The following is a 53323-nucleotide window of genomic DNA, read 5'->3' as shown; positions in this document are numbered from 1 at the left end:
GCTTCAGCGACGGGATCGTCATCGAGCTCTGCTCGATCGAATCGAGCTTCTTCCAGGTCAGGAACAGCGAACGGAACTGCGCATCGGCATCGGCGGCCACCGCCGTCGTGCCTGCATCTTCATCGCTCGCGGGTTCGTAGGGCCCACCCATGGCAGCACCGGCCTTAACAAAGCGCGCCGCCGGCAAACCGAGCTTCTGGAAGTGCAGCGTCGCCTGGCGCACCCGCGCCTCGCCCACCTGCTGCGCCTTGGCGGCCAGCGCGACCTGGCGCGCTTCCAACCGGCGCAGCGGCGCCGTGATCTCGCCGGTCAGCGCGCTCGTCTTCTGCGGGAGCGCCGGCAGTTCCTGCGCCAGCACCGAACGATCGGCCTTGCCGGAAACAACTGCGTTCAGCACTGCCTGGCGCTGCGCGATCTGTGCCGCCTGCTGCCGGGCCTGTTCCTTGGCCTGGGCTACCTCCGTGCGCATCCTGGCGACTTCGGCGCGCATCGCGGCAACCTGTGCCTCCGGCGAACCCGGCGTGGCAGCGGTATAGGCGATCGCACCGGCCATCGCCTGCGAAACGCCATAGCCTGAAAACACGATCGTCATCGCCGCCGCGCTCGCGAACAGCGCCTGCGAGCGACCGCAGATGCTGAAGCGGCGCAGGCCGCGTCCATCGTGGAGAATGAAATCACGGGTGGTAAAGAAATCCCGGAACTTGCGCGCAAAATCGTCGTTCTTGCGTTCTGACGGTACAGCCATAAGTCCCCGGCAATGCATGGAAGCCAGCACCGTGCGACCCGGCGCGCTGCTTCAGGATGATGCGGACGGTTTGGGCAGCCCCTGACCATGCCGTCTCGCTTACGGACTCTTTTGGAGGATAATCAGCCGTCGACAAGCGCTTGATAGTAATCGCGCGTCAGACCGGCTGAGTCGCGCGCCGAGTCGTTGAACGGCGGCTTAACGGCACCGCGGAAATGGGTGCGCACCAGCGCCTGCCACGTTGTTTCCGGAACGCAACGATCGGCCTTGCAGGCCGATTCGAACCATGTCGTCCCCGCCCGGACATGGCGTACCTCATCCTGGACGATGCGTGTCAGGATGCGCGCCGTGACGATATCGCCGGCCGCGTCGAACCGATCGATCGTAGCCGGGGTAACGTCCAGCCCGCGCGCTTCGAGTACCATCGGCACGATCGCCAGCCGCGCCTTGGCATCATAGGCGGTTTCGGTGGCGGCATCCCACAAACCGTCATGCGCGGGCAGCGCACCATAATGGCTGCCGAGGCTGCGCAGCCGACGATCGAGCAGCGCGAAGTGCATCGCCTCGTCGGCGCCGACGCGCATCCAGTCATCGGTAAAGCCCGCCGGGAACTGCGCCCCGAAGCGGCCGATCAGATCGAAGGCGAGGTCGATCGCAACGAATTCGATATGGGCGAGCGCGTGGATCAGGGCGATACGGCCGCGCTCCGATCCGCCCCGCCCCCGCTTCGGCATCCGATTGGGCGGCAGCAATTCGGGCGCGGCGGGGCGCGCCGGGCGATCGGGCATGGCGACATCGAACCGGAAGGCCAATCGACCGAGCCGCCAGTCACGGGCCGCCGCGCGGGCCAGCATCACCTTGTCGCGCGGATCGGCGGCATCGAGCACCGCCCGCACCGCCGCCGCCACGCTCCGCGTTTCGCTCACCCGAGTGCCTTCGCCGCGGCCAGCACCTCGGCGGCATGGCCGGGCACCTTCACCTTGCGCCAGGCGCGCACCAGCGTGCCCGAGGCATCGAACAGGAAGGTCGAACGCTCGATGCCCATATATTTCTTGCCGTACATCGACTTCTCGACCCACACGCCCAGCACCTCCATCAGCGCGCCGTCCTCATCGGTGGCGAGCGGCACGGCAAGGTCGTACTTCGCGGTGAACTTCTGATGCTTGGCGGGCGGATCCTTCGAGATGCCCAGCAGCTTCACGCCCAGCGCCGCGAATTCCGGCATCAGCGCAGAGAAATCCTGCGCCTCGCGGGTGCAGCCCGAGGTGTCGTCCTTCGGATAGAAATACAGTAGCAGCGGGGCGCCAGCGCCCCATTCCGGAAGCGCGATGGCGCTGCCGTCCGCCGCTACCAGCGCGCCCTTGGGAAGCGCGTCGCCCAGTTCGATGCTCATGCCCGAATCTCCCTCAATCGCGGGCCTGGATGGCGGCCCAGCAGTGGCGCACCTCCTGCCGCGTCGCATCGAGCGTCGCAACCACCGCTTCCCAATCGGGCAGGCCCAGCGTCCGCGCGATCAGCGCCCGCGTGCTCGGGCCCGGCGGCTGCGCATCCGGCGCAACCAGCCGCAGCGTCACCAGCAGCCGCGTGAGGAAATCGTGCGCCGCCCGCAAGGCGGGCGGCATCAGCCCCTGTGCGACCAGCGCGTCGATCGCGCGCCCCAGCCGCGGATCGAAGCCGGTGCGATGGCCCAGCTGCTGCACGTGCACGGCAAATTCCAGGTCGACCAGGCCGCCATCGAGCAGCTTCGCATCCAGCGGACCGGCCGGCGGCTTATGCGCCGCAATGTCGGCCCGCATCTTGCGCGCATCGGCCAGGACATCGCGATCGGGCCGCGCGCCGTGCAGCACGCCGTCGATGATCGCCTGAACCTGTTCGCACGCCGCCGCCGAACCGAACACCGGCCGGGCGCGGGTGAGCGCCATATGCTCCCAGGTCCAGGCATCCTTCTCCTGATAGCGCGCAAAGCCCTCCAGCGAGACCGACAGCGGCCCTTGCGCGCCGGAGGGGCGCAGCCGCGTATCCACCTCGTAGAGCGGCCCCGCCGCCGTCGGCACGGAGAGCGCCGCCGTCACCCGCTGCGCCAGCCGGTTATAATAGGTTACCGCGCCCAGCGGGCGCCGGCCATCCGATTCCAACGCATAATCGCCGGTGAACAGGTAGATCAGATCAAGGTCGGACGCGTGGGTCAGCGCGCCGCCGCCCATCCGGCCCAGCGCCAGGATCACCAGTTCGCTGCCCGGTACCCGGCCGTGCTGGGTGGCGAACTCTTCCACGGCCGCCGCCGCCAGCGCCTGGATGGCGGCTTCGGCCACGCGCGCATATCCGGCGGAAACATCCAGCGGATCGCTCGCCCCGGCGACGATCTGGGCGCCGAGCGCGAACCGCTTCTCGTTGACGATCCGACGGACATGTTCGAGCCGCCACTGATAATCGGCACCGCGCTCCACCGCCGCCATCGCCGCGACCAGCGTCGGCACCGCGTCCACCGGGGCGAGGGCGCTGGCGTCGATCAGGCCATCGAGCAGCTCCGCCCGGCGGCCGAGTTGCTCGGCCAGCGTCGGCGCGTGGCTGAGGATCGCGCTCAGCAGGCGGGTGAGCGCCGGCTGCGCTTCGAGAAGGCGGAAGATGTTGATCGCGCTCGGCAGACGCTTCAGCATCGCATCGAAGCGGGTGATCGCATGCTGCGGATCGGGCGCGGCGCCGAACGCATCGATCAGCATCGGCAGCACGCCCTCCAGCGCGCTCTGGGCGGCGGGGCTGCGCAGCGCCGGATAGGTCGCGCCGCGCCACCCCTCGACGATGCGGCGCGCGGTCTCGGCATCGGCGAAGCCGGCATTCGCCAGGCGTTCGCCGAGCAGGTCCGGATCGCTCGAAAGGCCGCCGCCGCCCGCCTCGGCCAGCGCGTCATAGATGCGCCCTACCCGTTCCACCTCCGGCTGGAGCAGCGCGACCAAGGCGGCGCCGTCCGCCAGCCCGTGCAACCGCGCGACATGATCGAGCGCAGCGGAGTCGGCGGGGAGGCTATGGGTCTGGCGGTCGTCGATCATCTGCAGGCGATGTTCGATCGTCCGCAACAGCACATAGGCTCGATCGAGCGCTGCCGCCTCGTCCGCATCGATCCGGCCGGCCTTGGCCAGCGCGGCAAGCGCCCCGCGCGTTGCGGGAACCCGCAACGCCGCATCGCGGCCGCCATGGATGAGCTGGTGGATCTGCGCGAAGAACTCCACTTCGCGAATGCCGCCGCGACCGCGCTTCAGATCATAGCCGGGCCCGAAGCGCTGGCCCTGCTGGTAATGGTCGCGGATGCGGCGGGAGATTTCCTGGATCTCGCGGATCGTGCCGTAATCCAGCGCACGCCGCCACACGAAGGGGCGGATCGCGTCGAGAAACCCCTGCCCCAGCGGCAGATCCCCCGCCGCGGCACGGGCGCGGATAAAGGCCGCCCGTTCCCAGGGCAGCGCCTGGCTTTCATAATAGCTGATCGCCGCTTCGACCGGCAGCGCGATCGGGGTCACCTCGGGCGAGGGCCGCAGCCTGAGATCGACGCGCAGGACATAGCCGTCGCCATCGCGTGCCTGCAGCAGTTCCAGCACGCGCCGCGCGATGCGGACGGCCGCCTCCTCGGGCGCCTCGCGCGGGCGACAGGGCAACCTGGCCGGATCGAAGATCAGGATCGGATCGATATCGGACGAATAATTGAGCTCGCGGCTGCCCTGCTTGCCGAGCGCCAGCGCCGCAAAACCCTGCACGGGGGCGTCCGGGGTGCGTTCGCGGATCGCCGCGGTGATCGCCCGATCCAGCGCCATGTCCGCAAAGTCGCTCAGCAATCGCGAGACCCGGTCGAAATCATAGGCGCCGGAAAGATCGCCGATCGCAGCGATCAGCGCGAGGCGCCGTCGCTCGATGCGCAGCTGGCGTGCGATCGGCATCGCACCCGTCGGCGCCGCGGCGGTGCCGAGCGGATCGCGAAGCGCGGTGGCGGGATCGTCCGCGATATCCGCTTCGCGCCCAAGCACCAGGCCCAGGAACGGCGAATGCGCGCGAATACGATCGAACGTCTCGGAAAGGGAAGCTTCGGTCAAAGGGGTCGCCTGTCGTCCAGAAATCGTACAGCTGCGATGAACTGCGGAAATGCAAAGCAACGAAAGCAATGCATAGCCGTTTTGACCGCGTGGTACAGACGGCATCCTCCCGGCCCGAAGAGGCAAATATGGCGACACCCCATCGCGTTTCGGCACCGTGCCAGGGGGATGGGGTCGCGGCGGCGCTCGGCAATGCCTTTGGCGACGACGCGAACCTGCCGCAGGACATGCTTGCCCTGCTTGCCAAGCTGGATGACCGCGACTCCCGCAACGGCTGGTAGGTTATCGCCCCTGCATGTCGCGGTGCGTGGCGGGCATCCGGACCGTCAACCCCTCCAGCCCCTCGCGCAACACGATCTGGCAGGCGAGGCGGCTCGTGCGCACCGCGCCGATGGCCAGATCGAGCATATCCTCTTCCTCCTCGCTGGGCGCAGGCAGGCGATCGAAATCGTCCGGGGGCAGGATCACATGGCAGGTCGAGCACGCCATCTGCCCTTCGCACGTCCCCTCCAGGGGCTGGCCGGCATTCTGGGCCACTTCCAGCAGCCGCGTGCCCGGTGCGGCGTCCACCTCCTGATATCGCCCGTCGGTCCCCTCGAAACGTATCCGGATCATGCGCCCCCCTGTTGTGCCTCGGCTGCGACCAGAATTCGGTCGAGCCCGGTCGTCATTTCGCTCTCGCTGGTCATACGACCAAAGCCGATGCGGATGCTGGAACGCGCGGCGGCGTCCGAAAGCCCGAGCGCCCGCAGCACATGGCTCGGCCGCCCGGAGCCGCTTGCACAGGCAGAGCCCGCGGAGAAAGCGATATCGCGCAGATCGGACATCAGCCGGGCGACGTCGAGACCCTCGCGCCGAATGTTGAGGTTGCCGAGATAGCGATGCTGGCAAGACCCGTTGAGTTGCCACCCTGCGCGCGCCGTCCCGCCTACGGGAGCGAATGTACGGGCAGCGGCCAGCGCGAACAAACGGGCGACATGCGCCGCATCCGCCTCGGCCCGCATCGCCGCCACCTTCGCCGCCGCCCCGAACCCTGCACATAGCGCGGGCGAAAGCGTTCCCGATCGGCCCAGCGCCTCCTGTCCCCCGCCATGGAGCAGCGGCGCCAGCGTCACGCCATCGCGCACCCATAGCGCGCCGATGCCCTTGGGCCCGTGGATCTTGTGCGCCGAAACCGCCACCAGATCGCACTGCGCCGGGATCGGCACCCGGCCATAGCCCTGCACCGCATCGCACAGAAACAGCGCGCCCGCCGCATGGGCAAGGTCCGCCAAGGCCGCAATCGGCTGGATCACGCCAATCTCGTTGTTGACCAGCATCGCCGCGACCAACCCGGTGCCCGGCGCGATCGCCGCACGCGCAGCCTCCAGATCCACCAGCCCGTCCGCGCCGACCGGCAGCACCGTCACCGGCCGCCCGCTTGCAGCCGCGGTATCCAGCACCGCCGCATGTTCGGTGGCGATCGTCACGATCCCGCCGGAGGTGCCCTTGATCGCCCAGTTCAGCGCCTCGGTCGCCCCGCCGGTGAAAGCGATGCGCCCCCCTGCCGGCAGCAACGCCGCAACCTGCGCCCGCGCCACTTCCACGGCCGCCCGCGCCGCCCGTCCGGCCGCATGGGGCGCGTGCGGATTGGCGTGCTGCGATTCCAGCCAGGGCAGCATCGCAGCCAGCGCCTCGGGCGCGAGGGGGGTGGTTGCCTGATAGTCGAGATAGATCATGCCGCGCGGGTCCGCGCCTCGGCAAAGGTCGCGCGCCACAGCGCCGCGAAGCGATCGACATCCCCCTCGGTGGTGCTCCGGCCGAAGCTCACCCGCACCACTTCCCGCAAGGCGGGCTCCGTCCAGCCCATCGCCGTCAACACATGGCTGGGCCGCATACTGCCCGACGAACAGGCGCTGCCCGCCGAAACCGCGACGCCGGCAAGATCGAAACGGATCAGTTGCGCCGCCGAGGATACCCCCGGCATCCGGTATGCGCCGATCAGCGGGCTGCGCGCGCTTTCCGCGCCGACGACAATGCCGCCAGCCCCGGTGAGCGCCGCCTCCAGGCGCCCGCGCAGCCGCGCCATCGTCGCCAGATCCTCCGGCACCGCTACCGCCGCCGCATAGCCGAGCGCGCCGGGAAGATTCTCGGTACCCGCGCGATACCCTTTTTCCTGGCCGCCTGTGGGCAACAGCACGCCGAGATCGCGCACCAGCAGCGCGCCGATCCCCGGCGGCCCACCCCGCTTATGGGCGGAGACCGCGACGAGATCGGCGTGGTGCAGCAGCTCGGCATCGGCATGGGCCGGCATCTGCGCGGCATCGACCAGCAACAGCCCGCCCGTGCCGTGGACCACCGCCGCAATCGCCGCGATCGGCTGACGCACCCCGGTTTCGCTGTTCGCCCATTGCACGCAGACCAGCGTGCGCCCGGCGCCTTCCAGCGCAGCCGCCAGCGCCGCCAGGTCGAGCACCCCGCCCGGCGTGACGGGAAGCACGCCCGCGCCTTCGCCCAGCCGCAGCACGGCATCATGCTCCACCGCGGTGATCAGCCGCCGCTCGACGACGCTCCGCTGCATCGCGATGCCGAGTGATTCGCTCGCGCCGCTGGTCAGGATCAGCTCGTGCGCCCAGCCATAGGCCGCCGCGATCCGCCGCCGCGCATCCTCCAGCGCCGCCCGCGCCGCGCGACCGTCGCCATGCGGAGAGGAAGGGTTCGCCCAGCGCTGCATCCCCTCCATCGTCGCGGCCATGGCCTGGGCCAGCATCGGTGTCGTCGCGGCATGATCCAGATAGAGTCGCGGGCTCAATTGTCTTCCAATTGCGTGAAGGGACCGGCTGCTTATATAGCGACCATGTCCGCGCGCTCCACCGCGCATCTTCCTATTCGACAGGACCTGCCTTGCCCGAAGTCATTTTCCCCGGACCCGAAGGCCGCCTCGAGGGCCGCTTTGCCCCCGCCCCGCGCCCGCGCGCACCGGTTGCGATGATCCTCCACCCGCACCCCAATGCGGGCGGCACGATGAACAACCGCATCGTCCAGGATCTCTACAAGACCTTCCAGCGCCGCGGCTTCGCCACGCTGCGCTTCAACTTCCGCGGCGTCGGCAAGAGCCAGGGCACGTTCGACAACGGCATCGGCGAACTTTCCGATGCCGCCAGCGCGCTCGATTGGGTGCAGAGCTTCCATCCCGAAGCCTCCACCACCTGGGTCGCAGGCTTCGGTTTCGGCGCCTGGATCGGGATGCAGCTGCTGATGCGACGCCCGGAAATCCGCGGCTTCATCTCGGTCGCGCCGCCGGCGAACATGTTCGACTTCACCTTCCTCGCCCCCTGCCCCAGCTCGGGCATCATCGTGCAGGGCGAGCAGGACGAGGTGGTGACGCCGGGCGCCGTGCAGAAGCTGGTCGACAAGCTGCGCACGCAGAAGCACATCACCATCCACCACGATACCATTCCGGGCGCGAACCATTTCTTCGAGCACGAGATGGATCAGCTGATGGGCTCGGTCGATCGCTATCTCGACATGCGGCTCGATCCCAACTGCCCGATCCGCTGAAGATCCTGGCGGCTCAGCGCGGCGAGAACGTCGCGCTGAGCCAGCGATCGACGATCGCCGTGGCGGGATAGTCCGCCGCGCCCAGCTGGCGGTTCATCGCCACATGGCCGCGCAGGCCGCGCCCCTCGATGCCCTGCACCACCACCTTCGATCCCGCCGCGCGGAGCGCCGCCGCCAACGCCTCGGACTGGCGTGTCCCGTCCGCGCGATCGACATGCAGGATCAGGAAAGATGGTGCGTTGGGCGCTGCGGCATGGGTGATCGGCGATAACCTGCGCTGCCGCGCCGGATCGCTGCCGAACGCCTGATCGTAGATCGGCTGCATGAAACGCCCGGCCTCTGCGAGCTGCGCCGGCACATCATAGGCGGCACCATCAAGCAGGATCACCCCGCGCAGACGCTCCGGCGCCAGCCCCTGCTTCTCCAGATACTGCGGATCGGTGCCGACCAGCGCCGAGAGATGCGCGCCCGCGCTATGCCCCATCAGCACCACATGGTTCGGATCGAATCCGAGTTCGCGGGCATGGGCGATCAGCCAGCCAAGTGCCGCGGCGACATCCTCGGCCTGGCGCTCTACCGGCGCTTCGGGGATCAGGCGATAGTCGATGGTAGCGAAGGCATAGCCGGCGTCGCGCAGATGGGCGATCTTCGGCGTGCCGGTGGCATTCTCCTTGTTGCCCATCCGCCAGCCGCCGCCATGCACGAACACCACCAGCGGCGGCGGCGCGTGCGTCGCGCGGGTGGGCAGATAGAAATCGAGCTTCTGCGCGGGAAGCGCGCCATAGGCGAGGTCGCGCTTCGACGCGGCGGCAACGGGTGCCGCCGCCGTCTCTACTTGCTGCCGGGCGAGCGCAGGCGGGCCCGCGAGGAACAGTCCGGCTACCACCCACCCGATCACGCGCATCCTGACTCTCCTGCTGTCCCTGCAGCGTATCGCAGGGACGACGGGCGGGTCGACTCGGAAAAGGTCGCAAGATGTCGCAGACACGGGGCTTGGCGGGAGAGGCCAGGTGATCGCCCGCAATCAAATGTCTTCGTCATCCCCGCGAAGGCGGGGATCCGTTGGCGCTGGTGTCGCAGTTCTTTTTACGAGCCTCCGGGCGAATGGATTCCCGCCTTCGCGGGAATGACAATCGGATTAAGGCGCCGTCATCCCGTCACTGCATGGTCTTTCGGCCGCACGAGCCAACGGCCCCTCACACCGCCCAGATCAGCACATTGCCCAGAATCACCAGCGCGCATACCAGCATCAGCACGCCGCGCTGCCGGTCACCACGCCGCAGCACCGTAACCCCGCCCCAGGCGAGGGCCAGCACCGCCAGCACGGCGATGCTCATCATCAAGGGATACAGGCCCGCCAGGCCGCTCAGGTCACCACCACCCATAGCGTTACCCCCGTCGCCACGCAGACTCCGCCGCACACGGCGGCCGCCGCCATTCGGGGCTCGCTACGATAGGCGATGCGGAGCGCGAACCAGAGGAAATGGCCCAGGGCAAGCGTGCCCGCGCTCGCGATATACGCAATCGCGCCACCCAGGAGGCTGCCCTGCTCATGCCGTTCCACCGAGCGTCTGCGCATAATCCTCCTGGTCGACATTGCCGCCCGAAACGATCACCAGCGTTCCCGGTTCCACCACCACCTTGCCCGCCAGCAGGGCCGCGATGCCGGCCGCGCCACCCGGCTCCACCACCAGTCGCAGCTTCGCCGCGGCCCAGCGCTGCGCCGATCGAATCTCCGTCTCGCTGACGGCGATGCCGGTAGCGCCCCGACGCGCCAGCACGTCGAACGTAAGCGAAGAAACCCGCTGCGTCTGTAGCGAATCGCAGGCAGTGGGCGGCGGATTATCCCCCACCGGTTCGATCCAGCCGGCCTCGAGGCTGCGGCGCATATCGTCCCAGCCCTCGGGCTCGACGGGGACGATCTCCGCCTCGGGCAGGGCCAGCGCAATGCCGGCGGAAAGGCCGCCGCCGCCGCACGGCACCAGCACCCGATTCGGCGCGTCCAGCCCGGCCTCGGCCATCTGCTTCGCCGCCTCGATACCGGCGCTGCCCTGCCCTTCGATGATCCAGGGATCGTCGAAGCTCGGCACCAGCGCCGCGCCGCGGGCATGGGCGAGCTGTTCGGCGATCTTCTCACGGCTTTCGGTCGCGCGGTCGTAGCGCACCACCTCGGCCCCCAAAGCCAGCGTCGCCTCCAGCTTCACCCGCGGCGCATCCGCCGGCATCACGATCACCGCCGGAATGCCCAGGCGCTTCGCCGCCCAGGCGATGCCCTGCGCATGGTTGCCCGAGGAGAAGGCGACGACGCCGTTCCCGCGCACCCGCTCGTCCAGTGCGGTCAGCCGGTGCCAGGCGCCGCGGATCTTGAATGCGCCGATCGGCTGCAGGCTTTCCGCCTTGAACGCGACGGCTACGCCGCGCACCTCCCGCACCAGCAAGGGCGTGGGCGGCAGGATCGCGGCCACCTTCGCGGCGGCGTCGCGGACCCCCGCCCGGGTGGGCTGTCGCAAAATCGTCACAGAGCATCCCTTCCCGTAGAAAAACCTACCCCAGAATCACTTTACACGGGGGTCCGACGCGCATATGTGCGCTCCTCCGCTGCCCCATGGGACTTCCAACCGCAAGGCAGCTTTTCGTCAATGTTTGCCTCGCGGCATTTGGAGGTCCCTTGAGTTGCACAAGCATCATCGCGCGCTGGGGTTAGCGACCACCCGTATCGGCAACCGCGTTGCCGACATCGCTAAGCTTCGTCCGGTCCAGCCGGTAACGCTCGTCCGCCCGCACGCCGCATCGCGTGCGGCCCGGTTCTTCGCAGAGAAGTTCCCGGGTCGTTCGATGTATGCCGTGAAGGCCAATCCCTCGCCGGATCTGATCCAGATCCTGTGGGAGAGCGGAATCACGCATTTCGACGTCGCATCGATCGCCGAGGTTCGCCTCGTCGCCGGTGTCGCGCCGGAAGCAACCCTGTGCTTCATGCACCCGGTAAAGGCTGAGGAAGCCATTGCCGAGGCGTATTTCGAGTACGGCGTTCGCGTATTCAGCCTGGACAGCATGGAAGAGCTGGACAAGATCGTCCGCGCCACCAAGGGCGCGACGGATCTCACGCTGTGCGTACGCCTTCGCGTCTCGTCGGATCACTCGAAGCTGAGCCTCGCGTCGAAGTTCGGCGTGGGCCCGGGCGAGAGCAAGGACCTGCTGATCGCGGTTCGCCAGGTGGCGGATGCCCTGGGCATCTGCTTCCATGTCGGCAGCCAGGCGATGTCGCCGGAAGCCTATGCCAATGCGATGGAGCGCGCCCGCGCCGCCATCGTCGAGGCGGGCGTCACGGTCGACGTCGTGGATGTCGGCGGCGGGTTCCCGTCCAGCTATCCCGGCATGGAGCCGCCGCCGCTCGAGCGCTATTTCGCGACGATCCACCGCGCCTTCGAAAGCCTGCCGATTTCCTATTCGGCAGAGCTGTGGGCCGAGCCGGGCCGTGCGCTGTGCGCCGAGTACAGCTCGCTGATCGTGCGCGTCGAGCGTCGTCGCGGCGACGAGCTGTACATCAACGACGGCGCCTATGGCGCGCTGTTCGATGCGGCGCATATCGGCTGGCGCTTCCCGGTCCGCCTGCTGCGCGAGCCGGATTCGAACGCCAAGGAGATGGGCTTCAGCTTCTACGGTCCCACCTGCGACGACATGGATCGCATGGCGGGCCCGTTCGAGCTGCCGGCCGACATCCAGGCCGGCGACTATATCGAGATCGGCATGCTCGGCGCCTATGGTGCTGCGATGCGTACCGGCTTCAACGGCTTCACCGCCGGCGACACGGTGATCGTCGACGACGAGCCGATGGTCTCGCTCTACACCGGCGAAGACGAGGCGGCTGCGGCCACCCCGTCGAACGTCGTCAAGCTGTAACGCTGCACTCGTAGCGAATACGGGCACTCCCCTCCCGCGTGCGGGAGGGGCTGGGGGTGGGCCCCCGACATCCTCGCACCGCACCGCCGGTGGCGAGCGGGCGCCCACCCCCCGGCCCCCTCCCGCGCGCGGGAGGGGGAGCAAGATGGGTTTCCGCGTCCCCTTTGAATGACGGCGGCCATGTGAAAATGGGAGTTCCCATGACCGACAGCCTCACCAAGACCGCGGCGGCCAACGCCCCGATCAACGACACCCGCAAGGCCGAGCTGCTTTCGAAGCAGGTCAAGCACATCGACATCAAGAGCTTCGACGCGCGTCCGATCGTCGACGCGATGAGCGACATGAGCTTCACCAGCCGAGACCTCGGCCGCGCGACCAAGATCTACAACGACATGCTGGCCGACAAGGACTGCACGGTCTGCCTCGTGATCGCGGGCTCGACCTCGGCCGGCGGCTGCATGGACCTCTATGCCGATCTGGTACGCAACAACATGGTCGACGTGATCGTCGCCACCGGCGCCACCATCGTCGACATGGATTTCTTCGAAGGCCTGGGCCACAAGCACTATCAGGCGCTCGAAATCCCCGACGACGACACGCTGCGCTCGCTCTATATCGACCGCATCTACGACACGTACATCGACGAGGAGCAGCTCCAGGACTGCGACTTCACGATCAACAAGATCGCGAACGAGCTGGAGCCGCGCGCCTATTCGAGCCGCGCGTTCATCCGCGAGATGGGCAAGTATCTGTCGGAGCACGGCAAGAAAGAAAACAGCCTGGTCAAGCTCGCCTATGAGCATGACGTGCCGATCTTCTGCCCGGCGTTCGTCGACAGCTCGGCCGGCTTCGGCCTCGTCAAGCACCAGGTCGACCAGATGAAGGCGGGCAAGCCGTACCTGATGATCGACGCGGTGGCGGACTTCCGCGAGCTGACCGAGATCAAGATCCAGGCGGGCACCACCGGCCTGCTGATGATCGGCGGCGGCGTGCCGAAGAACTTCATCCAGGACACCGTCGTCTGCGCCGAAATCCTCGGCCATGAGGACGTGGAAGTGCACAAGTACGCGGTGCAGATCACCGTCGCCGACGTGCGCGACGGCGCCTGCTCGTCCTCGACGCTGCAGGAAGCCGCCAGCTGGGGCAAGGTGAACACCGGCATCGAGCAGATGGTGTTCGCGGAAGCCGGTTCGGTGATGCCGCTGCTGGCCAGCGACGCCTATCACCGCGGCTATTGGAAGGACCGCGCCAAGCGCGGCTGGGCGAAGCTGTTCGCCTGAGCTGCACGGGGACCGACAAACGAAACGGCCGGGGAGCGATCCCCGGCCGTTTTGCTGTCAGATCGGGGAGGATCTTGCGCTTACCCCGACACCGCTTCCCACGCCGCCTTCGCATCGCGGTCAGCTGCGCCAGCGTCTGTTCGAAGCGCCCTGCCCCGCCGCACAGCCACGCTATTGCCAAACACTCGCACCAAATTTGCGAACACTAATCAATAGCATATTACCCGCCCGCACCCAGAAGGTCGTGCCGCCGCAGCGCATGGCGCAGTTGGTCATAGCTCAACCCCAGCGCTTCCGCGGTTGCGCGCTGGTTGAATCGATGCTCTGCCAGCGCCTGGGAAAGCAGTTGCCGCTCGAACCGCGCCACCCGCGTCTTGAAATCGCCGCCCAGATCCGCCGGTTCCGCCGGCATCGCAGCTGGCGCCGACGCGGGTACAACCTCCACCGCCTGCCGTTCGGCCAGGCTTGCCGACGATGCCATCGGCCGCGGCCGATAGGGCGAGGCGAAGGGATCGATCTCGATGCGGTCGATCGGGCCGCCCTGCTCCCAGCGATAGACCGCGCGCTCCACCACGTTGCGCAGCTCGCGGACATTGCCCGGCCAGTCATAGGAGAGCAGCGCGTCGAGCGCGTGCGGCCCCCAGCCGGGCCAATCCTGCCACCCCAGCTCGGAGGCCATGCGCCGGCCGTAGAACTCCGCCAGCACCTCCACGTCGCCGCCGCGATGCCGCAGCGGCGGCAGCGTCACCACCTCGAAGCTCAATCGATCGAGCAGGTCGGCCCGGAAGGTGCCCTTTTCCACCCGATCCGGCAGATTTTCGTTGGTGGCGCCCACGATCCGGACATCGACGCGCATGGGCCGCGACGATCCGATCCGCGTCACCTCGCCATATTCCACCGCGCGCAGCAGCCGTTCCTGCGCACCCATCGAGAGGGTGCCGAGTTCATCGAGGAACAGGGTGCCGCCGTCCGCCTCCTCGAAGCGTCCGGTGCGCGCCTTGGTGGCGCCGGTAAAGGCCCCCGCCTCATGGCCGAACAGTTCCGCTTCGATCAACGTCTCGGGAAGCGCCGCACAGTTCATGGTGACGAGCGGCTGGTCCCAACGCGGACTCAGCCGGTGGAGACGTTCGGCGACCAATTCCTTGCCGGTGCCGCGCTCGCCGATCACCAATACCGGACGATCCAGCGCCGCGGCCCTGCTCGCGCGCTCCAGCGCATCAAGAAAGGCGGAAGATTCACCGATGACCTGGGTCGTGCGATCCATGGCCCATTATTGGCGAATTTTCCCAACTTTTAGCAAGTAATTTTTGCCAACCCCATCGTCTCTTTCGCAGAAAATGGCGGATTTCCGGGATTTTTTAAACTTGGCACGCCTCCTGCAAAGATGGAGGCAAGCCCGATGACGGGCAGCAACTTCAACCTACCAAGGTTCAGGAACAAGACGATGACCAACCAGATCCACAGCCTCCGCAACGCCTTTGTAGCGGTTTCCTTCGCCTTCCTCGCCAGCGTCGTTCTGATGGCTGGCGCGGTGGCTCCGGCGATCGCCTGAGGCGGGCACAAGAGGTCTCCCCGGCGCTTCATCCCTCGAAGCACCGGGGCCGCCGGAAGGGCCCCCATCCCTTCCGGCGGCATCCCCAGAACACACGAAGGAGCGCATTATCATGGGTATCTTTTCGCGAACCCGCGACATCATCGCCGCCAACGTTACCGACCTGCTCGACAAGGCCGAAGATCCGGCAAAGATGGTCCGCATGATCATCCTCGAGATGGAGGAGACGCTGGTAGAGGTTCGCGCCAGCGCCGCCCGCACCATCGCCGATCAGAAGGAAATGCGCCGCCATATCGCCAAGCTGGAAAAGCTTCAGGAAAGCTGGACCGAAAAGGCCGAACTGGCGCTTTCCAAGGATCGCGAAGATCTCGCCAAGGCCGCATTGGTCGAAAAGCAGAAGGCCGCCGACATGTGCGACCAGCTGCAGCAGGAAATCGCCGTGCTCGACGAAGCACTCCGCGCCTCGGAAGAGGATATCAACAAGTTGCAGAACAAGCTGCGCGAGGCCCGCGTTCGCCAGAATTCGATCGTTGCCCGGCTGGAAAGTGCAAATAACCGCGCCCGCTTGCGGGAAATGACCAACGGGTCGAAGATGCAGGACGCGTTTTCGCGGTTCGACATCCTGGAACGCCGCGTCGATCTGGCCGAAGGCCGTGCCGATGCGATGGGCCTGGGGGGCAACCCGAAGACGCTCGAAGAGGAAATCGCCGAACTCCGCTCGTCGGAAAAGGTCGATGCAGAACTCGAAGCACTCAAGGCACGGCTCAACAAGGGAGCGTAATCGGTGGACGAAATTCTAATACCGCTGTTCGTCTGCGCGATCCTCTTCCTCGGTCTCCCCTGGCTGGTCTTCCACTATGTTACCAAGTGGAAGCAGGCCGGGACGATCACCCGGGAAGACGAGAACCTGCTTGACGACCTGTATCGCACGGCGCGGATGCTGGAAGACCGGCTGAACACGGTGGAACGCATCATCGCCGCCGACAACCCCGACTATCGCCCGCTCTCGGTCCAGCGCCCAGAGCCTGGCCAATATGATCCTTCACGGAGGAACTGAGATGTCCGCTCGCACCAAATTCTACCTCGACAGGCAGAACCGCAAGTTCATGGGCGTCTGCGCCGGGCTGGCCGATTACACCGGCATCGACGTCACCTGGATCCGCGTCGCGACGGTGTTGCTCACCATCGCCACGGGCTGGGTTGCGCTCGGCTATTTCGTGATCGCCTGGATCGCCAATCCCAAGCCGGTGGGACTGTACGACACGCCGGAAGACGAACGCTTCTGGCAGGGCGTCCGCTCGAGCCCCAAGCGCTCGACCGCCGAGGTCCGCTCGAAGTTCCGCGACATCGATCGCCGGCTCGCCGACATCGAGATGTTCTATACGAGCCGCAACACCCGGCTCGCCGATGAAATCGATAGCCTGCGCTGAGGCGCAGGTTGTCAACAGGGAGGCACGACGATGAACTGGGGTGGTCCCGAATTCGTGATCGCGCTGATGGCGATCTCCACGCTGGGCTGGCTGGCCAACAACTGGATCCGCGCCAAGCACGGCTATTCGATCAGCGACGATCATGGCGAGAATATCCACAAGGCCGATCCCGACGCCACCCGCAAGATCGCCCTGCTCGCAGCCGAGAACGAAAGGCTCGCAGGCCAGATCAGCCGACTGGAAGACCGGATCGCCGTGCTCGAACGGATCGCCACCGATCCCGCCGAACGCACCGCCCAGGCCATCGATGCGCTGCGCTGACTGCAGGGAGACAGATCATGATCGAAGTGCAACTCGCCCCCTACCTGCCTTGGATCATCCTGGCCGGCATCGGCCTCGGGTTTCTCGGAACGGTCGGCTGGCTTTTCACCACCTGGCTGCGCGTCAAGAACGGCTATCCGCTGGAGAATAGCTGGGGCAAGGCCGTGTATCCCAAGCGGGACGACGAGGCGATCGAGCGGATCAGGCTGCTAAGCCAGGAAAACGCCCAGCTGCGCGCCGAACTCGGATCGGTGAAGGACCGGCTGGCCAATGTCGAACGCATCGTGACTGACGGCGCGCACCAGCTCGACCGCGAGATCGAGGCGCTCCGCGGCCGCTCGAACTAAAAGGAACGGAACCCATGCTGTCTCCCCTTCTCATCCCGATCCTCGGCATCAGCTGCGGCCTCGTGGCGATCATCGGCGGCGTTTTCTTCCGCCCGCTGTTCAAGCTGTGGGAGCGCCGCATGGAGATCGAGGCCGGGCTCGCCGCCGAGAAGGCAGCCCAATATGCCGCGCAGACCGAACGGCTGGAACAGCGGGTCCAGGTCCTCGAACGGATCCTCACCGATCGCGGCATGACCCTTTCGGACGAAATCGAGAAGCTGCGCGACGCGCCACTGAACTGAAAAAAACGTTTTCATCCCCATCTGAAGCAAGGAAATTTCGATGATTATCATGCTCGCAGTGCTTGCCGCACTGTGCGGGGGAGCTATTGCCCTCGCCGAAAGCCGCGATCGCCCCCGCCGCCGCGCCCTGCGCGCCGCAGAGGCATCGCAGATCGGAAATTGAGCGCCACGGCGCTGCGTTAGGGGAGTAGGTGCAATGAATCCGTTCGAAATGGTCGTGGCCATCATCATCGTGATCACGATCGGCAAGGTCCTCCAGGCACGCTACGGCGTAACCAAGGACCGCGACGGGAACCCGGTGGGCATCGCCCGGCCCGATCCCGCGCAGGCCCTGGAAGCCAAGCAGCTGCGCGAAGAGGTCCGCGCGCTCAAGGAGCGCGTCCAGGTGCTCGAACGCGTCATCACCGACAACGAGAACAGCCTGCGGCTCGATCACGAGATCGAGAAGCTGCGCGACAAGAACCGGATCTAAGCCATGTTTTCGGGAGCAGGAACCATGACCAGCGACCCTCAACTGTACATCACCCTGGCCCTTTCCGGCCTGGCCGGACTCGGCATGCTGACCGGTGCAGCGCTATCGGGCTGGCGCGGCTGGCTCGCGCTGAAGCACCGCGAGCTGGCCGAGCTGCACCGGCCGGAGATGGCCGCTGCGGCCATGCCCAACGCGGCCTCGCGGATCGAGCTGGCGGACCTGAAGGAACGCATCCGCAAGCTGGAAGCGATCGCCGCCGGGGTGGACCTGTGAGCAACCACACCCCGCCGCCGGCGGACGCCGCGCCCGCCCCGGCACCGGAGCGGGCACCCCGCCCCCGGCTCGGCCTGCGCTTCGGCGCGACGACGGCCAAGTAACCGCGAGGCTGGCAAATCGCGCGCAGGCCCGCTAGCGCGGAGGCCATGACCAGCCTCGCCGATCTCCAGGAAGAATATGGGTTCCTCGACGCCGATGATCGCTATCGATTGCTGATCGATCTCGGCAAGGCGCTCGAGCCGATGCCCGACCCGCTCAAGACCGATGCGACGCTGGTGCGCGGCTGCTCGGCTTCGGTATGGGTCTATCCGACCAGGCAGGATGATGGCCGCCTCCACTTCCTGGCGGATTCCAATGCGGCGATCACCAAGGGCATCATCGCACTGGTGCTGCTGACCGTGCAGGACCGCAGCCCCGCCGAGATCCTGGTGACCGACATCGAGGGCGCACTGGCGCCGTTCGACCTGAAGAACCAGCTCAGCTCGAACCGGACCCAGGGCATTCCGAACATGATCGCGCTGATCCGGGAGACGGCGGGGCGATACGCATAACCCCTCTCCCCGGCGGGGAGAGCGCAAGCCGTTCGCTTCCGCGCGCTACATCGTCATCCCCGCGAAGGCGGGGATCCATTGCCGCTGAAACCACGGTTCTTTCCCCAAGCGCACAGGCGAATGGATTCCCGCCTTCGCGGGAATGACGATGGGAGGTTGGAGAGGGCACGCACCCCATTGCGCGCGGCTCAGGAAAGCCCCAGCTCGCGCGCGACCTCGTCCAGGTCAGCGCCCTTCTTCACGATCAGCCATTCGCGCGCCTGCGCGCCGTTGACCACCGTCACCGCACCGCCGGGGCACACGCCCAGGCACTTGGTCTCGACGACGCCGATTTCCGCCTTGCGGCCCTTGCCCAATCCGAATGCCTTGCGCAGCGCCTTGGCGAGCGAGGTCTTGCCCTTGGGCCCGAATCCACCGCCAAGCTTCTTCGAGCATTTGCCGCACACCAGCACGGCATTGCCCCAGTTGGATGCGACCAGCTGCGTCACAGCGGCTTCCACTGGCGCCGATCCTCGGCGGTTTTCAGCACGTCATAGGCGGCCTGGATCGCCTGGAATCGCTTTGCCGCGTCGGCATCGTTCGGGCGCACGTCCGGATGGAATTCCTTGGCCAGGCGCCGCCAGGCGCCGCGCACCGCCTCGAAGGTCGCGTCGACTTCCAGCTCCAGCACTTCCAGCGCCTTCATCTCGTCGCGCGAGCGGCTGCCGTCGCCGGGCCCCGCCCAGCTGTTCGTCGCCGAATGCGCGTAGCCGTTCGCGGTCCGCCGCTCATCGGCCTCGCGCCGGGCAGCCTCTTCCGCAGTGAGCCCGGCGAAATAATCCCAGTTGCGATTATACTCCGCGGCGTGTTCCTCGCAGAAGTACCAGCGCTCCGGATTATTGGGCGATTTTGGAGCGGGGCGATCGCCCGGACGGTCGCAGCCATCCCGGTCGCACAGCCGCACGCGCGCGGCCTCACGCTCCGAGCCATACTCGCGCCAGCGGGGAAAGCCCCAGTCCATCGATCGCGTGTGTCGCGCCATAGCGCGCCCAAATAGGCGCGGGCCCGGCCAAAGGCCAGAGCCTCGCCGCACCGCAACACCTGCCACCGCCAAAAATGCCAGAGGGTCTGTAAGCCGGGTTCTGTCCACCTTCTCGCGAAGGATAGGCGACCATTCCTCTAGGCGACGGATCGCTCCGCCGCTCCAGCAACCAACCCGGACGACGCGCCGGAACGAGGCGCATGTGCCGTCCCTATTCGGTCTTGCTCCCGGTGGGGTTTACCAAGCCGCTTCCGTTGCCGGTCGCGCGGTGCGCTCTTGCCGCACCCTTTCACCCTTGCCCTTACTCTCCGCTCGCGCGGCGAGCAGTGGGCGGTCTGCTCTCTGTGGCACTTTCCCTGGGGTCACCCCCGGCGGGCATTACCCGCCACCGTCGTTCCGTGGAGCCCGGACTTTCCTCCCCCTGCTTTCACAAGCAGGCGGCGGCCGCCCGACCCTCTGGCCCGGCCATCTCTAGCGGCTGGGCGCCGGCACGCAAGCGTTCAGCGCGGCGGCGGCGGCGGCGTGCCGCTTTCGGGCATCTTCGGCGCGGCCGTATCGGCGCTGCCTGGCGCGGGTGCCGCCTTTGGCATGGGCGCCGGCTGGGCGGGAGCGGGCTCGGCAACCTCGGGCGTACTGCGGGCCGCGGGATCGGTCGCGTCGTTCGGCGAGACTTTTTGGTCTGCCTTGGCATCCTTGGTGCGGTTGTCGTCGTCGGGCACCTTCGGTTCGGGGGCTTCCGCAGGCTCCACCTTGGCGGGTGCCATTGCAGTGCCCCAGGCCTGCACCTCGATCCGCCACTGGGTGCTCGTCGTGCCGCCCGCAAGCGCTGCCCGACGATAATCGGCTGCGACGCTCACCACATTGTCCGCTCCCGAAACGCGGGCAACCCGGTGCAACTCGGCTGTCGCCTCTGCGGTGGTGGGAGCGTTGACGATCTCTACGCCTGGCCCTTTTTCGTCTCCGCGCACGACCCCCGTCATGCGGACATGCACCGGGCCGATGGCGGTCATAGGGGGGCGAATCGAAAAGCTCACCGACTGTTCCTCCGGGTAACAGTTCAGCAAACTTCGCTTGCGATTTAGTAAGGATTTTCGGTTAATCGCCCCGCGGGCGATTCAATCCTCGCCCTGGGGCTTCGGCAGCAGCAGCGCCAGCAGGATGCACCGGCATTCCATGTCGATTTCGCCATCGATCATCTCGGGGCGGAACCGGCGCTGGAACGCGGTCACCGCCGCGACCGGATCGGTGACGTCATAGCCGAAGCGCTCCAGCGCCAGCATGAAGCCGCCATCGGGCCAGCCGGGATCGACCAGGTTGCGCGTTGGCCGCGGCAGCGCAAGCCGAAGCCGCGCCAACGCATGCCAGTTGAACAGTTCGCCCGGATCCTGCTTGCGCGCCGGCGCCACATCCGAATGGCCCACCACATTGCCGCGGGTGATGCCGTGCCGCGCCTTGATCTCCGCCACGAGCGGGATCAGCGCGCCCATCTGCTCGGGCGTGAAGGGGCGATAGCCGAATGCATGACCGGGATTGACGATCTCGATGCCGATCGATGCCGAATTGACGTCCGATATCCCGCGCCAATGCGCGCGGCCTGCGTGCCAGGCGCGCCGTTCCTCCGCGACCAGCCGGAAGATGCGACCATCCTCCTCGATCAGATAATGCGCGGAAACCTGGGCATCGGGATCGCGCAAGCGGGCCAGCGCCGCCGCTCCGCTCTCCATCCCGGTATAGTGGAGCACGATCATCGAAATCGGCAACAAGCGTTCGCCATGGTTCGGCGACGGTGCATCCAGTATCTCAAGCCCATCGATCATGCACTCTTCTACTGCAGCCATGGTTTCAGGCAATGGCGGCGAGCGGCGCTGCGGCATCGATGGCGACATACATGCCGCGAAAGGCCTGGCTCGGAATGAAGCGTTCCGTAAGCCCGATCACGGTTTCGCCTGCACCAAGCACCAGCAGCCCGCCGGGGCGGATGGCGCCGGCCAGTTCGTCGAACACCTGGCGGCGCAGCGCGGGTGAGAAATAGAGCATCACATTGCGGCACAGGATGATGTCGAACCGGCCGGGGGGCGGCGCGTCCGCGGTCAGATTGTGCCGGCGGAACTGGATGCGGCGCACCAGATCGGGCTTGGCCACCCATTCGCCCGCGCCAGTGGCATCGAACCATTGCACCATGCGGCGAACCGGCAGGCCGCGCTGAATCTCGAACTGCGAATAACGACCGGCGCGGGCGCGGGCGATCGCCGCCGGTGATACGTCGCTGGCCACGATCTCCGGCGGCATCGCAAATGCATCCGCCCGTTCGGCGAGCAGCATTGCAAGCGACAGCGGCTCCTGACCCGTCGAACAGCCCGCCGACCAGATTCGCAGGCGGCGGCCCGGCCCCTCCTCCTGCATCGCCTGCGCCGCCTGCACCAGATGCTCCAGCACCGCGCCGTCGCGAAAGAAGCTCGTTTCCTGGTTCAGCAGCACATCGACCACCTTGTCCGCCAGTTCCCCCGTGCGCGACGCGATCAGCCGACCGACCAGCGCATCGACGCTCGCCAGGCCATGCTCGCGCAGCAATGGCTTGAGCGCCGTCTCGATTCGCCATGCGCGGTTGGCGGCGATCTGCTGGCCGGTGCGCTGTTCCAGCAGCGATCCGATCAACTGCATCGCACCCGCCGAAGGCGTCTCTCGCCCGATCATCGCGCGGCTCCCCTGCCGATCAGTCGGCCGATTTCGTCCGGCGGCAGCACCGCCGTCGCCCGCCCGGCATTGGCGACCGCGCCCGGCATCCCCCAGACGACCGAGGTCGCCTGGTCCTGTGCCAATACCGGCGCCCCCGCCTCGATCAGCCGCCCGGCGCCTTCGCAGCCGTCGCGCCCCATGCCGCTCAGCACCACGCCCACCGCACGGCTCGCATATACTTCGGCGACGCTTTCGAACATCGGATCCACGGAGGGCATACAGCCGCTTTTCGCCCATTCCGTGCTCAATCGGATCGCCGCGCCTTCCGAGGTGCGCACGACGCGGAGATGGGCTTCACCCGGCGCGATGATGATTCGCCCGGGGCGGATGCGCAGCCGATCGGTCGCCACTTCGCACGGGCGCCCGCCCAGCACGGCCAGTTGCGTCGCGAAATAGTGCATGAAGCTCGGCGGCAGATGCTGGGTCACCAGGATCGCCTGCTGGAAAGACGCTGGAATTTCCCGCAGCAACTGGCTCAGCGCGTGGATGCCGCCGGTCGAAGCACCGATGGCGACGATCTGGAACGGCTCCAGCATGGCCAGCGGACTGCGCGGCCGTACCGCCGCGGGAGACGGCGGCTGGGCCCGCGCGGAACAGCCCCCATCCCCGGTCGGCTCGAACAGTTTCGACAGCCGCTCTTCCAGCACTTCCGCAAACCGCCCGCCGAACGCGCCGACTCCGGGCTTCACCAAGGTATCCGCAGCACCGAGGGCGAGCGCCTGGAGCGTCGTCGCCGCCCCCTCATCGGCGGAAGAGGATACGATCAGCACCTTGGCGCCCTGGCCTGCCAGCACAACATCGGGCAACGCGGTAAGTCCGTCGATGCCCGGCATCGCGATATCGAGCAGGATGATGTCCACCCGGTTCGTCCGCAGATATTCCAGCGCGCTCCGGGCCTCGCCCAACGCCGCGACGACGTGGAATCGGCGCGTGCCTTCCACCATCCGACTGAGAACCGATCGCGCAACGACCGAATCGTCGACGATCAACACCCGGCCATGACCGGACCGCTGGCACACCCGATCCGGTGGGCACGAAGCGAGCGGGCTCGTCACGCGTGCGGTCCGCTATCGATTCACGCGACGCCGACGATCTGCAGCTTGCTTTCCAGCGTCTCGCGATCGAACGGCTTCATCACATATTCGTCGGCCCCCGCTTCGATCGCGGCGCGAATATAGGCCATGCCGTTCTCCGTGGTGCAGAACACCACTTTCGGCCGTTGCGGCAACCCCGCTTCCTTCAGCGCGCGCAGGAAATCCATCCCGCTCATCACCGGCATATTCCAATCGAGCAGGATCACGTCGGGCGCATCGGCAAGGCAGGCATCGAGCGCTTCGCGCCCATCGGCTGCTTCGCGGACGTCGAACTCGAGTGTTTCGAGAATGTGCCGGGCGACTTTCCGGATCACCTTCGAATCGTCCACGACGAGGCACGTTTTCATTTTCCCCGGATCCCGTTGGCAGGTGTTTTTGGCCCCTGCTTATGCCGAACAAGATGTAAGCGTCCCGTTAATCCTGATCGGGCAGCAGCGTTGATCCGGGAACCAGCGCGCCAAGATCGATCGCAAGTATCGGTTCGCCGTCGCGTTCGATCAGTCCACGCGCGGCGGTGCCCCAGGCCCCTTCCAGCGCGACGCCGCTGGCCAGCGGCTTGAGCACGAACGGCGCGACGTCCTCCAGAACATCGACAAGCATCGCATAGGAATGCCCGTCCACACGGGTGATGACCGCGCGCCGCGCCAGGGAGCACCCGTTCAACCCCAGCGCCGCTTCGGTATCCACCACCGTGACCACCCGGCTGCGCAGCGCGGCGAGCCCGCGCACCGGCTTGGCGGCACGCGGCACCGCCGTCACCTCGCCGATATCGACGACCGATTCGACCTGGTCCGAATCGATCGCCACGGTACGCCCGGCGACTTCGGCGATCAGGAACAGCCGTTGCATCAACGTGCTCCCACCCGCGCTTCCAGCGCGAACAGCAATCCCGCGCGGTCATACCGATAGACGCTGTCGTCGCCGGCTTCGGCCTGACGCTTGCGCCGCAGCCGCACCACCGGCGCGTCGGCCTGTGGCGCGTCGCTTGCATCGGCCGAAAGGATGACGGCCGGCGCCTCCCCCGCGGCGAGCGCCGTGGCGACGCGATAGCCGGCGCTTTCCAGAAGCGGGCGGACGAAGGTCGTCATCCAGCCATCCCTGTCGCCGGCGATCAGGCACAAGGGCGCCTCGCGCGCTGTGGCGCGATCGGCATGGGCGTCGAACACCCAAAGCACGTCCAGCAGTTCGATCTGCTCGCCGTCCACCAGGGCCACGCCCGCCGCCCGCCCCGGGACGCGCGCCGGCACGAAATCCGCGGGCAAGGCGATGATGTCCAGCGCCTCGTCGATGGCATAGGTTACCTCGACATCCTCGTCCTTCAGGCGCAGCACGCTGAACCGCGCCCGGCCATCGATCGTGCCCTGCATGGCCAACGGCAGGATGCGGCCGTCCACGGTAAGCCGGTACTGGCCGGCAGCGTGGCAGACCTGGCTGGACGCCACCTGCTCCACCCGGTCCACGGCGGCCAGCGGCACCGCCCGGTGCGCACCGTCGAGATCGCGGAACAGCAGCGCAGGCAAGCCCGGCGCCTCGGGCTCTGCCGACGCCGCACCGAACGCCTCGTCGAGATCGCGGGAGAAATCGAGCCCCGCCACGCGCGCCATGCCGCCGCCGTCGAGCAGCAGCATCGGCAGGCCCGAATCGGGAAGCGTCTGGCCCGCATAGATGCCCGTGGCCATCACCGCGGGCGAGGCCGGCTTGATCACCAGTTCCTCGTTATCGATCACGCTGTCCACGGCGAGCGCATAGCTGCCGGGGCCGGCAGCAACGATCACGAGCATCTGCGCCGTCGCCGAACCCGATCGGGGCAGGTCGAGCAGTTCTGCAAGGTCGAGCAGCGGCATCCGCCGCTCGCGCACCGTCGCAATCGGCGCGCCCCCCAGCACGTCGATGCGGATCGCGGCACCCTGTGCGCGCACGATCTCGTCGATCGATTGCCGCGGGATCGCGAACCGCTGCTTGCCCACGCCGACGATGATCGCCGACATGATCGACAGCGTCAGCGGCACCCGGATCGCGATATGCAGTCCGTGGCCGGGGCGATTTTCGAGCTCGATACGCCCGCCGATCTGATCGACGCAGGACTTCACCACGTCCATCCCCACGCCACGTCCGCTCACTTCGGACACGCTGTCGCGGCTGGAAAGCCCCGGGTGGAACATCAGTTCGAGCTGCGCGCGCAGCGGCAGCGCGCGGAGTTCCCGCTCGGAACGAACGCCGATCGCCGCGAGCTTGGCGATCAGCCGATCGACGTCCACCCCCCGCCCGTCATCGACGATATCGACGATGATCTGGTTGCCGGACTGGCGGGCGGACACGGTCAGGCGGCCGGCTTCGCGCTTGCCGGCACCCCGGCGCTCCGCAGGCGCTTCGATGCCGTGATCGATCGCATTGCGGATGATGTGGACCAATGGATCGCGCAATACCTCGATCATCTCGCGATCGAGTTCGACGTCGCCGCCTTCGATCTCCAGCGATACCGATTTGCCCAGCGTCGCGGCAATGTCCCGGACCATGCGCGGCAACGGGGAGAAGAGCGCGTCGATCTTCTGCATCCGGGTACGCATGACGGTATCGCGCATCTCGCCCACGGTGAGCGAGAGCCGTTCCAGCGCCGCCTCAACGGCGGGATCGATCGCATTCATCCGCAGCCGACGCGCCAGTTCGTTGCGCGCCAGCACCATTTCCGACATGCCGATCATCATGCGATCGAGCAGATCGACGTTCAGCCGCACGCTCCGCGATGCCGTGCGCGGCGCACCGATGGCCGCCGCCGCGATGACTTCCGACGATCCTTCGGCCAGCGCCGCGATCAGCAGATCCTCGCCGCCATGGTCGAGCGCGTGGCCCGCATCGATGGCTTCGACGATCTCTCCGATCCGGTCGACCACCGCCAGCACCGCGTTGACCAGCGCGCGATCGGGCGTGCGGGCGCCATCGCGCACCTGCGCGAGGGCATCCTCCGCCGCATGGGCCAAGCGCTCCAGGCGCGGCAGATCCAGGAAACCGCAGCTCCCCTTCACGGTATGGACGAAACGGAAAATGGCGTCGAGCCGCGCGCGATCCGCGGGATGCGCCTCCCACGCGACGATCTCGCCCGAAAGCGCTTCGAGCGTTTCGCGCGTCTCTGCGATGAAATCCTGCAGCAGATCGTCCATGGGGCCCCGGTGGAAGTTTCCGGGGGCACCATGGGGGCGCGTCAGTTAATTCGGGGTTAGAATCGCAGTATCGCGCCCGAGGACTTTTCAGCCGAGCGGGAACGATGCGCCAAACAGCAGAACCTCGGAATCCGGCGGGCTCACCTGCAACTGGCCACCATGCTGTACCACCAGTTCGTGCGCGAGATAGGCGGCTGCAGCGCGTGGCGTGATCGGCGTCTCCTCGCGACCGCCCGCCAGCGCGCCGCGCAATTCCGGATCGAGCACGATGCGCGGACCGTCCGCCCGGATCACGATCTCGATCATGCCCTCGGTGGTTTCGGCACCGATATCCAGCTGGCCGCCGCGGATCAGCGCATCGCCGCCGATCAGTGCCAGGTTGAGCAACACCTTGATCGCCTGCTTGGCCATCACCGGTTCTTCGACCATCCAGCCGATCTTGACGCGATGATTGTCGCCGAACAGCCCTTCCAGGGCCGCTTGCGCCTCGCGCGTGTCCACCGTCTCGCCAAAGCCGCCCGCCGCGCCGAACGCCAGGCGGAAGAATTTCAGCTTGTTGGCACTTGCGCGCGCGCTCTCGCTCAGCAGTTCCAGGCAGCGGGCACGCATTTCCGGATCATGCTCGTCCGCCAGCAGCTCCAGGCCATTGTTCAGCGCGCCGACAGGGCTGAGCAGATCGTGGCACAGACGAGAACAAAGCAGGCTCGCGAATTCGGTAGGGCTGATGTTCAAGGTAATTCGGCTCCTGGGTTATCTCCCCTTTGGCGCAGCAGGAGAAAAGCTGCAAGCATCGCTACGGGCCCGGCATGCGACCGGAAACCATCATCGGACGAACGGATTTGGGAATAATCGCAATCAACGCGCGCATTCGGCGAAATTTTGCGAGGAAGGACCGCGGCCGGCAAATGATGCCGGCCGCGCGATACTCCTATACCCTGCGGCCCGTGAAAAGCTGGATGAGCCCGACCACCAACGCGATCACGAGCAGGATGTGGATGATTCCCCCGGCAATGTGGAACGAGAAGCCAAGCAGCCACAATACGATCAGAATGATGACCAGCGTCCAAAGCATCGGCGGAACTCCCTGAAAGACTATACCCTGAACGACAGATCGATAGGGATCGTTCCGCCCGCGGCGGTCGATGCCGTATGCGCATTGCCGTATCGGTCGCGCGGCAGCTTCCGTCCTTGGCGCCGACCGGCTAGCACGCCTCCACAGCCCAAGGATTCGCCATGCCGCGCGCACTGACCATCGATTTCGTCTCCGATATCGCCTGCCCGTGGTGCGTGATCGGGCTCAGAGGCCTCGAAGTCGCGCTGGAGCGGGTGCGCGAACTGGCATCGGCGGAGTTCCGCTTCCACCCGTTCGAGCTGAATCCCGACATGGTCCCGGAAGGGGAAAACATCGTCGAGCATATCGGCCGCAAATATGGATCGACGCCCGAACAATCGGCGGCCACGCGGGCGATGATCCGCGAACGCGCCGCCGCGCTGGGCTTCGTGATGGCGATGGACGACCAGAGCCGCATCTACAACACGTTCGACGCGCATCGGCTTCTCCACTGGGCCGGGTTGGAAGGCCGGCAGCACGCACTCAAACATGCGCTGTTCGCGGCGTATTTCACCGATGGGCGCAATCCCGGCGATCGCTCGGTCCTTCTCGGCGCCGCGCAGCGGGCAGGTCTGGACGGCGCGGCCGCGGCTGAGGTGCTGGACAGCAACCGCTATGCCGACGCGGTGCGAAGCGAGGAGACGCTGTGGCGATCGCGCGGCATTCACGCCGTGCCCGCGATCATCATCGACGGAAAATACCTGATCTCGGGGGGCCAGCCGCCCGAAGCGTTCGAGCAGGCATTGCGCCAGATCGCCTCCCAGCCCGACCAGGGCTGAAGACGGCGGCGGCGCCGGCGCTGCGCCCAGGCGTATGGACATGCCCCGGCTGTTCCGTCCATCCGCCGCCTGGACAGCCCCGCAGCCTTGACCGATCGGCATCCGAAGCCGTAAGACATCAACGTAACGCCTTGGTTAATAAAATAAACCCTGCGAGCGTTAGTAACAATAAAGCAAAAGATCGAGCCGCATGGACAAGCGATTCCACACGCTGGACGGAATGCGCGGGATCGCTGCGATGGTCGTTGTGTGCTATCATCTTGCGCAGCGCCAAGGCAGCATTTCCTTCCCCGGATATCTGGCGGTCGACTTCTTCTTCCTGCTCAGCGGCTTCGTGATCGCCTTCAACTATCAGGACAAGCTCGCCCGGGGGTTGCCCCCGGGCCAGTTCATGGCGTTGCGGCTCGTCCGGCTGTTTCCACTCTACGCCGCCGGATTTGCGCTGGGAATCGGCAAGCAACTGGTGGCGGCCGGGTTGCACGATGTTCGCGCGATGGATGCCGGAACGCTCGCCTGCAACGTCGCCTTCGGCGCGGCGATGCTGCCGTCCCCGTGCGATACCGACCTGTTCCCGCTCAACATGCCGACCTGGTCGCTGTTCTTCGAACTCGCGATCAACGCCGCCTTCGCGTTGCTCCTGTGGCGATTCAAGGTCCCGATGCTGGCGATTCTGATGGCGCTTGCCGCCGCTTTCCTCGCCAGCAGTGTCACCCCCCCGCTCTACATGGACGTCGGGTGGCTATGGGGCAACACCCCCTTGGGCATCGCCCGTACGGCCGTCTCGTTCATCGGCGGCATGCTGGTCTATCGCCTGTCGCCCTTGCAGCATCGGCGGGCATCGTGGCTGGCAGCGGCCCCGATCCTGCTGCTGACCGCGCTGCTGCTCCTGCCGCTGCCGGCAGACGGAACGCGGATCGCGTCGGAAGCGATGATCGTCTTTGCGGCCTTCCCGGCCCTGCTCCTCGCCGGGATCTACCTGGAGGCGCGCCCTGCATTTTCCAAGCCGTTCGGCGTCCTCGGGGACATGTCCTACCCCCTGTACGTCCTTCACGCACCGCTGATTGCGCTGTTCCTGCCGATCTTGGCACGGCTCGGCCTGTCTACTGCGAGGTCGACGGCGATCTTCACCCTCCTGATGCTTCCGATTGCCTATGGTGCCGCCAGGCTCGATTCCCGCGCCCGCGCGTGGATCGGCATCCGGCTGAACCTACGCCGCGCCTAAGCCGCGCCCGAGCCGCAAAATCGCCTTCAGTCCATGTGCAGGGCCACGGGCAGGAAACGCCCATGGCATCCTTCCTCCCCGGCTCTCCAGCACCGCGCATCGTTCCCCGCCAGGATCATCCAAAGCTTGCCGTCGGGAGCAGCCATCGCCGCATCGGTTTCCGACGGGTCGGCACTGCCGCTCGGATGCGAGTGCCAATAGCCGATCACGCGTGCCCCCCCTCCCCGCTCGGCCCGAAGCGCGGCGAACAACGCCGCCGGATCGAGTTCGAACCGGGTCTCCGGCGTTTCCGCAAGGTTGCGAACCTGCGAAAAAGCGGAAATCACGCCTTCCTCGCCGAACAGCAGGCCGCACGCCTCCCGCGGCCAGGCGGCAGCCGCAGCTTTTTTCATACCGACCAGTATAGATCTTGAAATCGTAACGCCCATGCCCATTTCCGGTAAAACATGCATCAGGGGGTTTCCATCTTAGAAGCGCGGATCGCAGACGAGGCGCATGGCTGGCGGCTCGACCGTGCGCTTACCGACGCGCTGCCAACGCTGTCGCGCGAACGCGTGAAGGCGCTGATCTCCTCCGGCGCGGTCACCGGCCCGGACGGCACCCTCGCCCGCGACCCCGCCCGCAAGGCAATCGGCGGCGCGGTGTTCCAGGTCGTCCTGCCCGATCCCGCCCCCGCGCACAACGAGGCGCAGGACATTCCGCTCAACGTGGTGTTCGAGGACGAGCACCTGATCGTGATCGACAAGCCAGCGGGCCTCGTCGTCCATCCGGCGGCAGGCAATCTCGACGGCACGCTGGTCAATGCGCTGCTCCACCACTGCGCCGGCCAGCTTTCCGGCATCGGCGGCGTGGCGCGGCCCGGCATCGTGCACCGGATCGACAAGGATACCTCGGGCCTGATGGTCGCGGCCAAGACCGATCCCGCCCATGTCGGCCTCGCCCACCAGTTCAAGGCACACACGATCGACCGGCGCTACCAGGCGATCGCAAGCGGCCGGGTGCTGGCTGCCTCCGGAACCGTGAACGCACCGCTCGCCCGTTCCCCCAGCAATCGCAAGAAGATCGCGGTCTGTGCGGAAGGACAGGGAAAGCATGCGATTACCCATTGGCGCAAAATTCGCGAACTACGCGATGCGAGTTACATAGAATGCAGGCTGGAAACGGGCCGCACGCATCAGGTGCGCGTCCACATGGCGTCGATCGGCCACCCGCTGGTCGGGGATCCTCTATATGGAAGTATGCGTTCCACCCACCGCGGACTTCTGGCAAACATGGGTTTCCAGCGCCAGGCCTTGCACGCGGCCCGTCTCGGGTTCATCCACCCGATAACAAGCAACGCTTTGGCGTTCGATAGCGTAATGCCTGCAGACATGCAGGAACTGTTCAACCAGCTTCTCGTATGAGGTTTGCGGCGCCGAAGTCCGTTGATGGATCAAGCGCCGGATGGATAAGGGAGAAACGATCATGGCTAGCGGCAGCAACGTCCCCGCGACGATTCCCGCGCTCGGCGGCGAGGCGAGCCTCAATCGCTATCTGGCCGAGATCAAGAAATTTCCGATCCTGAGCCCCGAGCAGGAATATATGCTCGCCAAGCGGTTCCAGGAGCATGGCGACACCGATGCGGCGGCCCAGCTGGTCACCTCGCACCTGCGCCTCGTGGCGAAGATCGCGATGGGCTATCGCGGCTATGGCCTGCCCGTGTCGGAGCTGATCTCCGAGGGCAATATCGGCCTGATGCAGGGCGTGAAGAAGTTCGAGCCCGATCGCGGCTTCCGCCTCGCCACCTATGCGATGTGGTGGATCCGCGCCTCGATCCAGGAATTCATCCTGCGCTCGTGGAGCCTCGTGAAGATGGGCACCACCGCCGCGCAGAAGAAGCTGTTCTTCAACCTGCGCCGGATGAAGGCCAAGCTCGACGCGTTCGAGGATGGCGACCTCAGCCCCGAAAATCTCGCCAAGATCGCCACCGATCTGGGTGTGACCGAGGAAGAGGTCACCTCGATGAACCGCCGCATGGCGATGGGCGGGGATACCTCGCTCAACGTGCCGATGCGCGAGGACGGCGAGAGCCAGTGGCAGGACTGGCTGGCCGATGAAGGCCCGCTGCAGGACGAAGCCGTCGCCGACGCGCAGGAAGCCGACGTTCGCCACGACATGCTCGTCTCGGCGATGGAAGACCTCAACGAGCGCGAGAAGCACATCCTCACCGAGCGTCGCCTGACCGACGATCCCAAGACGCTCGAGGAGCTGAGCCAGGTCTATGGCGTGTCGCGCGAGCGGGTCCGCCAGATCGAGGTGCGTGCGTTCGAGAAGCTGCAAAAGGCGATGATGCGCCTCGCGGGCGATCGCCGCCTGCTCGCCACCCACTGATCGGGCACGCGGTTCCTGCCAGGTGATTGCAGGAACCGCCCCGGCTGGGGCATGGCGGATATGTGAGCAAGAATCGCGCCCGCCCCTCCACTCCCCGACGTTCCTCGGCCCGCCCGCGCAAGCCCTGGTGGCGCCGGCTGATCGTGCTGGGGGTCCAGTTCGTTCTCGGCTTCGTGCTGCTGTCGCTGCTGATGGTGACCGTCTATCGCTTCGTGCCGCCGCCGATCACCTGGACGATGATCGGCGACGTCTTCGCCGGGCACGGGGCGACCAAGGACTGGATGCCGCTAAGCCGCATCGACCCGAGCATGGCGCGCGCGGTGATCGCCGCCGAGGATGCGCGCTTCTGCCAGCATGAAGGCTTCGACTTCGCGGCGATCGAAAAGGCCTATCAGCGCAACGCGCAAGGGACCCACAAGATTCGCGGCGGCTCGACGATCAGCCAGCAGACCGCCAAGAACGTGTTCCTGTGGCAGGGCGGCGGCTATTTCCGGAAGGGCCTGGAGGCGTACTTCACGGTGCTGATCGAGAATATCTGGGGCAAAAGGCGGATCATGGAGGTGTACCTCAATGTCGCCGAGACCGGGATCGGCACCTACGGCGTCAACGCCGGGGCGATGCGCTATTTCCACCACGATGCATCGCAGCTCTCGGACCGCGAGGCGGCGCTGATCGCCGCGGTCCTGCCGCTGCCCAAGAAGCGCGCGGCGATCGATCCGCGCGGCTTTACCCGGCGCTATGGCAACAAGATCAACGCGCGGATCAACGTGGTGGCGGGGAACGGGCTGGATCGGTGTTTGAAGTGATCGGCTAGGTCGCAGTCAACCTCACCCTCCCCACCGCCTGCGGCGGCGGGCCCCCTCCCTCTCCCTTCCAAGGGAGAGGGAGGGAGGCGCGCAGCGCCGGAAGGGTGAGGGTGAATGTCGTGTTACTTCGTCGCGTCCTTCGCCGCGTCGCCGACATCCTTCGCGGCATCGCCGACGCTGCTCGCCGCGCTGGTCACCGCATCGGTCCTGGCGTTCTCGCGGGCGTTCTGGTTGAACAGATAGAAGCCGCCGATGATCACCGCGATCAGCACCGCCAGCCCGATCAGCGCCATGCCGGCACCGCCGCCGCTGCGGCGCTCGATCACCGTGGTATGGGTCGCGCGGTCGGTCGCCACGCCGTCTTCGACAATTCGGTCCGCCATGTCGTCTCTCCTCGATTGTGTCTGGCGACAGCAACCGAGGGGACGTCGCTAGGTTCCCGTAAGACCTTGTCTCAGAACGGGAGCTTGAAGCCCGGCGGCAGCGGCAGGCCGCTGGTCATCTTGCTCATCGCTTCCGACGACGCCGCATCGGCCTTGACCCGCGCATCGTTGAACGCGGCGACCAGCAGGTCCTCCAGCATCGTCTTTTCGGCGATGTTGATCAGCGAATCGTCGATCGCGATGCCGATGATGCGGCCCTTGGCGCTGGCCGTCACCTTGACGAGCCCGCCGCCCGACACGCCCTCGACCTCGACCGAATCGAGGCTCGCCTGCGCCTTGGTGAGTTCGGCCTGCACATTCTGCGCCATGGCCATGATGTCTTCGAGGCTCTTCATCCGTCACTCCCGGTCTTGGTCCAGCCGATCAACTCGGCATCAGGAAAAGCGGCAATCGCGGCGGCGACGATCGGCGAGGCGAGCACGGCCTCGCGTTCGGCCGCCTGCCTGGCCGCCTGTTCCTCGCGCAGCGTCATCGCAGTGGCGCCGTCGACGAGGGAAATCTTCCAGTGCACGCCGGTGCTGTCCTTGAGCGCCCCGCCCAGCTCGCGCACGAAATCCTGCGGCAGCGGCCTCGCCGCGCCGAAATCGATCTCGCTGCCCTCGAACCGCACCGGCCGCATATAGTCGCGCACGAACATCGCGAGCTGGAGCCGGCGATGCTCCTCCAGATGCTCGGCGAGCTCGGTGAGGTTGGTCGGTAGCACCGGCCCGGTTTCCTGCACGGTCGCGGGCGCAGGCGCGGTCGGCGCGGCGGCAACACCCGTGGGCGCCCCCGAAGGCACCGCTATGCTGCCGCTCAGGATCTGCTTCGCGAGATCGCCCGGATCGGGGAGCTGCGCCGCGTGGATCACCCGCAGCAGTGCCATCTCGGTCGCCTCGATCGGCAGTGCCGCCTTGGCGACTTCGTCATGCCCGCGCAGCAGCAGCTGCCACAGCCGGTGCAGCGCCGGGAAGGACAGCCGGCTCGCCCAGCCCTCCATCGCCTCGCGCTCCTCGGTCGACTGGCCGGAGAGCCGATGCGTGCCGAGCTTGACCAGGGTCACGCCGTGAACGGTCTCCAGCAGCGCCCGCAGCACCGCCAGCGGGTCGACGCCCAGATCATATTGCGCGCGCAGGCCGGCCAGCGCCTGCTGCGCCTGGCCTTCGACCAGCGTGCCGAACAGCGCCCGGTTCGCACCACGATCGGACAGGCCGAGCATCTGGCGCACGGCCTCGGCCTTCACCCCCTCGCCTTCCAGCCCCGCATGCGCGATCGCCTGGTCGAGGATCGAGAGCCCGTCACGCGCCGAGCCTTCCGCCGCACGGGCGACCAGCGCCAGCGCCTCGGGCTCGGCCTCGACCTGCTCGGCTTCGCACACCTTGGCGAAATGCTCGGCGAGCAGTTCGGCGGGGATACGGCGCAGGTCGAAGCGCTGGCAGCGCGACAGCACCGTCACCGGCACCTTGTTCACTTCCGTTGTGGCGAACAGGAACTTCACATGCCCCGGCGGCTCCTCGAGCGTCTTCAGCAGCGCGTTGAACGCGTTCTTCGACAGCATGTGGACTTCGTCGATGATGTAGATCTTGTAGCGCGCCGAGACCGCGGCATAGCGCGACGCCTCGATGATTTCGCGCACGTCGTCGACGCCGGTGTGGCTGGCGGCATCCATCTCGATCACGTCGATATGGCGCCCCTCGGCGATCGCGCGGCAGGGTTCGCAGACGCCGCACGGGTCGATCGTCGGGCCGCCCTGCCCGTCCGGGCCGATGCAGTTGAGCGCCTTGGCGATCAGCCGGGCGGTAGAGGTCTTGCCTACCCCGCGCACGCCGGTCAGCAGAAAGGCATGCGCCAGCCGGTCGCGCCGGATCGCGTTGCCCAGCGTCGTGACCATCGCATCCTGCCCGATCAGCGCGCTGAACGTCTGCGGCCGGTATTTGCGGGCGAGCACGCGATAGGCTTCGCCGCGCTGCGGCTGCGGGGGTTCGTCGAGGCCAAGCAGGGAATCGGACATCACGAACCTATCTAGGGACCCGCGCGGCGTTTGTCGAAGTCCGGCACGGTGATCGCACGGCGACCGGCCGGGCGAAGCAGCGCCCAGAGCAGCAGCGCGGCGCCCCAAGCCATCACAATGGCGGAAAGCCCGGCCTGGAGCGGCGCCCCGCCCTCGGTCGCGGTGCCGAAATTATAGCCGGTGTGCCACAAGGCCGCCGCCAGCACGCTCCCGCGCGAGGCGGCGCTGACCTGCGCCAGCACGAACCCGCCGAGCACCAGCCCCACCCCGAAGCCGAACACCAGCATCGCCGGCCCCATGCCGCGATAGGTCGCGATGATCCAGAACAGCGGCGCGTGCCAGACGATCCAGATCGCCGCCTGCACCAGCACGCCGCCGATCGCGCCGTAGCGCGCCTGCAGCCGCGGCAGCAGATAGCCGCGCCACCCTGCCTCCTCGCCATAGCCGTTCATCACCAGCACGATGGCGATCAGCGCGAGCGGCGGCAGCACCGGCAGTCCGCTGAACCGGCGCAGCGCCTTGGCCTCGACCGGATGGCCCATCCATGCCCCTGCGGCGCAAAAGGCAGCGATCAGCAGGAACGGCGTGAGCGCCAGCATCCAGCCGCACATCCCTTGGGGGAGCCGAATCAGCCGCCGCAGCCACGCCGCACGCGCGGCCTTCGGCGCCGAAGCCACGACGCACACGCTTCCCGCGATCCAGGGGCCCAGCAGCCCGCCGAAATGCGTGGGCAGCATCCCCGGCCGCACGACCACGCCGAGCAGCGCCATCGGTATCCAGATCGCCCAGGAACAACCGAACGCCAGCAGCAGGAACAGCCGGATTTCGCTCGAAGATCGTCGCATGCCCGCCCCTCCGCTGCCGCACGCACGGCTTTTGCGACCCAAGGCGCAGACGCGCCATCGGGAGCTTCACGGATGCAGCGATGTGAGGGGATGGGTGGGAGCCGGAACGACCCGGGACGAAATCGTTGCGGCTGCTTCCTTCCGGACCTGACCGGGTTGGCGACGGTACCGTCCGCCCGACTCCCGCGGCGCATATGGGGGATGCGCGGCGATGAGGCAAGACCGGTTTTTTGTCGCGGTCAATCGGTTAGCCCAGCCAACCGCCACAAGATAACCACCAGCGCGCTGCCGAATAGGATGAATGCGATCGCACTTGCGGCGCGAGGACCGAAACCGGTCTCACGATGCTCGGAAGGATCGAGATGCATCTTGCCAATCTCCACCAATTTCCGATGGAGAATCGCATCCTCAGCGCGACCTTTGCATCCGCAAACCTCCCAGGTGCACGGCAGCCGTCACCGCTCGCGGCTGAGGTCGTCCACTTCCCCCATGATCGTATCGAGCGCACTGCGCCCATCCGCATTCAGCGAAGTGGAACGGCGCGACGGCAACTGGCCTTCGCTCAACAAAGTCTCCAGCGCGACCCGGCCGCGTGCGACACGGCTTTTGATGGTACCCACCGCCACCTGGCAGATTTCGGCAGCCTCCTCATATGCAAAGCCGCCCGCTCCCACCAGAATCAGCGCCTCACGCTGCGGCTGGGGAAGGTGCAGCAGCGCGCGCTGCATGTCGGAAAGCTCGACATGCCGGTCCTGGCTGGCCGGCGCGGCCAAAAGGCGATCGGCGACGAGATCGTCCCATTCCCCCTTGAACCGTGCCCGCCGCATCTGGCTGAGGTACAGGTTGCGAAGGATGATGAAGGTCCAGGCGCGCATGTTGGTGCCCGCCTGAAACCGCTTGCGCGCGGCCCAGGCCTTGAGCAAGGTTTCCTGCACGAGGTCGTCCGCGAGATCGCGACTGCCAGATAGCGACCGTCCGAAGGCGCGGAGGTGTGGAATCACCTGGGCGAGCTGTTTCTTGAATTCGGGGTCCGAAAGCGAAACATGCTCCACCGGCGCCGCGTGCGCGACGTCTTCGCCTTCATCGGGTTGGGTGGGTTCCGTCATGCAATCCCGTTCAGTTGCGCGCGTCACGTCGCGGTTCGTGGCTAAGCTGGGGTCGGCTGGCCCCAATACAAGCGCGGCTGTGTTGAACATTGCCGTCAAACCAGCAGGATAACAGCAAAAATAACGATCACCAGCAGCATCCCGAAAAGCAGGACGTAGCGTGTCACGCCAGGCGTCGTGCCTCCGCGCGCGCGATCTGTCGCGATATGGGCGGGTTCGTCTTGCTCAGCCATACTGAGTAAACACACAAGAAACGTTTAGGGTCCGTATCAGCTGGAACCCGCCCAGATTTTTCGCCGTTCAGGCCGGAACCGTTGCCTCGTCGAAGAACAGCGCCTGGCTGATCGTGGCCTTGACCGTTTCGCGCTGAAACGGTTTGGTGATGAGGAAGGTCGGCTCGGGGCGCTCGCCCGTCAGCAACCGCTCGGGGAAGGCGGTGATGAAGATCACGGGCACGCTGAATTCCGCCAGGATATCCTTCACCGCGTCGATGCCGGAGCTGTCATCCGCCAGCTGGATGTCCGCCAGGACCAGGCCTGGACGATCTTCCATCGCCAGCGCAACGGCTTCGTCCCGGGTGACGGCAACGCCGGTTACGTCGTGGCCGAGGTCGCGAACGATCTGTTCCAGATCCATCGCGATCAGCGGCTCATCCTCGATGATCATCACGCGGGTACGGGTCTGGCGCTCGATCTCCTGCACCGCCTCGGCAACGAGCTCCGCAACCCGCGCGGCATCTTCGCCAATGAGATACGCGGCGTCTTCCGGCGGGAAGCCTTCCACCGTCGTCAGCAGCAGGGCCTGACGGGAGAGCGGCGTCAGCCGCGAAAGCCTGCGGCGGGCGATCGATTCCTGGTCGCTTCCGGATTCGTCGGTCGCTTCGGCATCGTCCCACTGGGTCGACTGCCAGATCGCCTGGAACGTCCGGTAAAGGCCTAGCCGCGCATCGACGTCGCGGGGGAACTCATCCGGCGCCGCAACGATCGCCTCGAGCGCGGCACGGACGTAGCGGTCCCCTTCGACCTGGCTCCCGGTGAGGGCACGGGCATAGCGGCGAAGGAGCGGAAGGTGCGGCGCGAGTTGCTGTCCAAGCGACATGAGCTATTGTTTCTCCATCGAGTGCGGAGGCGTGACCGCCATCTGCAAACCTGATTTGTACTGATTCCGTTACCCGAAGGAACCCCTCCCCGGATTTCGCATCGGCCATGGAACAATCGAGTGGCTCTTTGGTTTCATCGGCCAACCACACCGCGTGGCTTCCACCGTCAGGTGCTTGCACTCGGCGACATTGTCAGTATTCGCGGAACGGGTTGTATGACGTTCATTGGTCCGGGTGCCCGGACGATCCGGGCCCTCAGGGGGGAATTGGTGTCTTCTGCTAAAGACGATCGACGCAAGCAACCAGCGACCAAAAGGCCTGCGCCTCCCGCGCAGCCGGACGTCGATCTGGCGGATGCCCTTCGCAAGGCATATGATGAAACCGTGAATGAAAGTGTTCCCGACGATCTGCTCGACCTGCTGAAGAAGCTCGATTAACTATCCTCGCATGAATGGCATGCACTCTCCGCCTCGCGGCCGGGCGTTCTCGGCTGCGTTGGCGCGCTTGCCGACGGGCGCCAAGGTTTTCCTTATTCTGGTCGGCGCGCTGCTTCCCTTGGCGCTGATCGCATTGTTCACCACGATGCAGACGACGCGCAACGCCGATGACGAGGCCCGCGAACGGCTGGCGGTAACCGCGCGCGAAAGTTCGAGCCTGCTCGAGAATATTCTCGCCAACCACGTCGCCCAGTTGACGCGCACCCTGGCCGATCTGGAGCAGGATCCGCAGGATGCGCCCAGTTGCATGCGCTTGGCCGGAACCTATGCCAGCCATAGCGCCGCACGCTACCTGATAAAGGACGGACGAGGACGTGCCCTGTGCGGCACCCCCTTTCCCCAAGCCGATGCCCGCATTCCCGCGACGATGGACACACAGGCCCATATCGTACCGGGCGGGTTGCTGCTGCGCGTCGGCGGCAATGGCGGGGCTGCGGCACTCGCCTTCTATCCCCGCGAACTGCTGGTCAACCTCACCCGCCCCAGCGGCTTCGTACCTGAATATGGTGCCGCGCTGGTTGCGCACAGCGATCGGCTTACCCTGCGCGCGCTGAAGGAAAACAGCCCGCTCGATCGCGGCAAGAGCATCCGCATCGATCTGGGCGTCGAGGATCTGGCGCTGGAAACCACCATGCCGGGCGCCCCGCTGACCTCGCCGCTGATGATCGCCACGGTTCTGCTGGTGCTGATGTGGATCGCGGCGGCGGGTATCGGCTGGTTCGTCGTCGACATCCTGCTGATCCGCCCGCTGCGGCGCCTGCGCTCCAATGTCGCCCATTATCAGCCGGGGGAAGTGATCGACACGACCCGCCTCGGCCCGGTACCGGCACAGGAAATCCGCGAGCTGGGGGAAACCTTCACCGAAATCAGCCGCACCGTGCAGGCCCATGAAGCCGATCTCGCCAAGGGGCTGGTCCGCCAGACCCGGCTTACCCGCGAAGTCCATCACCGCGTGAAGAACAACCTTCAGGTCATTTCCAGCCTGATCAATTTCCACGCCCGCGCCGCCAAGGGCCAGGAAGCGGCAGACGCCTATGCCTCGATCCAGCGACGAGTCGACGCGCTCGCGGTGGTCCATCGCCACCATTATGCGGAAATGGAGGAAAATCGCGGCCTCGAACTGCGATCGGTGGTGGGAGAGCTTGCCGCCAACCTGCGCGCCACCGCCGCGGAACAGGCACCGGCCCTCGGCATCACGCTGGAAATCGAAGCCTTGCTGGTCACCCAGGACGTTGCGACCGCCGTCGCCTTCCTGCTGACCGAAATCATCGAACTCGCCATCACCTGCAGTCCCGGCGCGCAGCTTCGCATCTCGGTGAAGAGCAGTCCGCAGGATCCCACCCGTGCGATATTGCGCATCTCCTCGCCCGCACTCATCAGCAATCCGCATTTCGAATCGCTGGTGGAGAAGCGATATGGCCGCGTGCAGACCGGCCTGGCGCGCCAGCTGCGCGGGCAGCTTCATCATGATCCGTTGGTCGGCGCCTATGAAATCGCGATCACCGTCAACGGTCGACCATAAAATTTTCCAGCCGCCGGGAACCACAACGCCCCGGCACGGTTCTTACCAGCGGATAGTGACCTTTTGCCCCCCGCTCTCGCTATCCACGACATGGGCCCGGAAGCGTCTACCCTCCCCCCCCCGGTGACGCTTCCGGGCCTACATTCTTCCTACAGCTTCAAGACTCTATCGCGGCGCAGGCACGGCCTGAGGCCGGGGTGGAACGTTTCCACAAGCACCGCATTGAAGCGGTGTCCCGCAAATGGGGAAGTTGGAGATAAATCGATGCGCAAACTCATCGCATTCGCCGCGATCGCCGGCACGCTCATGATTGCCGCCTGCAATACGGTGGAAGGCGTTGGCCGGGATGTCTCATCCGCTGGCGACACCGTCGCCAATGCAGCTGAAAAGTCGAAGTAACCGCCGGTCGCTAGCGTTCAGATGCGCCCCTTCTGCCTTGCAGAGGGGGCGCTTTGTTATGCCGCAGGGTCGACTTCGGCTTCCGCTTCCGCCTCTTCACCGGCGCGAACCCGCTCGCGCCGGCGCCGGGTGAAGTAGATCGCGACCAGCGACAGGAAATACAGGCCCACCAGCGGTCCGGCGAGCAGCAGCTGGGAGCCCACATCCGGCGGGGTCAGCACCGCCGCGATCGCCACCGAGGCGACGATCGCGTAGCGCCACGCGCCCTTCAACTGCTCATAGGTGACGATGCCGGCATGTTCGAGCAGCATCAGCAGCACCGGCAGCAGGAACGAAATCCCGAAGCCGAAGATGAACTGCATGATGAACTTGAGGTAGCTGTTCACGTCCGGCAGCGCGGTCTGCTGCACGCCGCCCAGATTGCCCTGAAAGCCGAGCAGAAACTTCAGCGCCACCGGCACCGCGACGAAATAGGCCATCGCCGCGCCCGCCATGAAAAGCACCGGCGTGGCCAGCAGGAACGGCAGCAGCGCCTGCTTCTCGCGCCGGTACAGGCCCGGTGCCACGAACTGCCAGAGCTGGTTTGCGATAATCGGGAACGCGATCATCAGACCGGCGAAGAAGGCGACCTTCACTTCGACCAGGAAGCCGCCGAAGATATCGGTGTTGATGATCTTCACCTGCCCCGCCGCCTTCAGCGGCGCGACGAGAAACGACAGGATGCCGCGCGCGAAATAGAGGCAGCTGCCGAACGCCAGAAGCAGCGACAGGATCGACCAGATCAGCCGCTTGCGAAGCTCGATCAGATGGTCGAGCAATGGGGCCTGGGTGTCGTCGATCTCGCTCACGGCTGCACTTCACTGGCGGGAGGCACGGGTTTCGCGTCGGTCGCGGCCGCGGGCCTGGGCGCGGAAACCTCGGCCGGTATCGGATCGGGGTGGATATCGGGCTGTGGCGTCATCACCGGCGCGTCAGGGTCGTGGAGCGGATTCACATCCGTCGCAGGGTTCTGCGCAACATGTTCGATCGCCGCCGAGGTCTCGGGCGCAGGCAGGGGCTGCGGCGGATATTGCCGCATGATCCGCTCATTCTCCGCCGCCCACTGCTTCTCCAGCTCGGCAAGTTCCGCCTCGCGGACCATCGAATCGATTCCGGAGCGGAACTGGCGGGCAACGCCGCGCGCCTTGCCTACCCATTTGCCGACGAAATGCATCGCGCGCGGCAGATCCTTCGGGCCGATGAAAATGAGGGCGGCGATGGCCACGACCAAAAACTCGCCGGAATCGATATTGAACATTCTGTCGGCGCATCCACTCGCACGGCATGCGCCGGTCGCCCCGGCGCGCTGCGATCAAAGTCCGGGCCGCCGAGCTTCATCGGTGGCCCGGGAAAGGCTCAGCGATGCTCCTCGCGAGCGCGCTCGGCTTCCGGCGTATAGCCCGGCTCGGGGGCAGGCTTGCCTTCGATACGGGTCGGTGCCGCCGGCGTGCTGTCGTCCTCGGCCATGCCCTTCTTGAAGTTCTTGATGCCCTTCGCGACGTCGCCCATCATATGGGAGAAACGGCCACCGCCCAGCAGCAGGATGGCGATGATGCCGACGACCAGCCAGTGCATCAGGCTGAAGCTACCCATGAAAATTCTCCTTGATATCGTTGCCTATCTAAGGCTCGCGGGGGCTTACGGCAACGGTTGATCGGTGACGCTGCCCAAGGATGTCGGGCAGAATCGAACGGAACGCGCTTATTCGTCGTCCGTGACAGTTTCGCTTTCCTGCGCAGCCTCTGCAGCGTCGAGCTGTTCCAATGCGAGATCGACCGGATCCAGCAGCCCTGCCGCCTTCAGATCCTCGATTCCCGGCAGATCTCGCCGGCTCGCCAAACCGAAATGCGCCAGGAAGCCGGGCGTCGTGGCATACATCAGCGGCCGCCCTGGTACTTCGCGGCGGCCCGCAGGCCGCACCCAGCCAGCCTCCATCAACACGTCGATCGTGCCCTTGGATATCTGCACGCCCCGGATCGCCTCGATCTCGGCGCGCGTCACCGGCTCGTGATAGGCGATGATCGCGAGTGTCTCGATGCCGGCCCGGCTCAGCTTGCGGCTGTCCTCCCGATCGCGGCGCAGCAGATGGGCAAGGTCGGCCGCGGTCTGGAAGTGCCAGCGGTCGCCGCGGCGGACCAGTTCGATGCCCCGGCCCGCATAATGCTCAACAAGCGCCGCCAGCACCGCCCGCACGTCGACGCCCGGCCCGACATAGGCGCGGATGTCGTTGACCTCCAGCGGCTCTTCCGCAGCGAACAGCACCGCCTCGACGGCGCGGAGCGGATCGCCCATTTCAATCATTGCGGAATAGCCTTCAGATAGAGCGGCGCGAACGGCGCCGCCTGGCGGATCTCCAGTCGCCCTTGTCGCGCGAGCTCCAGCGCCGCGACGAAGGACGAAGCCAACGCGGAACGGCGATAGAGATCGCTCATGCCATCGGGCAGGAAGCTTTCGATCGCCCGCCAGTCGATCCGCATGCCGAGTTGGGCCGAAAGCCGCTCCAGCGCCGCGTCCAGCGTCATCACGTCGCGGTGCGCGACGACGTGCATCACCGGCCGTGTACGCGCACTGATCCGGCCATAGGCCGCGATCAGGTCATAGATCGTGACTTCCCACCTCGCCTGGCGCCGGACCCGCAAGCCTTCGGGATCGCCCCGCGGAAAGACGTCGCGCCCCATCCGGTCGCGCGCCACCAGCCGGGCGCCCGCCTCGCGCATCGCGCTCAGCCGTTCGAGGCGGAGCTGGAGGCGCAGCGCCAGTTCCTCGGGGCTCGGGCTCTCGGCGGGGTTGCGGGGGAGCAGCAGCGCGGACTTGAGATAGGCGAGCCACGCCGCCATCACGAGATAGTCGGCCGCCAGCTCCAGCCGCAGTTCGCGCGCGGCATGGACATAGGCGAGATACTGTTCGACCAGCTCGAGGATCGAGATCTGGCGCAGATCCACCTTCTGCGTGCGCGCCAGCGCCAGCAGCAGATCGAGCGGGCCTTCCCAGCCCTCGACCTCGATCTTCAGAATGTCGTCGCTCGCGTCCACCGGCTGGTCATAGGAGGGGGGAGCGGACCGGGCAACAACAAGCCCCTCCTCGTTGGAGGAGGGGCTTAAGTGGGGTCAGCCCAACCCCAGCAGCGCATCCCGCTTGGCGAGCAGCTCGGCCAGCGGGACATCCTCCGCCTCCCCAACCGATCCCATCGCCCGCGCCAGACGCGCGAGACACACCGCCGGCGCATCGCCGATCCGCCCGGCAATCTCCACCATCTCCGGCATTCGCGCCCAGCAGTCGAGCACCACGTCACAGCCCGCCGCCAGCGCGCGCTCGGCCTTTTCGCCCGCGGTGCCGGAAAGCGCCTTCATGTCGATATCGTCGGTGAACAGCAGCCCGTCGAAGCCGATCTTCCCGCGGATCACGTCACGGATCACGGTGGACGAAAGGGTGGCCGGCAACTCGGGGTCCCATGCCTCGAACACGATATGCGCGGTCATCCCGATCGGCGCATCGTGCAGCCGCTGGAACGGCAGCAGATCAGCCTCCAGTTCCTTGTCGGTCGCGCGCACGCGCGGCAGCTCCAGATGGCTGTCGACCATGGCGCGGCCATGCCCCGGCATATGCTTGATCACCCCGGCAACACCACCGCGATTGAGCCCGTCGAGCAGCGCCCTTCCCAATGCGGCCACCCGCATCGGCTCAAGGCCGAACGCGCGGTCCCCGATCGCGGGCGTCCCCCCCGGCACCGCCACGTCCAGCATCGGAGCGAGGTTCACGTTCACCCCCACGTCGCGCAGGATATGGGCCAGCGCCTGACCATTGGCCCGCGCCGCCTCGATCGCGGAAATCGGCGCGCGCTCGTACAGCGCATCGAAGGCCGCCCCTGTCGGAAAGGCCGGCCATGCCGGCGGCTGCATCCGCGCGACACGGCCCCCTTCCTGGTCGATCGTAATCGGCAGGTCCTCGCGCCCGTGCAGATCGCGCAGGGCATCGGTCAGCGCGCGCATCTGAGCGGGATCCACGCAGTTGCGCTTGAACAGAATATAGCCGAGCGGTTCGGCATCGCGGAAGAAATCGCGTTCGTCGTCGGTGAGCGCGGGGCCGGAAAGGCCGAAGATCACGGGCTTCATCGGAGTGGCCTAGCCGATCCGGCGGCGCCCGCAAACCACTTCAGCTCGCGACGAAGCAGTTCTCGCCGGCGACCTTCAGCTTGCCGCAGAGATCCCGCGCCTGGCCATTGCCGCCGGCATTGACGCGCAGCCGATAGACGGTCTTGCCATCCTCGGTCACGAACGGAACGATCAGTTTGCCGAGCGGCGCCAGATAGGTGAAGCGCTTGGACATGCGCGTCCAGGCGATATTCGCCGCACCCTCGCTGGGAAAGGCCCCGAGCTGCACCAGCTCGCCTGCGCCTTCGCCAGCCCGTGCCGGCGCCGCCGCTGCGCTCCGCTGGGTCGTTGGCCGGGCAGGCGACGGCGGCGGCAAGGCGATCGTCGCGCTCTTGCTCGCATTGGCCGAAGAGGCCGTGCCGGCGCTATGCTTCGTGCCCTCCACCGGCGTCTCGGGAAGCGCGGCAACGTTGATCCCGGCCTGGGGCGTGGTGCCCTGGCTGGTCTGAAACACGATATCGCCTTCGCCCGCGATGCGAACGCCGCCGGGATCGTCCGGCCGGACCTTATAGGGGCCCGGCGGGGCGGCGATCAGGGCACCATTTCCGTCGCGCGACGATTGATGGCGCTGCCAATAGAAGAAAGCCCCGGCGCCGCCCGCAACAAGCAGCGCCAGCAGCAGGAACAGCACCGCCCGTCCACGCCGAGGCTCCTGATAGGCCTCTTCCACCGTCTCCAGCCAGGGGAGCCGTTCGCTGTCGTCGTACCGGCCGGCCATCGGGATCACATCTCCTCGACCGCCTCCACGCCCATCAGCGCGAGGCCGTTGCGGATCACCTGCTGGATCGAACGGCCGAGGAACAGCCGCGCGCGAGTCAGTGCGGGCTGCTCGACCATCAGGAAACGCCGATCGGCAGAGTCGTTGCCCATATTGTAGAGCGCATGGAACTCGGCTGCGAGATCATAGAGATAGAAGGCGATGCGATGCGGTTCGCGGGCGCTCGCCGCCGCTTCCACCACGCGCGGGAACTGCGCGGCGAGCTTCGCCACGCCCAGTTCGCGCGCGTCGAGCAGCGACAGGTCGGCGTCCTCGTCCAGGCTGATCCCCGCCTCGGCCGCGCGGCGATGCACCGATGCGACGCGGGCATGGGCGTACTGCACGTAGAAGACCGGGTTTTCCTTGGACGTCTCCAGCACCTTGGCGAAGTCGAAGTCCATCTGGGCGTCGGCCTTGCGGGTGAGCATGGTGAAGCGAACCACGTCCTTGCCCACTTCGCGCACCACGTCCGCCAGCGTCACGAAATTGCCCGCGCGTTTCGACATCTTCACCGGCTCGCCGGCGCGCAGCAGGCGGACCATCTGGACCAGCTTGACGTCGAACCGAGTCTTACCGTCGGTCAGCGCCTGCACGGCTGCTACGATCCGCTTCACCGTGCCGGCATGGTCGGCGCCCCAGATGTCGATCAGCTGGTCGGCCGACTGCGCTTTCTGGAAGTGATAGGCGAGATCGGCGCCAAAATAGGTCCATTGGCCGTTCGACTTCTTGATCGGGCGATCCTGATCATCGCCGAACTGGGTCGAGCGGAACAGCGGCAGCTCCACCGGCTCCCAATCCTCGGGCGTCTCGCCCTTGGGGGCCTCGAGCACGCCGTCATAGACGAGGCCGCGCTCGCGCAGCCACGCCTCGGCCTGTTCGGGCTTGCCGGCGGCCTGCAGCTCGGCCTCGGACGAGAACAGGTCGTGATGGATGCCGAGCAGCGCCAGATCGTCCTTGATCATGACGAGCATCGTCGCGACCGCGGTCTTGCGGAACAGCGCGAGCCATTCGCTCTCGGGCGCGTCGACATATTTGTCGCCATAGTCGGCGGCGAGCTGCGCCCCGACCGGCTTCAGATAGTCACCCGGATACAGCCCCTCGGGGATCTCGATCGTTTCGCCCAGCGCCTCGCGGTAGCGCAGATGCGCCGAGCGGGCGAGCACGTCGACCTGACCGCCCGCATCGTTGACATAATATTCGCGGATAACCTTGTGGCCGACATATTCGAGCAGGCTCGCCAGCGCGTCGCCCACCACCGCGCCACGGCAATGGCCCATGTGCATCGGACCCGTCGGGTTGGCCGAGACATATTCGACGTTGACCGTCGTCCCCGCGCCCAGCGACGAGCGGCCATAGTCCGCCCCGGCCTCCAGGATCGCGGCGACTTCGCCGCGCCAGCTGTCCTCGTGGAGCGTCAGGTTGATGAAGCCGGGGCCGGCGACCGACACGGCGGCGACCTCGTCCAGCTTCTCCAGCTCGGCGACCAGCTTTTCGGCAAGCGCGCGCGGATTGGTGCCGGCGGGCTTGGCGAGCACCATCGCGGCGTTGGTGGCGAGATCGCCATGGCTCGGATCGCGCGGCGGCTCGACCGTGATCGCGCGTCGCTCCAGCCCCGCAGGCAGATCGCCGGCGAGGACGAGCGCATCCAGGGCCAGATTCAGATGCGCGGCGAAACGAGCATAGAGCGTCATTGAGCAATCCAATGGGGAATGGGAGCGGCGGCTGTAGCGCAGTGGCGCGGCGCCGTCATCCCTATTGGGAGTCGTGATCGTCCCCCGCGAGGGCAGGGCTATCGCATATGAAGCCAGGGATATGCAGCTTCATAGAACCATCGTCATTCCCGCGAAGGCGGGAATCCATTGGCCTGAGCGCTGGAGGAAGGAACCTCGGCATCGGCGCCAATGGATCCCCGCCTTCGCGGGGATGACGACGTATTCTGGGCATATGCGATAGCCCTGCCCTTGCAGGAGAGGACCGGGTGCACGCGCATCAACCATGGAAGCTCAGAGCGTGTAGGACGGCGCATCATCTTCCCAAGGTGGATACCGTACGGGCTTGTCGCCATAATAACGACGTAGCGCCTGTTCGCGCCGCTCCATCATGTCCTCGCTCCGACCCGGATCGTCCGGATAGACGTAGGCAACCTCGAACCGCCCATCGCGAAAGAAGTATTCGATTTCCGACCAGCGCGCCGGCCCCTCTTGCGCGTGCCAAAGTTCCAGCAGGACATCGCTCCAGCGATCGAGATCCGGCCGCCGATACATGACGTAATCGCCACCATCCTTGTAGATCGAGGGCGAAATCATCTCCGGATCGACCCCGGCCTGGAGCAGGGTGTTCTCTATCGGATAGAAGGGGTCCGCCGCCAGCATCTGCCCGATCCGCCCCAACAGGCGTTCCGTCTCCTGATTGGCCAAGATGTATCCGCCCCGAGCGCTTCCCGAACCCTCGGGACTTTCACAAGTCATATTTCGGGTAACCACCGCCATCCCAGGATGGATAACGGACCGGCTTGTCCCCATAGTAACGACGCAGCGCTTGTTCACGTCGCTCCTTCATACTGTCACTGCGATCAACATCATCAGGATAGATATAGGCAACCTCGAACCTGCCGTTCCGAATGAGATACTCAACCTCCGACCAACGCGATTTCCCGCTCTGAGCATACCAAAGCTCCAGAAGAATGTCGCTCCATCGGTCGAGGTCCGGCGACCGATACATGATGTGATCGCCTGCGTCCTTGTACACCGAAGGCGATATCATCTCAGGGTCCACCTCCGCCTGAAGGAGGCTATTCTCGACGGGATACTCAGGATCCGCGGCAAGCATCTGGCCAATCTCCGCCAGAATCTGCTCCGTTGTCCTACCTTCCATGATGGTGCCCCCCTCGCTCATTCGGCAACTTCACGCTGCGCACGTCTCCATCGACCGTATAGACGACATCGATTGTTGCCGGCCGCTGCGAGGTTGCGCGAAAATGCGGCACGATCATCACCGTAACCTGATGCCCGGCCCGCTTCTCCCGCGCCCACTCGTCCTCCATCATCCGATACCTGCCCCGATTGACGTTGGCATCCTGCGCGAAGTGGTTGAACGCTTCCTTCGGCCCGTTGAACCGAGGGGCGATATAATGCCCGCCATCGTCCTTCGGCAATCGATCGGCCCCGCCTGCGCTGCGTTGCAGAGTCTTGGATCTGGGCTGCGACGCTGCGAGCACCAGTTCCCCGGATACCCGTCGAGTTCGTCCACGCTCGTCTATTGCATAGTCATAGCCGTTACGAGAGACATGCCGCCACGAACCCTCTCCCGGATTGCGAATACCACTTGCAGCTGCCAGGTGGCTCGCAGCGACGCGCCGTTGACCTTCCGCCTGACCTCGCTGCGCGCCTGTCGCTGACCAACGACCGGTCGCCCCGGCACCGCCCGCACCACGCGCAGCACCCCCAGCCCGAATGACGCCGGTCGGATGACCAGTTGGACGGTCCCAGCCGCGCTGCGCACCGCCTCCGCCGAAGCCCCTATCCGCACCACCGGCGTGGAAATCTCCAGAACTACCGCTTTTGGGACGCCCCCGGTCGCCGGCTTCTCTTCGCCCAGCAGACGCCTGGCCACGACCCGAAAAGGTGAACTGGCCGTTTGCCGGGTCATGCCAAGGATTGAACTTGACCTCTATCGGCGCGCTTGGCGCCGGGTCGAAGCGCCGCCCGGTCCGCAACCAAATCGCAAAAGCCCGCCGCTGCTCCGTTGCTGTCTGCATGCGCACTCCCCCGTGTCCGCCACGAGGAGACGTTAGAACAAAACAGGAACTTTGTCAAGGTAGCGTAACGATCCTAGGGGATTACTCCTCCATTCTGTAGAGAGCCCCCCCCCTACACCCGCACCAACCCCTCCATGGCCGCCGCCGTGGTCATGGCCGGGAACAGCGCCTTCGCCGTCCGCGCAGGCGCCAGCGCGAAGTGGCTGGAGACCGCGCTCGCGATCAGCACGTCGAGCGCTGTCGTGGGCTTGAGGTCCCGCCCCTCGTACAGCGCCGCGTCGCTAAGCCCCGGCCAGTCGGCCTGCACCCGGCCGCCCTGCACCGCGCCGCCGAGCAGCATCGCGACCGAGCCGGTGCCGTGATCGGTGCCGCCGGTGCCGTTGGCCTTCACCGTCCGGCCGAACTCGGTCGCCACCACCACCAGCGTATTGTCCCAATGTGGCCCCAGCCCGGCCTTCAGCGCCGCGACCATCGCGTCGAGGCCCTTGAGCTGCCCGCCCAGCCGTCCGCGCTGGCCCGAATGCGTGTCCCAGCCGCCGGTCTCGATCATCGCGATCCGCGCGCCGCCGGGCGCCGAGAGCAGCTTGGCCGCCAGCGTGCCCGTGTCCGCGGCCTTCTTGCCGCCGTCGCTGCCGAGGTCGCCGGTGAGCATCCGCGTCGCCATCGCCTCCTGCCAGAGCGGGTGGAGTTGACGGTCACCCTCGTACATCGCCGTCACCCGCGCGAGCAGGTCGTCCGAGGCGTCAGGCAGCGAGGAGGGCGCATAGCTCGCCACCTCCACGGCCCCGCGCAGCGCCATCGGCACGGTCGCGGCGAGCGCAATCGCCTTGTCGCCGCTGGGCAGCAGGCGGAGCAGCCGGTTCATCCAGCCGTCCTTGAGCTGATAGGCCGAGACGCCGCCGGTCTCGAGCACGTTCTGCCCGTCGAAATGCGAGCGGTCGCGATACGGCGAGGCGACCGCATGGACGAACAGCGCCTGCTTCGCCTGGTAGAGGCCAGCCAAGTTCGGCATCGCCGGGTGCAGCGCGAACATGCCGTCCAGCTTCGGCGCGGTGGCGAAATCGGCGGCGAGGTCGCCGCGCGCGCCGGCATAGGCCGGGTCGCCAACGGGGGCGACGATGCCGAGGCCATCGGCCGCGCCGCGCTGGATAAGGAAGACGAAGCGGCGCTCGGTCGGCGCGGCGGCGAAGGCCATGCGCGCGCCCAGTGGCGAGACCAGCAGCGCGGTGGCGCCGGCGGCGAGCAATTGACGACGGTGGAGCATCATGACGCTATCTCCGCAGGAACTCGGGCGCGACCAGCATGAGCGCGACCCCCTGGCTGTTGCTTTCCGCCCGCGCGATCGCCTGGGCGGTGGCGGGGCTGAGCGTATCCGGGAACAGCTCGGCGGCGCGGGCGCGCGGGTCGATCTGGTCGCGGGTGCGCTGGGCGATGCGCTCGACCGCCTCGACCCGGCGCAGCACCGCATCGGGCCCGGCCCAGGCGCCGGCGACATCGTCCCATCCCGCCGGCGAGCCCGGCTTCCACACCGGCTGACCGAGCTGGTAAAGGAGTCCGGGCACGGCATTCGGCTGGAGCTGCTGGGTGCCGACCGCGCGCATCGCCGAGATCGACCATTCCCAGGGCGACTTGAACTTCACCGTCCCTGGCGCCCAGCATTCGGGTGAGGCAATGAGGGTGCGATAGAGGCTCGGCAGGTCGCCGCCGGTCTTCACGAAGTTCGCCTCGAGCCGGGCGATCAGCTTGGGCGGGGGATCGTCCCCGGCGAAATGGCGGGCGAGCTTGGTGGCGAGGTGCCGGGCGGTGGCGGGATGGGTGGCAAGATACTCCAGCACCGCCGCCGCCTGCGCCTCGCCCGGCAGCGTCCACTGCTTGCCGAGGATCGTGCGGGTGCCTGGCTCGTGCATCGCATCGGCGAAAACGAAGTCCCCCGGTCGGCCAGTGGCGCCGGTGAACTTCGCCACCGGACCGCGGCCGAACCCGGCGACGGTCCAGCCGGTCATCGCGCGGGCGAACTCGGTCACGTCGGTCTGGGTATAGCCGGTGCGGACGCCCAGCGTGTGCAGTTCGAGGATCTCGCGCGCGAGATTCTCGTTGAGGCCGAGGTTGCGGCGCACATTGGGGCGGTTGCCCACGCGCACCGCCAGCGGGCTGTTCGGCCCCACCGATACCGCCTGGTCGAGGAACAGCAGCATCGCCGGATGCCGCTCCACCGCGAACAGCATGTCGCGGAAGCTGCCCATCACATGCGGGCGGATCGCCTCGAACTCGAACGCGCCGGCGAGGTTGGTCACTTCCATCTTGTCGCCCGAGACGGCGAAATGATTGGCCCAGAAATGCACCAGCCGCTCGCCAAAGGGCGCCGGTGACTGGATCGCGGCAAGCGCCCGAGCGGTGACGGCACCGTTATAGAGATCGCGGCTCTGCTGGCCGAACTGCTTGCGCAGCCGCTCGGCGGGATCTTCGCCGACCTGCACGATCGGCGGCTGCTCGATCATCGGCGGCATCGCAGCGGCGGGCCGGGGCGGCAGTGCAGGACTCGCCTGCATCGGCGGTGGCGTGGCCTTGCGCAGCTTGGCGAGGTCCTCCCGATAGGCTGCGAACTGCGCGACCAATGCGGTACTGGCCGGCTGCCCCGACATAGCCGGCGGCGCGGCGACATAGCGCGCCAGCTGCCGGTTCAGCCAATCCCGGGGATCTCCGTCGGGATCGTCTCCCGGCCGGGCACCCAGGCCAAAGCGGTTCAACGCGATACTCATCTCCGCCATCGGCGAAACCTCCGCTGGATGGCAGCCGGTGTAGCTGCGGCATGTCGCAGAAGTTTGCCAATCCCAACGGCTCGTCGCATCGGCTAGCCGTTCGTCGCACCGTTACGGATGCAGAAAGTGCAACCATGACCCCAGGCTTTTGCGATTGCCGAATCTGCTGCACCGCAACAATTTGTCGGTCAAGAACACAAGAAGGATGCTGATCTGGCTCTTTTCGACCTCGAAGGAGAAAGATCTTGACCCGTTTCACGCTCGCTATCGCCGCCACCCTGTTCGCCGCCGCCCCGGCGTTCGCCGCGGACGAGGCCAACAGCCGCAGCTTCACCCGCGACGGCGTAACCTATGTCTACACCTCGACTGCCCAGGGCAGCGCGCAAGTGCTCGAAGGCACGACGAAGCCGAGCAACCAGCGCTTCCGCCTGGTCGTGCGCAATGGCTGGGTCGATGGCAACGCCGCCGGTACCCATGTCTCGTTCCGCGTCCCGAAGGTTGAAAAGGTTCAGGTCGCGCAGCGCTGATCCCACCGACCATCACGAACACGAATGCCCCCCGCGATCACCAGGTGATCGCGGGGGGTTTCCGTTCTGGGGGGACGGAACGGGGTGGCGGGTCGCTGACCGGCCCGGTTTTTGTCGCTTGCCAGGGCACCGCCCGGTGCCGCCTTCAAGCGATCAGCATCTCTCCTGGAACCGTTGATAGCGGTGCGCCGTTGCGACAGCCTTGCGGCTGCGTGACGAAACATGTCCGCTGAAATTTTCTCGCGATGGAAACATTACAGACATATCTGGACATAAAATAGCAATGCTGCACTGCGAATGTAACATTCTGGTCGATAGGAAAGCCCCACTTTGGAGAGCTGACCATCGCTAGACGCAG

Annotated in this window: 67 protein-coding genes and 2 other RNA genes (1 of these 69 cut by a window edge); 23 read left to right on the top strand and 46 right to left on the bottom strand. The window is 66.5% G+C overall.

Annotation, left to right across the window (positions count from 1 at the left end; translation table 11 throughout):
• The 4 genes from DD559_RS16875 to DD559_RS16860 form a co-directional block, all read right to left on the bottom strand.
• Positions 1 to 745: the 5' portion of a M23 family metallopeptidase gene (locus tag DD559_RS16875; protein ID WP_116470203.1), read on the bottom strand. 428 nt of this gene lie to the left of the window's left edge; the window shows 745 of its 1173 coding nt (coding positions 1-745); its start codon is at positions 743 to 745; its stop codon lies beyond the left edge, outside the window.
• Positions 746 to 867: 122 nt separating this feature from the next.
• Positions 868 to 1671 carry a ferritin-like domain-containing protein gene (locus tag DD559_RS16870; protein ID WP_206364530.1) on the bottom strand — a complete coding sequence of 268 codons (804 nt, stop codon included), beginning with the start codon at positions 1669 to 1671 and terminating at the stop codon, positions 868 to 870.
• Complete coding sequence (locus DD559_RS16865) at positions 1668 to 2138, bottom strand: peroxiredoxin (protein WP_116470202.1); 471 nt, start codon at positions 2136 to 2138, stop codon at positions 1668 to 1670. The genes DD559_RS16870 and DD559_RS16865 overlap by 4 nt, the downstream gene beginning before the upstream one ends.
• A 13-nt stretch (positions 2139 to 2151) precedes the next feature.
• Positions 2152 to 4827 (bottom strand): bifunctional [glutamine synthetase] adenylyltransferase/[glutamine synthetase]-adenylyl-L-tyrosine phosphorylase, encoded by a 2676-nt coding sequence (locus tag DD559_RS16860; RefSeq protein ID WP_240610313.1) that lies wholly within the window; start codon positions 4825 to 4827, stop codon positions 2152 to 2154.
• Between the two features lie 128 nt (positions 4828 to 4955).
• Here DD559_RS16860 and DD559_RS19880 point away from each other — a divergent pair, with 128 nt between their 5' ends.
• The gene (locus DD559_RS19880; protein WP_165831128.1) at positions 4956 to 5108 is read left to right on the top strand and encodes a hypothetical protein; all 153 of its coding nucleotides are present in this window, start codon (positions 4956 to 4958) and stop codon (positions 5106 to 5108) included.
• Between the two features lies 1 nt (position 5109).
• On the opposite strand, the gene DD559_RS16855 is transcribed toward DD559_RS19880, so the two are convergent.
• The 3 genes from DD559_RS16855 to DD559_RS16845 are packed head-to-tail and all read right to left on the bottom strand — an operon-like array spanning position 5110 to position 7618.
• Positions 5110 to 5442 (bottom strand): 2Fe-2S iron-sulfur cluster-binding protein, encoded by a 333-nt coding sequence (locus DD559_RS16855; protein ID WP_116470200.1) that lies wholly within the window; start codon positions 5440 to 5442, stop codon positions 5110 to 5112.
• Positions 5439 to 6545 carry a cysteine desulfurase family protein gene (locus DD559_RS16850; RefSeq protein WP_116470986.1) on the bottom strand — a complete coding sequence of 369 codons (1107 nt, stop codon included), beginning with the start codon at positions 6543 to 6545 and terminating at the stop codon, positions 5439 to 5441. The genes DD559_RS16855 and DD559_RS16850 overlap by 4 nt, the downstream gene beginning before the upstream one ends.
• Positions 6542 to 7618 (bottom strand): cysteine desulfurase family protein, encoded by a 1077-nt coding sequence (locus DD559_RS16845; RefSeq protein WP_116470199.1) that lies wholly within the window; start codon positions 7616 to 7618, stop codon positions 6542 to 6544. The genes DD559_RS16850 and DD559_RS16845 overlap by 4 nt, the downstream gene beginning before the upstream one ends.
• A gap of 92 nt (positions 7619 to 7710) precedes the next feature.
• Between DD559_RS16845 and DD559_RS16840 the strand changes: the two genes are divergently transcribed.
• On the top strand, positions 7711 to 8367 hold the full coding sequence (locus tag DD559_RS16840; RefSeq protein ID WP_116470198.1) for an alpha/beta hydrolase: 657 nt from the start codon (positions 7711 to 7713) through the stop codon (positions 8365 to 8367).
• Positions 8368 to 8380: 13 nt separating this feature from the next.
• Here DD559_RS16840 and DD559_RS16835 read toward each other — a convergent pair whose 3' ends face one another.
• From DD559_RS16835 to DD559_RS16820, 4 genes are all read right to left on the bottom strand, one after another.
• Positions 8381 to 9271 (bottom strand): alpha/beta hydrolase, encoded by an 891-nt coding sequence (locus DD559_RS16835; RefSeq protein ID WP_116470197.1) that lies wholly within the window; start codon positions 9269 to 9271, stop codon positions 8381 to 8383.
• Positions 9272 to 9563: 292 nt separating this feature from the next.
• A complete protein-coding gene (locus tag DD559_RS16830; protein ID WP_240610312.1) occupies positions 9564 to 9707 on the bottom strand; it encodes a hypothetical protein in 144 nt (47 codons plus the stop codon).
• 26 nt (positions 9708 to 9733) lie between these two features.
• Positions 9734 to 9946, bottom strand: a complete 213-nt coding sequence (locus DD559_RS16825; RefSeq protein WP_116470195.1) for a hypothetical protein — start codon at positions 9944 to 9946, stop codon at positions 9734 to 9736.
• Positions 9918 to 10886, bottom strand: a complete 969-nt coding sequence (locus DD559_RS16820; protein WP_116470194.1) for a threonine ammonia-lyase — start codon at positions 10884 to 10886, stop codon at positions 9918 to 9920. The genes DD559_RS16825 and DD559_RS16820 overlap by 29 nt, the downstream gene beginning before the upstream one ends.
• Before the next feature lie 154 nt (positions 10887 to 11040).
• Here DD559_RS16820 and DD559_RS16815 point away from each other — a divergent pair, with 154 nt between their 5' ends.
• Both DD559_RS16815 and DD559_RS16810 read left to right on the top strand, forming a co-directional pair.
• On the top strand, positions 11041 to 12267 hold the full coding sequence (locus tag DD559_RS16815) for a type III PLP-dependent enzyme (RefSeq protein WP_116470193.1): 1227 nt from the start codon (positions 11041 to 11043) through the stop codon (positions 12265 to 12267).
• A gap of 200 nt (positions 12268 to 12467) precedes the next feature.
• Positions 12468 to 13547 carry a 1,9-bis(guanidino)-5-aza-nonane synthase gene (locus DD559_RS16810; RefSeq protein WP_116470192.1) on the top strand — a complete coding sequence of 360 codons (1080 nt, stop codon included), beginning with the start codon at positions 12468 to 12470 and terminating at the stop codon, positions 13545 to 13547.
• A 220-nt stretch (positions 13548 to 13767) separates the two neighbouring features.
• Here the strand turns inward: DD559_RS16810 and pspF are convergent, their stop codons facing one another.
• Complete coding sequence (gene pspF, locus DD559_RS16805; RefSeq protein WP_116470191.1) at positions 13768 to 14811, bottom strand: phage shock protein operon transcriptional activator; 1044 nt, start codon at positions 14809 to 14811, stop codon at positions 13768 to 13770.
• A gap of 400 nt (positions 14812 to 15211) precedes the next feature.
• Between pspF and pspA the strand changes: the two genes are divergently transcribed.
• From pspA to DD559_RS16760, 10 genes are all read left to right on the top strand, one after another.
• Positions 15212 to 15880, top strand: coding sequence for a phage shock protein PspA (gene pspA, locus DD559_RS16800; RefSeq protein ID WP_116470190.1), 669 nt, complete (start codon positions 15212 to 15214; stop codon positions 15878 to 15880).
• Between the two features lie 3 nt (positions 15881 to 15883).
• A complete protein-coding gene (pspB, locus tag DD559_RS16795) occupies positions 15884 to 16156 on the top strand; it encodes an envelope stress response membrane protein PspB (protein ID WP_116470189.1) in 273 nt (90 codons plus the stop codon).
• Between the two features lies 1 nt (position 16157).
• The gene (pspC, locus tag DD559_RS16790; RefSeq protein ID WP_026009003.1) at positions 16158 to 16529 is read left to right on the top strand and encodes an envelope stress response membrane protein PspC; all 372 of its coding nucleotides are present in this window, start codon (positions 16158 to 16160) and stop codon (positions 16527 to 16529) included.
• 30 nt (positions 16530 to 16559) lie between these two features.
• On the top strand, positions 16560 to 16850 hold the full coding sequence (locus DD559_RS16785; RefSeq protein WP_116470188.1) for a hypothetical protein: 291 nt from the start codon (positions 16560 to 16562) through the stop codon (positions 16848 to 16850).
• A gap of 17 nt (positions 16851 to 16867) precedes the next feature.
• Positions 16868 to 17197, top strand: coding sequence for a hypothetical protein (locus DD559_RS16780; protein WP_116470187.1), 330 nt, complete (start codon positions 16868 to 16870; stop codon positions 17195 to 17197).
• A 14-nt stretch (positions 17198 to 17211) separates the two neighbouring features.
• The gene (locus DD559_RS16775) at positions 17212 to 17478 is read left to right on the top strand and encodes a hypothetical protein (RefSeq protein WP_116470186.1); all 267 of its coding nucleotides are present in this window, start codon (positions 17212 to 17214) and stop codon (positions 17476 to 17478) included.
• 40 nt (positions 17479 to 17518) lie between these two features.
• Positions 17519 to 17641, top strand: coding sequence for a hypothetical protein (locus DD559_RS20310; RefSeq protein ID WP_276308190.1), 123 nt, complete (start codon positions 17519 to 17521; stop codon positions 17639 to 17641).
• A gap of 33 nt (positions 17642 to 17674) precedes the next feature.
• Entirely contained in the window at positions 17675 to 17950 is a 276-nt protein-coding gene (locus DD559_RS16770; protein WP_116470185.1) for a hypothetical protein, read from the top strand.
• 24 nt (positions 17951 to 17974) lie between these two features.
• Positions 17975 to 18223 (top strand): hypothetical protein, encoded by a 249-nt coding sequence (locus DD559_RS16765; protein WP_116470184.1) that lies wholly within the window; start codon positions 17975 to 17977, stop codon positions 18221 to 18223.
• A gap of 149 nt (positions 18224 to 18372) precedes the next feature.
• Positions 18373 to 18777: a SufE family protein gene (locus tag DD559_RS16760; protein WP_116470183.1), complete on the top strand. Its 405-nt coding sequence runs from the start codon at positions 18373 to 18375 to the stop codon at positions 18775 to 18777.
• Between the two features lie 188 nt (positions 18778 to 18965).
• Here DD559_RS16760 and DD559_RS16755 read toward each other — a convergent pair whose 3' ends face one another.
• The 12 genes from DD559_RS16755 to DD559_RS16700 form a co-directional block, all read right to left on the bottom strand.
• Positions 18966 to 19265: a (2Fe-2S) ferredoxin domain-containing protein gene (locus tag DD559_RS16755; protein WP_116470985.1), complete on the bottom strand. Its 300-nt coding sequence runs from the start codon at positions 19263 to 19265 to the stop codon at positions 18966 to 18968.
• The gene (locus tag DD559_RS16750; RefSeq protein ID WP_116470182.1) at positions 19262 to 19798 is read right to left on the bottom strand and encodes a J domain-containing protein; all 537 of its coding nucleotides are present in this window, start codon (positions 19796 to 19798) and stop codon (positions 19262 to 19264) included. Before DD559_RS16750 ends, DD559_RS16755 begins: the two co-directional genes overlap by 4 nt.
• A gap of 73 nt (positions 19799 to 19871) precedes the next feature.
• Positions 19872 to 20258: RNase P RNA component class A (rnpB, locus tag DD559_RS16745), an RNA gene on the bottom strand.
• 40 nt (positions 20259 to 20298) lie between these two features.
• Positions 20299 to 20808 carry a hypothetical protein gene (locus DD559_RS16740; RefSeq protein WP_116470181.1) on the bottom strand — a complete coding sequence of 170 codons (510 nt, stop codon included), beginning with the start codon at positions 20806 to 20808 and terminating at the stop codon, positions 20299 to 20301.
• Positions 20809 to 20913: 105 nt separating this feature from the next.
• A complete protein-coding gene (locus DD559_RS16735; protein ID WP_206364582.1) occupies positions 20914 to 21615 on the bottom strand; it encodes an N-acetylmuramoyl-L-alanine amidase in 702 nt (233 codons plus the stop codon).
• A gap of 25 nt (positions 21616 to 21640) precedes the next feature.
• Positions 21641 to 22492, bottom strand: coding sequence for a CheR family methyltransferase (locus DD559_RS16730; RefSeq protein WP_206364528.1), 852 nt, complete (start codon positions 22490 to 22492; stop codon positions 21641 to 21643).
• Entirely contained in the window at positions 22489 to 23478 is a 990-nt protein-coding gene (locus DD559_RS16725) for a chemotaxis protein CheB (protein WP_240610406.1), read from the bottom strand. The genes DD559_RS16730 and DD559_RS16725 overlap by 4 nt, the downstream gene beginning before the upstream one ends.
• 131 nt (positions 23479 to 23609) lie before the next feature.
• Positions 23610 to 23975, bottom strand: a complete 366-nt coding sequence (locus DD559_RS16720; protein WP_116470179.1) for a response regulator — start codon at positions 23973 to 23975, stop codon at positions 23610 to 23612.
• A 67-nt stretch (positions 23976 to 24042) separates the two neighbouring features.
• The gene (locus DD559_RS16715; RefSeq protein WP_116470178.1) at positions 24043 to 24477 is read right to left on the bottom strand and encodes a chemotaxis protein CheW; all 435 of its coding nucleotides are present in this window, start codon (positions 24475 to 24477) and stop codon (positions 24043 to 24045) included.
• A complete protein-coding gene (locus tag DD559_RS16710; protein ID WP_116470177.1) occupies positions 24477 to 26786 on the bottom strand; it encodes a chemotaxis protein CheA in 2310 nt (769 codons plus the stop codon). The genes DD559_RS16715 and DD559_RS16710 overlap by 1 nt, the downstream gene beginning before the upstream one ends.
• Positions 26787 to 26873: 87 nt before the next feature.
• Positions 26874 to 27518 carry a histidine phosphotransferase family protein gene (locus tag DD559_RS16705; RefSeq protein WP_116470176.1) on the bottom strand — a complete coding sequence of 215 codons (645 nt, stop codon included), beginning with the start codon at positions 27516 to 27518 and terminating at the stop codon, positions 26874 to 26876.
• Positions 27519 to 27714: 196 nt separating this feature from the next.
• Positions 27715 to 27858 (bottom strand): lmo0937 family membrane protein, encoded by a 144-nt coding sequence (locus DD559_RS16700; RefSeq protein ID WP_116470175.1) that lies wholly within the window; start codon positions 27856 to 27858, stop codon positions 27715 to 27717.
• A gap of 161 nt (positions 27859 to 28019) precedes the next feature.
• Here DD559_RS16700 and DD559_RS16695 point away from each other — a divergent pair, with 161 nt between their 5' ends.
• Together DD559_RS16695 and DD559_RS16690 are read left to right on the top strand one after the other, a co-directional pair.
• The gene (locus DD559_RS16695) at positions 28020 to 28676 is read left to right on the top strand and encodes a DsbA family oxidoreductase (protein WP_116470174.1); all 657 of its coding nucleotides are present in this window, start codon (positions 28020 to 28022) and stop codon (positions 28674 to 28676) included.
• A gap of 190 nt (positions 28677 to 28866) precedes the next feature.
• Complete coding sequence (locus tag DD559_RS16690) at positions 28867 to 29898, top strand: acyltransferase family protein (protein ID WP_116470173.1); 1032 nt, start codon at positions 28867 to 28869, stop codon at positions 29896 to 29898.
• A 26-nt stretch (positions 29899 to 29924) separates the two neighbouring features.
• Here DD559_RS16690 and DD559_RS16685 read toward each other — a convergent pair whose 3' ends face one another.
• On the bottom strand, positions 29925 to 30290 hold the full coding sequence (locus tag DD559_RS16685; protein ID WP_116470172.1) for a M67 family metallopeptidase: 366 nt from the start codon (positions 30288 to 30290) through the stop codon (positions 29925 to 29927).
• Positions 30291 to 30344: 54 nt separating this feature from the next.
• Here DD559_RS16685 and DD559_RS16680 point away from each other — a divergent pair, with 54 nt between their 5' ends.
• The 3 genes from DD559_RS16680 to mtgA all read left to right on the top strand — a co-directional run bounded on the left by DD559_RS16680 (position 30345) and on the right by mtgA (position 33074).
• A complete protein-coding gene (locus DD559_RS16680; RefSeq protein ID WP_116470171.1) occupies positions 30345 to 31301 on the top strand; it encodes an RluA family pseudouridine synthase in 957 nt (318 codons plus the stop codon).
• A 61-nt stretch (positions 31302 to 31362) separates the two neighbouring features.
• Positions 31363 to 32268, top strand: a complete 906-nt coding sequence (gene rpoH / locus DD559_RS16675) for an RNA polymerase sigma factor RpoH (RefSeq protein WP_084580488.1) — start codon at positions 31363 to 31365, stop codon at positions 32266 to 32268.
• Positions 32269 to 32330: 62 nt separating this feature from the next.
• On the top strand, positions 32331 to 33074 hold the full coding sequence (gene mtgA / locus DD559_RS16670) for a monofunctional biosynthetic peptidoglycan transglycosylase (protein ID WP_116470982.1): 744 nt from the start codon (positions 32331 to 32333) through the stop codon (positions 33072 to 33074).
• Positions 33075 to 33196: 122 nt separating this feature from the next.
• On the opposite strand, the gene DD559_RS16665 is transcribed toward mtgA, so the two are convergent.
• The 8 genes from DD559_RS16665 to DD559_RS16635 form a co-directional block, all read right to left on the bottom strand.
• Positions 33197 to 33457 carry a hypothetical protein gene (locus DD559_RS16665; RefSeq protein WP_116470170.1) on the bottom strand — a complete coding sequence of 87 codons (261 nt, stop codon included), beginning with the start codon at positions 33455 to 33457 and terminating at the stop codon, positions 33197 to 33199.
• Positions 33458 to 33528: 71 nt separating this feature from the next.
• Positions 33529 to 33852 (bottom strand): YbaB/EbfC family nucleoid-associated protein, encoded by a 324-nt coding sequence (locus tag DD559_RS16660; RefSeq protein ID WP_116470169.1) that lies wholly within the window; start codon positions 33850 to 33852, stop codon positions 33529 to 33531.
• A complete protein-coding gene (locus tag DD559_RS16655; RefSeq protein ID WP_116470168.1) occupies positions 33849 to 35507 on the bottom strand; it encodes a DNA polymerase III subunit gamma/tau in 1659 nt (552 codons plus the stop codon). The genes DD559_RS16660 and DD559_RS16655 overlap by 4 nt, the downstream gene beginning before the upstream one ends.
• 11 nt (positions 35508 to 35518) lie before the next feature.
• Positions 35519 to 36352 carry a CPBP family intramembrane glutamic endopeptidase gene (locus tag DD559_RS16650; RefSeq protein WP_116470167.1) on the bottom strand — a complete coding sequence of 278 codons (834 nt, stop codon included), beginning with the start codon at positions 36350 to 36352 and terminating at the stop codon, positions 35519 to 35521.
• 90 nt (positions 36353 to 36442) lie between these two features.
• Positions 36443 to 36540: signal recognition particle sRNA small type (ffs, locus tag DD559_RS16645), an RNA gene on the bottom strand.
• Positions 36541 to 36807: 267 nt separating this feature from the next.
• Positions 36808 to 37458, bottom strand: coding sequence for a sigma-70 family RNA polymerase sigma factor (locus tag DD559_RS16640; RefSeq protein WP_116470166.1), 651 nt, complete (start codon positions 37456 to 37458; stop codon positions 36808 to 36810).
• A 95-nt stretch (positions 37459 to 37553) separates the two neighbouring features.
• Positions 37554 to 37691 (bottom strand): hypothetical protein, encoded by a 138-nt coding sequence (locus DD559_RS19875; protein ID WP_165831127.1) that lies wholly within the window; start codon positions 37689 to 37691, stop codon positions 37554 to 37556.
• 67 nt (positions 37692 to 37758) lie between these two features.
• The gene (locus DD559_RS16635) at positions 37759 to 38556 is read right to left on the bottom strand and encodes a response regulator (protein WP_116470165.1); all 798 of its coding nucleotides are present in this window, start codon (positions 38554 to 38556) and stop codon (positions 37759 to 37761) included.
• Between the two features lie 216 nt (positions 38557 to 38772).
• Here DD559_RS16635 and DD559_RS19670 point away from each other — a divergent pair, with 216 nt between their 5' ends.
• From DD559_RS19670 to DD559_RS16625, 3 genes are all read left to right on the top strand, one after another.
• Positions 38773 to 38994 carry a NepR family anti-sigma factor gene (locus DD559_RS19670; RefSeq protein ID WP_165831126.1) on the top strand — a complete coding sequence of 74 codons (222 nt, stop codon included), beginning with the start codon at positions 38773 to 38775 and terminating at the stop codon, positions 38992 to 38994.
• Between the two features lie 67 nt (positions 38995 to 39061).
• The gene (locus DD559_RS16630; protein ID WP_206364581.1) at positions 39062 to 40576 is read left to right on the top strand and encodes a sensor histidine kinase; all 1515 of its coding nucleotides are present in this window, start codon (positions 39062 to 39064) and stop codon (positions 40574 to 40576) included.
• Positions 40577 to 40840: 264 nt separating this feature from the next.
• Positions 40841 to 40975 carry an entericidin A/B family lipoprotein gene (locus tag DD559_RS16625; RefSeq protein WP_116470163.1) on the top strand — a complete coding sequence of 45 codons (135 nt, stop codon included), beginning with the start codon at positions 40841 to 40843 and terminating at the stop codon, positions 40973 to 40975.
• Positions 40976 to 41031: 56 nt separating this feature from the next.
• Here DD559_RS16625 and tatC read toward each other — a convergent pair whose 3' ends face one another.
• The 13 genes from tatC to DD559_RS16555 all read right to left on the bottom strand — a co-directional run bounded on the left by tatC (position 41032) and on the right by DD559_RS16555 (position 52447).
• Positions 41032 to 41823 (bottom strand): twin-arginine translocase subunit TatC, encoded by a 792-nt coding sequence (gene tatC / locus DD559_RS16620; RefSeq protein ID WP_116470162.1) that lies wholly within the window; start codon positions 41821 to 41823, stop codon positions 41032 to 41034.
• Positions 41820 to 42272: a twin-arginine translocase TatA/TatE family subunit gene (locus tag DD559_RS16615; RefSeq protein ID WP_116470161.1), complete on the bottom strand. Its 453-nt coding sequence runs from the start codon at positions 42270 to 42272 to the stop codon at positions 41820 to 41822. The genes tatC and DD559_RS16615 overlap by 4 nt, the downstream gene beginning before the upstream one ends.
• Positions 42273 to 42370: 98 nt before the next feature.
• On the bottom strand, positions 42371 to 42607 hold the full coding sequence (locus DD559_RS16610; RefSeq protein WP_116470160.1) for a twin-arginine translocase TatA/TatE family subunit: 237 nt from the start codon (positions 42605 to 42607) through the stop codon (positions 42371 to 42373).
• Positions 42608 to 42715: 108 nt separating this feature from the next.
• The gene (gene scpB / locus DD559_RS16605) at positions 42716 to 43315 is read right to left on the bottom strand and encodes an SMC-Scp complex subunit ScpB (RefSeq protein WP_116470159.1); all 600 of its coding nucleotides are present in this window, start codon (positions 43313 to 43315) and stop codon (positions 42716 to 42718) included.
• Entirely contained in the window at positions 43312 to 44046 is a 735-nt protein-coding gene (locus tag DD559_RS16600) for a segregation and condensation protein A (RefSeq protein WP_116470158.1), read from the bottom strand. The genes scpB and DD559_RS16600 overlap by 4 nt, the downstream gene beginning before the upstream one ends.
• 75 nt (positions 44047 to 44121) lie before the next feature.
• Complete coding sequence (nagZ, locus tag DD559_RS16595; RefSeq protein ID WP_116470157.1) at positions 44122 to 45126, bottom strand: beta-N-acetylhexosaminidase; 1005 nt, start codon at positions 45124 to 45126, stop codon at positions 44122 to 44124.
• A 40-nt stretch (positions 45127 to 45166) separates the two neighbouring features.
• Positions 45167 to 45883: an SPOR domain-containing protein gene (locus DD559_RS16590; protein ID WP_116470156.1), complete on the bottom strand. Its 717-nt coding sequence runs from the start codon at positions 45881 to 45883 to the stop codon at positions 45167 to 45169.
• A 5-nt stretch (positions 45884 to 45888) separates the two neighbouring features.
• A complete protein-coding gene (argS, locus tag DD559_RS16585; RefSeq protein ID WP_116470155.1) occupies positions 45889 to 47613 on the bottom strand; it encodes an arginine--tRNA ligase in 1725 nt (574 codons plus the stop codon).
• A gap of 312 nt (positions 47614 to 47925) precedes the next feature.
• A complete protein-coding gene (locus DD559_RS16575; RefSeq protein ID WP_240610311.1) occupies positions 47926 to 48339 on the bottom strand; it encodes a hypothetical protein in 414 nt (137 codons plus the stop codon).
• A 40-nt stretch (positions 48340 to 48379) separates the two neighbouring features.
• On the bottom strand, positions 48380 to 48817 hold the full coding sequence (locus tag DD559_RS16570; RefSeq protein WP_240610310.1) for a hypothetical protein: 438 nt from the start codon (positions 48815 to 48817) through the stop codon (positions 48380 to 48382).
• Positions 48786 to 49679 (bottom strand): DNA/RNA non-specific endonuclease, encoded by an 894-nt coding sequence (locus DD559_RS20195; RefSeq protein ID WP_240610309.1) that lies wholly within the window; start codon positions 49677 to 49679, stop codon positions 48786 to 48788. Before DD559_RS20195 ends, DD559_RS16570 begins: the two co-directional genes overlap by 32 nt.
• Positions 49680 to 49791: 112 nt before the next feature.
• Positions 49792 to 50943, bottom strand: coding sequence for a DUF1501 domain-containing protein (locus DD559_RS16560; protein ID WP_438270425.1), 1152 nt, complete (start codon positions 50941 to 50943; stop codon positions 49792 to 49794).
• 7 nt (positions 50944 to 50950) lie between these two features.
• Complete coding sequence (locus DD559_RS16555; RefSeq protein WP_116470153.1) at positions 50951 to 52447, bottom strand: DUF1800 domain-containing protein; 1497 nt, start codon at positions 52445 to 52447, stop codon at positions 50951 to 50953.
• A gap of 236 nt (positions 52448 to 52683) precedes the next feature.
• Between DD559_RS16555 and DD559_RS16550 the strand changes: the two genes are divergently transcribed.
• The gene (locus tag DD559_RS16550; protein WP_116470152.1) at positions 52684 to 52965 is read left to right on the top strand and encodes a hypothetical protein; all 282 of its coding nucleotides are present in this window, start codon (positions 52684 to 52686) and stop codon (positions 52963 to 52965) included.
• Positions 52966 to 53323 lie beyond the last annotated feature (358 nt).

It is taken from the genome of Sphingomonas pokkalii, assembly GCF_003096275.1.
GTDB lineage: Bacteria > Pseudomonadota > Alphaproteobacteria > Sphingomonadales > Sphingomonadaceae > Sphingomonas > Sphingomonas pokkalii.
Note: the sequence above shows the minus strand (reverse complement) of the source record. Positions and strands in the feature narration are given on the sequence as shown.

What these genes read in the sequence shown, in the direction of transcription:
- DD559_RS16865 (WP_116470202.1), bottom strand. Translation starts at nt 2,138, where the DNA reads ATGAGCATCGAACTGGGCGACGCGCTTCCCAAGGGCGCGCTGGTAGCG.
- DD559_RS19880 (WP_165831128.1), top strand. Translation starts at nt 4,956, where the DNA reads ATGGCGACACCCCATCGCGTTTCGGCACCGTGCCAGGGGGATGGGGTC.
- DD559_RS16855 (WP_116470200.1), bottom strand. Translation starts at nt 5,442, where the DNA reads ATGATCCGGATACGTTTCGAGGGGACCGACGGGCGATATCAGGAGGTG.
- DD559_RS16850 (WP_116470986.1), bottom strand. Translation starts at nt 6,545, where the DNA reads ATGATCTATCTCGACTATCAGGCAACCACCCCCCTCGCGCCCGAGGCG.
- DD559_RS16835 (WP_116470197.1), bottom strand. Translation starts at nt 9,271, where the DNA reads ATGCGCGTGATCGGGTGGGTGGTAGCCGGACTGTTCCTCGCGGGCCCG.
- DD559_RS16830 (WP_240610312.1), bottom strand. Translation starts at nt 9,707, where the DNA reads ATGATGAGCATCGCCGTGCTGGCGGTGCTGGCCCTCGCCTGGGGCGGG.
- DD559_RS16825 (WP_116470195.1), bottom strand. Translation starts at nt 9,946, where the DNA reads ATGCGCAGACGCTCGGTGGAACGGCATGAGCAGGGCAGCCTCCTGGGT.
- DD559_RS16810 (WP_116470192.1), top strand. Translation starts at nt 12,468, where the DNA reads ATGACCGACAGCCTCACCAAGACCGCGGCGGCCAACGCCCCGATCAAC.
- pspF (WP_116470191.1), bottom strand. Translation starts at nt 14,811, where the DNA reads ATGGATCGCACGACCCAGGTCATCGGTGAATCTTCCGCCTTTCTTGAT.
- pspA (WP_116470190.1), top strand. Translation starts at nt 15,212, where the DNA reads ATGGGTATCTTTTCGCGAACCCGCGACATCATCGCCGCCAACGTTACC.
- pspC (WP_026009003.1), top strand. Translation starts at nt 16,158, where the DNA reads ATGTCCGCTCGCACCAAATTCTACCTCGACAGGCAGAACCGCAAGTTC.
- DD559_RS16785 (WP_116470188.1), top strand. Translation starts at nt 16,560, where the DNA reads ATGAACTGGGGTGGTCCCGAATTCGTGATCGCGCTGATGGCGATCTCC.
- DD559_RS16780 (WP_116470187.1), top strand. Translation starts at nt 16,868, where the DNA reads ATGATCGAAGTGCAACTCGCCCCCTACCTGCCTTGGATCATCCTGGCC.
- DD559_RS16775 (WP_116470186.1), top strand. Translation starts at nt 17,212, where the DNA reads ATGCTGTCTCCCCTTCTCATCCCGATCCTCGGCATCAGCTGCGGCCTC.
- DD559_RS20310 (WP_276308190.1), top strand. Translation starts at nt 17,519, where the DNA reads ATGATTATCATGCTCGCAGTGCTTGCCGCACTGTGCGGGGGAGCTATT.
- DD559_RS16770 (WP_116470185.1), top strand. Translation starts at nt 17,675, where the DNA reads ATGAATCCGTTCGAAATGGTCGTGGCCATCATCATCGTGATCACGATC.
- DD559_RS16765 (WP_116470184.1), top strand. Translation starts at nt 17,975, where the DNA reads ATGACCAGCGACCCTCAACTGTACATCACCCTGGCCCTTTCCGGCCTG.
- DD559_RS16760 (WP_116470183.1), top strand. Translation starts at nt 18,373, where the DNA reads ATGACCAGCCTCGCCGATCTCCAGGAAGAATATGGGTTCCTCGACGCC.
- DD559_RS16750 (WP_116470182.1), bottom strand. Translation starts at nt 19,798, where the DNA reads ATGGCGCGACACACGCGATCGATGGACTGGGGCTTTCCCCGCTGGCGC.
- DD559_RS16740 (WP_116470181.1), bottom strand. Translation starts at nt 20,808, where the DNA reads ATGACCGCCATCGGCCCGGTGCATGTCCGCATGACGGGGGTCGTGCGC.
- DD559_RS16735 (WP_206364582.1), bottom strand. Translation starts at nt 21,615, where the DNA reads ATGATCGATGGGCTTGAGATACTGGATGCACCGTCGCCGAACCATGGC.
- DD559_RS16730 (WP_206364528.1), bottom strand. Translation starts at nt 22,492, where the DNA reads ATGATCGGGCGAGAGACGCCTTCGGCGGGTGCGATGCAGTTGATCGGA.
- DD559_RS16725 (WP_240610406.1), bottom strand. Translation starts at nt 23,478, where the DNA reads ATGGTGGAAGGCACGCGCCGATTCCACGTCGTCGCGGCGTTGGGCGAG.
- DD559_RS16720 (WP_116470179.1), bottom strand. Translation starts at nt 23,975, where the DNA reads ATGAAAACGTGCCTCGTCGTGGACGATTCGAAGGTGATCCGGAAAGTC.
- DD559_RS16715 (WP_116470178.1), bottom strand. Translation starts at nt 24,477, where the DNA reads ATGCAACGGCTGTTCCTGATCGCCGAAGTCGCCGGGCGTACCGTGGCG.
- DD559_RS16710 (WP_116470177.1), bottom strand. Translation starts at nt 26,786, where the DNA reads ATGGACGATCTGCTGCAGGATTTCATCGCAGAGACGCGCGAAACGCTC.
- DD559_RS16700 (WP_116470175.1), bottom strand. Translation starts at nt 27,858, where the DNA reads ATGCTTTGGACGCTGGTCATCATTCTGATCGTATTGTGGCTGCTTGGC.
- DD559_RS16695 (WP_116470174.1), top strand. Translation starts at nt 28,020, where the DNA reads ATGCCGCGCGCACTGACCATCGATTTCGTCTCCGATATCGCCTGCCCG.
- DD559_RS16690 (WP_116470173.1), top strand. Translation starts at nt 28,867, where the DNA reads ATGGACAAGCGATTCCACACGCTGGACGGAATGCGCGGGATCGCTGCG.
- DD559_RS16685 (WP_116470172.1), bottom strand. Translation starts at nt 30,290, where the DNA reads ATGAAAAAAGCTGCGGCTGCCGCCTGGCCGCGGGAGGCGTGCGGCCTG.
- DD559_RS16680 (WP_116470171.1), top strand. Translation starts at nt 30,345, where the DNA reads ATGCATCAGGGGGTTTCCATCTTAGAAGCGCGGATCGCAGACGAGGCG.
- rpoH (WP_084580488.1), top strand. Translation starts at nt 31,363, where the DNA reads ATGGCTAGCGGCAGCAACGTCCCCGCGACGATTCCCGCGCTCGGCGGC.
- DD559_RS16665 (WP_116470170.1), bottom strand. Translation starts at nt 33,457, where the DNA reads ATGGCGGACCGAATTGTCGAAGACGGCGTGGCGACCGACCGCGCGACC.
- DD559_RS16660 (WP_116470169.1), bottom strand. Translation starts at nt 33,852, where the DNA reads ATGAAGAGCCTCGAAGACATCATGGCCATGGCGCAGAATGTGCAGGCC.
- DD559_RS16655 (WP_116470168.1), bottom strand. Translation starts at nt 35,507, where the DNA reads ATGTCCGATTCCCTGCTTGGCCTCGACGAACCCCCGCAGCCGCAGCGC.
- DD559_RS16650 (WP_116470167.1), bottom strand. Translation starts at nt 36,352, where the DNA reads ATGCGACGATCTTCGAGCGAAATCCGGCTGTTCCTGCTGCTGGCGTTC.
- DD559_RS16640 (WP_116470166.1), bottom strand. Translation starts at nt 37,458, where the DNA reads ATGACGGAACCCACCCAACCCGATGAAGGCGAAGACGTCGCGCACGCG.
- DD559_RS19875 (WP_165831127.1), bottom strand. Translation starts at nt 37,691, where the DNA reads ATGGCTGAGCAAGACGAACCCGCCCATATCGCGACAGATCGCGCGCGC.
- DD559_RS16635 (WP_116470165.1), bottom strand. Translation starts at nt 38,556, where the DNA reads ATGTCGCTTGGACAGCAACTCGCGCCGCACCTTCCGCTCCTTCGCCGC.
- DD559_RS19670 (WP_165831126.1), top strand. Translation starts at nt 38,773, where the DNA reads ATGACGTTCATTGGTCCGGGTGCCCGGACGATCCGGGCCCTCAGGGGG.
- DD559_RS16625 (WP_116470163.1), top strand. Translation starts at nt 40,841, where the DNA reads ATGCGCAAACTCATCGCATTCGCCGCGATCGCCGGCACGCTCATGATT.
- DD559_RS16615 (WP_116470161.1), bottom strand. Translation starts at nt 42,272, where the DNA reads ATGTTCAATATCGATTCCGGCGAGTTTTTGGTCGTGGCCATCGCCGCC.
- DD559_RS16610 (WP_116470160.1), bottom strand. Translation starts at nt 42,607, where the DNA reads ATGGGTAGCTTCAGCCTGATGCACTGGCTGGTCGTCGGCATCATCGCC.
- scpB (WP_116470159.1), bottom strand. Translation starts at nt 43,315, where the DNA reads ATGATTGAAATGGGCGATCCGCTCCGCGCCGTCGAGGCGGTGCTGTTC.
- nagZ (WP_116470157.1), bottom strand. Translation starts at nt 45,126, where the DNA reads ATGAAGCCCGTGATCTTCGGCCTTTCCGGCCCCGCGCTCACCGACGAC.
- DD559_RS16590 (WP_116470156.1), bottom strand. Translation starts at nt 45,883, where the DNA reads ATGGCCGGCCGGTACGACGACAGCGAACGGCTCCCCTGGCTGGAGACG.
- argS (WP_116470155.1), bottom strand. Translation starts at nt 47,613, where the DNA reads ATGACGCTCTATGCTCGTTTCGCCGCGCATCTGAATCTGGCCCTGGAT.
- DD559_RS16570 (WP_240610310.1), bottom strand. Translation starts at nt 48,817, where the DNA reads ATGAGCGAGGGGGGCACCATCATGGAAGGTAGGACAACGGAGCAGATT.
- DD559_RS20195 (WP_240610309.1), bottom strand. Translation starts at nt 49,679, where the DNA reads ATGCAGACAGCAACGGAGCAGCGGCGGGCTTTTGCGATTTGGTTGCGG.
- DD559_RS16560 (WP_438270425.1), bottom strand. Translation starts at nt 50,943, where the DNA reads ATGCTCCACCGTCGTCAATTGCTCGCCGCCGGCGCCACCGCGCTGCTG.
- DD559_RS16555 (WP_116470153.1), bottom strand. Translation starts at nt 52,447, where the DNA reads ATGGCGGAGATGAGTATCGCGTTGAACCGCTTTGGCCTGGGTGCCCGG.